This is a genomic window from Pseudomonas sp. B414 (genome assembly GCF_055408445.1).
This window is the reverse complement of record NZ_JBUZTQ010000002.1, coordinates 229077-286747: the sequence shown is the minus strand read 5'-3', so window position 1 is coordinate 286747 and position 57671 is coordinate 229077. Positions and strand designations below refer to the sequence as shown.

Here is a 57671-nt window from a genome sequence, read left to right as displayed (position 1 = left end):
GATTTCAGCCAGGGTCAGCAGGCTACCCAGCACGTAATCCACCACACCACGGGCATTGCAGCCAGGGGCACTGGACCACTGGATACCGGCCTCCTGGAAGTAGCCCAGGGACAGATGATCAGTGCCAATAGTGCATGTACCGACAAACCTCACCGCGCTGCCTTCGAGCAGGTCGCGGTCGACCTTGGTCACCGAGCGCACCAGCAGCACATCGGCATCGTGAACGTCGGCGCGATTGATCTGGCGCCCCGGCAGGCGGCGTATTTCACCGAAGTCAGCAAAAAATTCTTCGATCAGCGGAATATTTTCGTCAGCAACAATCAACATGGCAGGCTCCTTTCGCGGAGTGGCAGTGTAGGCGTAGTTGCGATGAATGGGCCAGCCGGGTGTGGCAGGTACTCAGGATTAGATTACAAAGCACCTACAACTCCGTGTTTTCTGACCACTTGGTCAGGCGTACAATTGCCGGCTTTGCGCCTTAAACACTGTGGATGCACGCTTGTGAACTCTGTCACTCATAACCCCTCGTCAACCGCTGTCAGCCGCCCTGCACGGGTTCGCACTGAAGTGCGCGCTTTGCTGGCGCTGGCCTTTCCGATCATCATTTCGCAAATTGCCACCACGGCCATGGGCTTTGTCGATGCGGTAATGGCCGGACGTGTCGGGCCGCGGGATCTGGCCGCCGTGGCGCTGGGTAACTCGATCTGGGTGCCAGTGTTTTTGCTGATGTCGGGCATTCTGCTGGCGACCACACCCAAGGTCGCCCAACGCTTTGGCGCCAATACCCACGGTGAAATCGGCCCGATCGTACGCCAGGCGCTATGGCTGGCATTGATAACCGGCCTGTGTGCGGCGCTGATCCTGATCGCTGCCGAGCCGTTGCTGCATCTGATGAAGGTCGACCCTGAACTGATCGCACCGAGCATGGGTTATCTGCACGGCATCGCCAGCGGCATGCCTGCCGTGGGCCTGTATTGCGTATTGCGCAATTTCAGCGATGGCCTGGGCAAGACCCGGCCCAGCATGGTGCTGGGCCTGAGCGCCCTGGCACTGAATATTCCAATCAACTACATCTTCATCTATGGCCACTTTGGCGTCCCGGCCATGGGCGGCGTGGGCTGTGGCTGGGCCACGGCCATCGTCATGTGGTTTATGGCCCTGGGCATGGTGGTGTGGACTTTTCGCGGGGCGATCTACCAGTCGAGCAAGGTCTACAGCCATTTTGAATGGCCGAAATGGGCGATTCTCAAGCGCTTGCTCAGCGTAGGCCTGCCGATCGGCATTGCGGTGTTTGCCGAGTCGAGCATTTTTGCGGTGATTGCGCTGCTGATTGGCAGCCTTGGCGCGACCGTGGTCGCGGGGCATCAGATCGCCCTGAACTTCAGCTCACTGGTGTTTATGATTCCATATTCGTTGGGTATGGCGATCACCGTGCGCGTGGGCCAGGCTTTGGGCCGTCAGCAACCGCGGGAAGCGCGTTTTGTGGCCGGCGTGGGCATGGGTACCGCACTGGTGTGGGCAGCGATTTCCGCCAGTTTGATCCTGCTGCTGCGCGAGCAGATTGCGACCGTCTACACCGCCGATCCGATGGTGATCGAAGTTGCGACCATGCTGCTGATGTTTGCCGCGCTGTATCAGTTCTCGGATGTGATCCAGGTGACTGCGGCCGGGGCATTGCGCGGGTATCAGGACACACGGGTGACGATGATACTGACCTTGTTCGCCTATTGGGGGATTGGCTTGCCGGTGGGCTACGCCCTGGGGCTGACCGACTGGTTCGGTCCTGCCAATGGCCCGAGTGGTTTGTGGCAGGGGTTGATCGTAGGCCTGACCTGTGCGGCGCTGATGCTCGGCGTACGCCTGGCGCGCAGTGCGAAAAAGCATATTCGCCGTGCCGCATAACCTGTAACAACGGGCTCTTGTGGGAGCGGGCTTGCTCGCGATGGTTTCAGCGCGCAGTGTCAGATAAACCACTGCGCCTGAATCGCGAGCAAGCCCGCACCCACAACCCGCATCCACAGGGTAAGGATCAATCCTGCTTTTTGCGGATCCAGTACAGGTACTTGCCCGCCTCTTCCTGCTGCCCCACCAGTTCATGGTCCAGAAACACACAGAACTTGGGAATATCGCGGCGGGTCGAGGGGTCGGTGGCGATTACTTTCAGCAAGCCGCCGGGCGCCAGGTCACGAATATATTGGTGCAACATCATCACCGGCTCAGGGCAATTGAGGCCGGTAGCATCCAGAGTGCCGTCAACCGGCAGGTCGGTAAAACTCATCAGTAACTCCCCAATCAGCGAGATTTAGGTTTTTTTACATCAATACGACGCAGATGACAGGTCACTTCTTCACGATCGTGATACAGCTGCTTGCAGCCGATCTCGACCTGAATGCCCCGCGCCTTGAAGCCGTCAGCAATGCGATCGAGCAAACGACGCACTTCGGCGTAGCGCTGCTTCATCGGCAGCTTCAGGTTAACCACCGCCTCGCGGCAATGACCTTCGCCGATCCACTCTTCCAGCATCGCCGCATTGCGCGCCGGTTTCTCGACGATATCGCAAACCATCCAGTCCACCGGCTGCTTGGGCTTGAAGGTAAAGCCGTCGGCCATCAAATGCTGCACCAGACCGGTGTCCATCAGGCTTTCAGCCATCGGCCCGTTGTCGATGGCAGTCACGATCATGCCGCGATTGACCAGCTGCCAGGTCCAGCCACCCGGGGCGGCGCCAAGGTCAACACCGGTCATATCGCTGTGCAGGCGCTCGTCCCACTGATCACGAGGGATAAAGTGGTGCCAGGCTTCTTCCAGCTTGAGGGTCGAACGGCTCGGTGCTTCACGGGGGAACTTCAGGCGCGGGATGCCCATGGGCCACATGGCGCAGTTATCCGACTCAGCCAGACCGAGGAACACTTCGCGACCACTTTTAAAGGTCAGCAAAAGACGCGGCTTATGCGCTTCTTCTTCCACCAGCTTGCCAGCCTTGATCAGCGCCTTGCGCAAATGAGCTTCAAACTTCTTGCAGAAGTTGGACAGTTCCTTGCCATCGTTGGTATCAACGATTTCCAGCCACAGGCTGCCACACACCGGGAAGTCGGCCATGTGCTCGAGGATAACGCTGATCCGGTCAGTTTCCGGCAGGTCGACAAAGCCGCCGCGAGCCCATTGGCGCGGGAAGATCAGCTCGGCAAAACGCAGGCTGTTCATCAGGCGCTCGGCGCCGCCTTCTTCGGTGCACACAAACTCGGCGCAGGCTGTGCTCGGCTTGGCCTTGGCATAGCCAGACACATTGAGGCGGGCGGCGTGCTCGGCGATCTCCGAGCAGACTTCGCCTTCAAACCCGGGACGGCAGTGCATAAAAACGGTGTTCATTGAATTACTCCTGGGCAACTGGCGGGAATTGGCCGGCTGCGCAACCTTGCTTTGGAGCAAGGCGTGTCACGAAAAGGCGGGCATGATAACTGAGTTCGGAACCTTGAACCCGCATAGACAGTCCAGTTATTAGCCATCGGCCGTATTCGGAGCTAGGTTAGAAGCTCTGTATGTGCCACGTGATCCGTCTAAAGGAGTCATTTCATGTCCTCCCTCGATAGCCTGAACACCCTAGCCACACTAAAAGTCGACGATAAGACTTATCACTATTTCAGCCTGCCGCTCGCCGCCAAAACACTGGGCGATTTGAGCAAACTGCCCATGTCACTCAAAGTGCTGCTGGAAAACCTGCTGCGCTGGGAAGACGGCAAAACCGTCACCGAACCCGATCTAAAAGCGCTGGCCGCCTGGCTCAAGGAGCGGCGCAGTGACCGGGAAATCCAGTACCGCCCGGCCCGGGTGCTGATGCAGGACTTTACCGGGGTGCCGGCCGTGGTCGATCTGGCCGCCATGCGCGCCGCGATGGCCAAGGCCGGTGGCGACCCGCAGCGGATCAACCCGCTGTCGCCGGTGGATCTGGTGATTGACCACTCGGTGATGGTCGACCGCTTCGCCAGCGCCAGTGCCTTTGAGCAAAACGTCGATATCGAAATGGAGCGCAACGGCGAACGCTATGCGTTTCTGCGCTGGGGGCAAAATGCCTTTGATAATTTCAGCGTCGTACCGCCCGGCACCGGGATTTGCCATCAGGTAAACCTGGAGTATCTGGGCCGCACGGTCTGGACCAAGGACGAAGACGGCCGCACCTACGCTTTCCCCGACACCCTGGTCGGCACCGACTCCCACACCACCATGATCAATGGCCTCGGCGTATTGGGCTGGGGCGTGGGCGGGATTGAAGCCGAAGCGGCCATGCTCGGCCAGCCCGTATCGATGCTGATCCCGGAAGTGGTGGGTTTCAAGCTCAGCGGCAAGCTCAAAGAAGGCATTACCGCCACTGACCTTGTGCTGACCGTCACGCAAATGCTGCGCAGCAAAGGCGTGGTCGGCAAGTTTGTTGAATTCTATGGAGATGGCCTGGCGGACTTGCCGCTGGCCGACCGCGCCACCATTGCCAATATGGCCCCGGAATATGGCGCCACTTGCGGTTTTTTCCCGGTCGATGAGATCACTCTGGACTACCTGCGTCTTTCAGGTCGCCCGGATGCCACGGTCAAATTGGTAGAGGCTTACTGCAAAGCCCAGGGGCTGTGGCGTGAGCCTGGCCTTGAGCCGGTATTTAGCGAAACCCTGGCCCTGGACATGGGCACCGTCGAAGCCAGCCTGGCCGGGCCAAAACGCCCGCAGGACCGGGTTGCTCTGCCCAATGTAGGGCAAGCCTTCGACGACTTTCTCAGCCTGCAATTCAAACCGGCCACGAAAAAAGAAGAAGGCCGCCTTGAAAGCGAAGGCGGTGGCGGCGTAGCCGTAGGCAATGCGGATCTGGTCGGCGAAGCGGACTACAGCTATGAAGGTCAGACCTATCGCCTGAAAAACGGTGCCGTGGTGATTGCAGCCATCACCTCCTGTACCAATACTTCAAACCCCAGCGTGATGATGGCCGCAGGCCTGGTGGCGAAAAAAGCCGTCGAAAAAGGCCTGACCCGCCAGCCCTGGGTCAAAACGTCGCTGGCACCTGGCTCCAAGGTGGTCACCGATTATTACAAGGCCGCAGGCCTGACCCCATACCTCGACCAGCTTGGCTTTGCTCTGGTGGGCTACGGATGTACCACCTGTATCGGCAACTCCGGCCCCCTGGCTGAACCGATTGAAAAAGCCATTACCCAATCCGACCTGACCGTGGCCTCGGTGCTGTCGGGCAACCGCAACTTTGAAGGGCGTGTACATCCACTGGTGAAAACCAACTGGCTGGCCTCGCCACCCTTGGTAGTGGCCTACGCCCTGGCAGGTACGGTGCGTATTGATATCAGCCGCGACCCGCTGGGCACCGGCAAGGATGGCCAGCCGGTGTACCTGCGCGATATCTGGCCAAGCCAGAAAGAAATCGCCGACGCCGTGGCCCAGGTCACCACCGGCATGTTCCACAAGGAATATGCCGAAGTGTTTGCCGGTGACGAACAGTGGCAAGCCATCGAAGTGCCGCAAGCGGCCACTTATGTCTGGCAAGAGGATTCAACCTATATCCAGCACCCGCCTTTCTTCGACGAGATCAGCGGGCCTTTGCCGGTAATCGCTGACGTTAAAGGCGCGAATATTCTGGCGTTGCTGGGCGATTCGGTCACCACCGATCATATTTCCCCTGCTGGCAATATCAAGGCGGACAGCCCCGCCGGGCGTTATCTGCGCGAAAAAGGCGTCGAACCACGGGACTTCAACTCCTACGGCTCACGTCGTGGCAACCATGAAGTGATGATGCGCGGCACCTTTGCCAATATCCGCATTCGTAACGAAATGCTTGGCGGCGAGGAAGGCGGCAACACGATCTACATCCCCACCGGCGAGAAGCTGCCGATCTACGATGCAGCCATGCGCTATCAGGCATCCGGCACGCCGCTGGTGGTGATTGCCGGCCAGGAGTACGGCACTGGTTCAAGCCGTGACTGGGCAGCCAAGGGCACCAACCTGCTAGGAGTCAAGGCGGTCATCGCCGAGAGTTTCGAGCGTATTCACCGTTCAAACCTGGTGGGCATGGGCGTTCTGCCATTGCAATTCAAGCTTGATCAAAACCGCAAGAGCCTGAACCTTACCGGCAAGGAAACCCTGGATATCCTTGGGCTGACCGGTGCCGAGCTGCAACCGCGAATGAATCTGACACTGGTGATCACCCGCGAGAACGGCAGCCAGGAAAAAGTCGACGTGCTGTGTAGGATCGATACGATTAATGAGGTGGAATACTTTAAGGCAGGAGGGATTTTGCACTACGTGCTTCGTCAGCTGATTGCTTCCTAGCGGCACTACCTCCTGTGGGAGCGGGCTTGCTCGCGATTGCATCACCGCGTTAGTCCAGACGGACCGCGTTGCATTCATCGCGAGCAAGCCCGCTCCCACAAGTGCCCGCGCATTATCTTCAATCGTTATACTTGCTCACCCCGGACTGGATCCGGGGTGCTTTTTTAACGATTCCTAGGATTTTCATGATTGCTCTGCCATGGCCTTATCTGGCACTTCTCACCCTCGGCTACGGCCTTGCCCTCAGCTACGGTCAACTCGGTGTTGAAACCCTGATCGCGCTGGCCCTGCTGACCCTTAGCGGGCTTGCCGTTGTTCAAAACAAAAGCCATTACCTGCGCTATGCCGGGCATGCTGTGTTTGTGCTGCTGGCCCTGGCGCTGGCGCTACATTGGCTACCCGGCTTCCATAACGGCCGGGCCATCACTCCCACGCGGCTGACCCCGGATGCCGTACCCTTTTCGATGTACTTCAATCTGGACAAGCCGCTGATTGGTTTTTGGCTGCTGTTGGTATGCCCATGGATTGCGCCACGGTTTGCCTGGCGTGTATCTCTAAGGGCCTCCTTGATCGGCCTGGCACTTGCAGCCATTCTGGCGCTGGGCGGGGCGATGCTGCTGGGGATGATTGCCTGGGCGCCAAAATGGCCGCCGCAAAGCGCCATCTGGCTGCTCAATAATCTGCTGCTGGTAACGCTGGTTGAGGAAGCGCTGTTTCGCGGTTATATCCAGGGCGGGCTAAGCCGCAAGCTCAAGCTTGTGCCTTATGGCCAGACCATTGCCCTGGTCACCGCCTCGGTGCTGTTTGGCCTGGCTCATGCGGCGGCAGGCTGGCAATGGGTGTTGCTGGCAGGACTGGCCGGGCTCGGTTATGGCCTGGCCTACCGCTATGGCGGGCTAAGTGCGGCGATTGCCACACACTTTGGGCTCAATGTGCTGCATTTTGTATTTTTCACCTACCCCATGCTCGCTCCCTGACCAGCCAGAGACTGAAATATAAATTAAACAATTCCTTACGCATGCCGACAGCCTGTCAAAGTCTTGCGGATTGAAACGACATGCGTAATAACCAGCCCATCACTCAACGCGAACGCACATTCCCCGCGCAACAACGGTTGATTTCCACGACCGATGCCAAAGGCGTCATCACCTACTGCAACGATGCATTCAGGGAAATCAGCGGGTTTTCGCGTGAGGAGCTGATACGCGCGCCGCACAATCTTGTGCGCCACCCTGACGTACCGTCCGCAGTCTTTGAGCATATGTGGAGTACCCTGAAAAAGGGTTCGCCATGGATGGGCATTGTCAAAAACCGCTGCAAGAATGGCGATCACTACTGGGTCAATGCCTATGTAACCCCGGTGTTTGAAAGCGAGCGCGTGGTGGGCTACGAATCAGTACGGGTCAAGCCGACCGCCGAGCAGATCCGCCGTGCCGAAGCCCTGTACTCGCGCATCAATCGCGGCAAATCGCCAGTACCGCAGCGTGACAAGTGGCTGCCGGTGTTGCAGGACTGGCTGCCGTTTATTCTGGTCAGCCAGTTGAGCTTCACCATTGGTGCCCTGCTCAACTCCAGTTGGGGCTTTGCCCTCGCGGCCCTGTTGTCGATTCCGCTGGGCCTGCTTGGCCTGAGCTGGCAACAGCGCGGGATCAAGCGCCTGCTGCGCCTGGCCGAACAAACCACCTCTGACCCGCTGATCGCGCAGATGTACACCGACAGCCGCGGCCCGCAAGCGCGTCTGGAAATGTCCATCCTGAGCCAGGAAGCACGCCTGAAAACCTGCCTGACCCGTCTGCAGGACACCGCCGAGCACCTCAGCGAGCAGGCCCGTCAATCGGACATGCTGGCGCACAAGAGCTCTATCGGACTGGAGCGCCAGCGGGTCGAGACCGAGCAAGTGGCAACTGCGGTCAACCAGATGGCCGCCACCACGCAAGAAGTGGCCAGCCATGTGCAACGCACCGCAGACGCGACCCAGGAAGCCAATCGCCTGACCAGCCGTGGTCGCGATATTGCCGGCGAAACCCGCGAAGCCATTCAGCGCCTGTCGGTGGTGGTGGGCGAAACCGGTGCCACGGTTACACAGCTGGCAAAAGACAGCGATGAAATCGGCGGCGTTGTTGACGTGATTAAAGGCATTGCCGACCAGACCAACCTGCTGGCCCTGAACGCAGCCATCGAAGCGGCACGCGCCGGTGAAATGGGCCGCGGCTTTGCCGTGGTGGCTGACGAAGTGCGCCAGCTGGCACAACGCACCAGCGCTTCAACCGGGCAGATTCACAGCCTGATTGCCAAGCTGCAACAGACTGCAGCCACTGCAGTGCAGACCATGGACGCCGGCCACCGTCAGGCTGAAGAAGGTGTAGCTCGCGTGCTGGAAGCAGATCAGGCGCTGGTGGGCATCAGCGAAGCGGTAGCCAACATTACCGATATGACTACCCAGATCGCAGCGGCAACCGAGGAGCAAAGTGCAGTGGCCGAAGAAGTCAGCCGCAATATCAGCACCATTGCCGACCTGGCGGATCAGACCTCCGAACAGGCGCAGCATTCGGCGCTGTTGAGTGAAGAACTGACCCAGACCGTGAATACCCAGTATTCGCTGGTGGAGCGGTTTAACCGCTGATGAAAAAAAACCGGCGATGTGATCGCCGGTTTTGTTCAAGCCTCAGTCAAAAGCATATCGCACCCCGACATTGGCTCCCCAGGGCTGCTTGATGCCCTGGCCTTCCATGTAATCGAAATCAGCGTGCACTTTCAGGTTTTTGCCCAAGGACAACGCAACGCCAGCGCCCAACTCGGCACGACTGCCGTGCAGGTCATTCTTGAAGCGGTGCCCATTGACCGTGACTTCATTGTCCCGGGCAAACTCCTGGGCCAGGGCGACCTTAAGGTAAGGGCTCAACACCTGATTGCGATGCTCAAGGGTTACCCCCACCTTGCCGAGCACAGAGCGGGTTGTCGAAGTACGCACCTGCAGTCCGCTGTCCAGGCTATAGGACTGCCCTTGCACGGCAACCGCTGAAATCTGGGTGAAGGGCTCGGCATACAGACGCTCTGTCAGCTGAATCTTGCGACCGGCCTCCAGCGAAGCTCCCAGACCATAATTGTTATATTTGCCTTTTGCCTTGCTGAAATCGCTCATCACTACATCAGCCCGGTTGCGGAACTGGTTAAGCTTGAGTACAGCGTCAACGTAATATCCGTCGTCGTGCGTCCAGCTACCGTAAGTCCCTGCATAAATGCTCTCGACCGTGCCGGATGAGCCTCGCGCCAGTGTCAGCCCGGATTTGCTGTAACCCGCGAACACCCCTACCAGCAGTAAACTGTCTGCACTTGTCTGCGCTACATCACTCCCCAGCGAGTACCCCGACTGACGTTGCTGATACCCCAGTCCACCCGCACTCGCCACGTCATACTTGTTACCGTAAGTGCGTATCCAGGCTCCGCCCTGCCCGCTCCCCCGAACTTCGCCCATACGGCTGCGTAGCGTGGTCATCTCGCCATACCAGACGGTAGGCGCGCTATTGAACAAGGCTTGAACATTTCGGGTTGCCGGGCTCACCTCGCGGTCTGGATTCGGATTCGGATTCGGGTTCGGGTTCGGCTCTGGATTCGGGTTCGGCTCTGGATTCGGATTCGGCTCTGGATTCGGGTTCGGCTCTGGATTCGGGTTCGGCTCTGGATTCGGGTTCGGCTCTGGATTCGGGTTTGGCTCTGGATTCGGGTTCGGCTCTGGATTCGGGTTCGGCTCTGGATTCGGGTTTGGCTCTGGATTCGGGTTCGGCTCTGGATTCGGATTCGGATTCGGCTCTGGATTCGGATTCGGATTCGGATTCGGCTCTGGCTCTGGCTCTGGATTCGGGGTTGAGGTTAAATCTTTCAGGTACCAGTTGTGTCCTATGCGCTCAAGCTTGTAGGAAAAAGCACCAAGATCGACACGCCCTCCCAGCAGGTCAAAGTTCGCATCGCCCCCTCCGGTGCGGACAACCGGCAATGGTTCAAAACTCGGCTCAGGCTCTACCCCAGTGTTTTTAATGTGCAGCTTATGGTTGCCACTGGCTTTTCCTTTCACGTCCAGGGTGTCGATCTGATGGCTGTTCAAATCCAGCTTCAGCCCGAAGATGCCTGAGCCGGACAGTTCGCCCATTTCCAGACGATGGAAAGCCGTAGCCCCGGTGAAATCGACTATTCCCCCATTGAGCGCCAGCGAGCCGGTACTGCTGTCTCCGGTAATTTTCCAGCTGACGTCCGAGTCAAGTTGCAGGCTTTCAAGATCGGTCATCTGCCCGGTAAAAATCGTGCCATTTTGCAAGCGAACCTTCACCTTCCCGCCCTCAGGAACAGTCAGCTTGCCGTGCAAAAAGCTGCCATCGATTACCAGGTCCAGCACGCTATCAGACTGCACATCGAGCAACTCCCCTTTGCCGTCACCGGCTGACAGGGTGGAACCGTCACGGACGGTTATGATTGCCTCGGCACCGGCGTCAACCTTGATCGCCGGGCCATTGACACTGGCAACAGTAGCGCCACTGATATCGACCTTGTTGTCCTTATCGCTGATATGCAGCGCTGCTGCGTCTTGCGAACGGATTGAGCCACCGATGACGGCCAGGTTGCCGCCGCTTAGCAGTGCCCCGACAGAACCCGCGCCGTTGGCTTTGACATCAGTGTTGTTGAGCTCAACTCGACCTCCATAATCGACGTTCACTCCGGCAGCCTGTTCGCCGTGGGTTTCTACACGGCTGTCGGTCAGCTTCGCCAAAGCTTGTTTACCCGCTACATAAACCCCATGGGCCCGTTTCCCAAGTGTGGAGACAGTTGTCCCGATCAGATCAACAGTTGAACCCTCTCTAGGTAATTTACTAAGGTCTGTTTCTAAAACTTCGACCCCTATAGAATCCTGACCCTGGGTTTGAATAACCAGATCAGTCCCTCTTACATTGCCGCCGTAGGTCCAAATACCACGACTGTATTCACCTTTAGTGATGATGCTCCCCGAGCCAATTTTAATCTCACCTCGCCCGGCAACAACCCCGTATGCACCCTCGCCCTGGGTTTCCACCTGAAGGCTCTCGACATCCGCTTTACTGAGATTGGTCACCGCCAACCCAGCTGAGCCAAAACCCGATGTAGAAATTGACAGCGCTTCGGTGGATTTGAGCCCGCTACTGGTACGTATGTGAACTCCATGAGATCTGATCCCTGAGGTCGTAACGTTCATGTTCGATGAATCAATTTTACTCCCGTCACTGGCATACATGGCCGACAGCCCATACCCCGCGGTTTCAACCTCCCCGTCACTGGCACTGACGCTCTGGCCATCAACCGCAACCACACGATCATCAGACGCCTGAACCATGTTTGAATGAAATAATGCCTGGCTGATGGCTAATACCAAAAGGGATTTACGCGTCGAGGAAGGATAATACATTGGCGGCATTCTCTTATTTATTGAACCCTCTTACGGAGTTCAACGACATTGCCGAACCAACCTGCGTAAGGGGTGTTCAGCTTAAGAATGCTCATCGTCCATATAAATAAGGCTATTCCCTCATCCTCTGTAGGAAGAATGCGTAGTGGGCAACTATTCCGGGACACTTCTATTTCTGGCGAGTATTAGAAATGGGGGGATTACCGGGGGATTACCACTCAAAGGCATGGACTCTCTTATTTGTTGAACTCTCTTACAAAGTTCAACGAAATTGCTGAACTAACCTATGCAAGAGGAACTCAGCTTAAGAATGCTCATCCCCAAAAAAAATCAGGCATTACCTTCGGTGCAGGTAGGAAGAGTCGAAACTCAAGTCTCTGCACAACCAGACGCAGCCAGACGGCAGCCAACGGATAACCGCATCAAGCCTTAACCAACCACCCCGCTACCTTGTCAGCCGCCGCAACCAGATGTTGCTCGTGGCAGAACCCAGAAGCCTTGAGGGGCTTCAAGTCGTGATCCCCCGCAACCATCCAGAACAGCTCAATACCCGGCGCCAGCGTGTAGGCCTCTACCGCGTCACGGTTGCCCAGGGCATCGCGCTCGCCCTGCACGATCAGGGTCGGCGTCTGCAGTTCAGCCAGATGGGCCACACGGGGTTTTTCCGGTTTACCGCTGGCGTAAAACGGATAACCCAGACAAACCAGCGCATCCGCGCCCAGTTCATCAGCAAGCAAACTTGCCATGCGCCCCCCCATGGACTTGCCACCGATAGCTAAACGCCCCGCGACATGCCGTCGCACCTGGGTAAATGTTTCACGCCAGCATTCAAGCAATTTGGCCTGCTGATTAGGCGGCCTTTTGCCGCCATCGAGCCGTCGCTGAGCCATATACGGAAACTCGAAGCGCAACACGCTGACCCCACGCGCAGCAAGGCGCTCAGCCATGCCCGTCATCCACTCGCTGTCCATCGGCGCACCTGCACCGTGAGCCAGTATCAGAGTGCCTGACCGGCCCCCCTCGACCCCGCTGGCCGCCGCATTCCACAGCCAACCCCGCGCCTGCACGCACTGCGCCCATTGATCCCTGTCAATACCGACACTGTCTGTTACACCCATGCTTGCCTCGCTTTTAGTCTGCCTATAACTCCGGGCGTGCATGTGTACGCGCCTGAACCGTGGATGGGGAACCATGAACACTTCTACAAGTACCGCCTACAACTACAAGGTGGTCCGCCAATTTGCCATTATGACGGTGGTTTGGGGCATCGTCGGCATGGGGCTCGGCGTTTTTCTCGCCGCGCAGTTGGTATGGCCAGAACTCAACTTCAATTTGCCTTGGACCAGTTTCGGGCGCCTGCGCCCATTGCACACCAACGCCGTAATTTTCGCGTTCGGAGGCTGCGCCTTGTTCGCCGCCTCGTTCTACTCGGTGCAACGCACCTGCCAGGCCACACTGTTTTCGCCGAAAATCGCGGCGTTTACCTTCTGGGGCTGGCAACTGGTGATTGTGCTGGCGGCTATCAGCCTGCCGCTGGGCTACACCAGTTCCAAGGAATACGCCGAGCTGGAATGGCCGATCGACATTTTGATCACCATTGTCTGGGTCGCCTACGCCATCGTGTTCTTCGGCACGATCATGAAGCGCAAGACCAAGCATATTTACGTGGGCAACTGGTTCTTCGGCGCATTTATCGTGACCGTGGCGATTTTGCATATCGTCAACAACCTGGAAATCCCGGTCAGCTTCACCAAGTCGTACTCGCTCTACGGTGGCGCCACTGACGCCATGGTGCAGTGGTGGTACGGGCATAACGCCGTGGGCTTTTTCCTGACGGCGGGCTTTTTGGGGATGATGTACTACTTCGTGCCAAAACAGGCCGAACGTCCGATCTACTCCTATCGCCTGTCCATCGTGCACTTCTGGGCGCTGATCACCCTGTATATCTGGGCCGGCCCTCACCACTTGCACTACACCGCGCTGCCGGACTGGGCTCAGTCGCTGGGCATGGTGATGTCACTGATTCTGCTGGCGCCAAGCTGGGGCGGCATGATCAACGGCATGATGACCCTCTCGGGCGCCTGGCATAAGTTGCGCAGTGACCCGATCCTGCGTTTCCTGGTGGTGTCCCTGGCGTTCTACGGCATGTCGACCTTTGAAGGGCCGATGATGGCCATCAAGACCGTCAACGCCCTCTCTCACTACACCGACTGGACCATCGGTCACGTACACGCCGGCGCTCTGGGCTGGGTGGCGATGATTTCGATCGGCGCGCTGTATCACATGATCCCGAAAATCTTCGGTCGCCCGCAGATGTACAGCCTGGGCCTGATCAACGCGCACTTCTGGCTGGCCACTATCGGCACCGTGCTCTACATCGCTTCGATGTGGGTCAACGGCATCGCCCAGGGCCTGATGTGGCGCGCAGTCAACGAAGACGGCACGCTGACTTACTCCTTCGTCGAAACTCTGGTGGCCAGCCACCCGGGCTTTGTCGTGCGACTGGTTGGTGGTGCGATCTTCTTCAGCGGCATGTTGCTAATGGCTTACAACACTTGGCGCACCGTGCGTAACGCCGAGCCCGCTGAAGTCGTAGCCGCCGCGCAGATGGCCTGAGGAGTTGGCAATGAAACACGAAGTCGTTGAAAAAAATATCGGCCTGATGCTGTTGCTGATGATTCTGTGCGTGAGTGTCGGCGGCTTGACGCAAATCGTCCCGCTGTTCTTTGAAGACGTGACCAACACCCCGGTGGAGGGCATGAAGCCTTACACCGCACTGCAACTGGAAGGTCGCGACATCTACATTCGCGAAGGCTGCGTGCAGTGTCACTCGCAGATGATCCGTCCGTTCCGTGCCGAGACCGAGCGTTATGGTCACTACTCGGTAGCCGGTGAAAGCGTGTGGGATCACCCATTCCTGTGGGGCTCCAAGCGCACCGGGCCGGACCTCGCCCGTGTCGGCAGCCGTTACTCCGATGACTGGCATCGCGCGCACTTGTACAACCCGCGCAACGTTGTGCCCGAGTCGAAAATGCCGGCCTACCCATGGCTGGTGGAAGCACCGGTCGACAGCAGCCACACCGAGAAAAAACTCTCGGTGATGCGCACCCTCGGCGTGCCGTACACCGACGAAGACATCGCCAACGCCAAGCAGTCGGTACAGGGCAAGACCGAAATGGACGCGCTGGTGGCTTACCTGCAAGTGCTTGGCACTGCCATCAAGAGCAAGAGGTGAGTCATGTTTGAGATGAGTAGTGGAATGATTCGCGGCCTGGGCACCGTGGTGGTGGCCGTGGCGTTTATCGGCCTCGCGCTGTGGGTGTTCAGCCCGCGGCGCAAGTCCGAATTTGAAGACGCGACCTTACTGCCATTCAAGGACGATCCAGAGGCGATTCAACACGTCGAGCAAGAACAAGCGTCTAGGAGTAACAAAGCATGACCACCTTCTGGAGTCTGTATATATGCGTGCTGACCATTGGCACGTTGATCGGCCTGACCTGGCTGCTGGTCGGTACGCGCAAGGGTGAAACCAAAGGCGAAACCGTCGAGACCATGGGCCACAGCTTCGATGGCATCGAGGAGTACGACAACCCGCTGCCGCAATGGTGGTTTATGTTGTTCGTCGGAACCCTGGTGTTTTCGGTGGGCTACCTGATCCTCTACCCGGGCCTGGGCAATTGGAAAGGCCTGCTGCCCGGCTATGAAAATGGCTGGACCGGTGCCCACGAATGGGAAAAGGAAATGGACAAGGCTGACGCCAAGTTCGGACCGATCTTCGCCAAATACGCTGCCATGCCTGTGGAGCAGGTTGCACAGGACCCGGCCGCACTGAAAATGGGTGGCCGCCTGTTTGCCTCCAACTGTTCGGTGTGCCACGGCTCGGATGCCAAGGGTGCTTTCGGCTTCCCGAACCTGGCCGACAACACCTGGCGCTGGGGTGGGGATGCAGACACCATCAAGGCCACCATCATGGGCGGACGCATTGCCGCAATGCCGGCCTGGGGTGAAGTGCTGGGTGAAGACGGGGTCAAGAACGTCGCCGCTTATGTTCGCCATGATGTGGCGGGCCTGCCCCTGCCAGAAGGCGCCAAGGTTGATCTGGCCGCTGGCAAGCAAGCCTACGAGACCACTTGTGTGGCCTGCCACGGCGCCAACGGCAAAGGCATGGCGCTGATGGGTGCACCGGATCTGACCCAACCTGCGGGCTTTATCTACGGCACCAGCCTGGCGCAACTGCAGCAGACCATTCGCCACGGCCGCCAGGGACATATGCCGGCGCAAAACGAGTTGCTGGGCAACGACAAGGTGCAATTGCTTGCAGCTTACGTGTTCAGCTTGTCACACGGTAATCAAGAGGAAAAAACAGCCGAATAATTACCGGACATTTCCTGCCGCATCATTTTGGTGCGGCAGTTCCCGCCTCCAAGCGCGACCAAGTGTCGCACCTCTTTTTAGTCCGCCATTGCTCTCCCGCCATTCAGGACTAAGCTCATAGCTTCCGTGATCCGGATTTTTCCGGCCCCACGTCAAGTGAAATAAATCGGTAAGTTGAAGGGCACTGTTACGGGCCACACTAGTGGGTTTACACCGGCTATCGTCCATTGCGAAGTTCGCCATGCTCTTGCCAGGCCTTACCCCCACCTGAATTTGCCCGCTTCAACCCCCTTCTCTTTTGCCCTCCCTGCGGCATTTTTGCCAGGGTCACTTTGACCTTACAGCACGCATGGAAAGGCCGCAGAATAAGCCTTGGAAAGCATTGACCGGGGTCATGCTTCGTTGCAATAACCCTACGCTTTATCCATACTTGCGACCGATTTTTATCCTAATAAAACACCTAAACCGTGGAACCTTAGAATGAGCACAGCAATCAGTCCGACTGCTTATAACTATAAGGTAGTCCGCCAGTTCGCCATCATGACGGTGGTCTGGGGGATCCTTGGCATGGGGCTCGGGGTTTTCATCGCGTCACAGCTTGTGTGGCCTGAACTGAACCTTGGCCTTGAATGGACGACCTTCGGCCGTCTGCGCCCTCTGCATACCAACCTTGTGATCTTTGCCTTTGGTGGCTGTGCATTGTTTGGCACCTCCTATTACGTCGTGCAGCGCACCTGTCAGACGCGATTGATCTCCGACGCACTTGCCTCGTTTACCTTTTGGGGTTGGCAGGCCGTCATTGTCGGCGCGATCATCACGTTGCCGCTGGGCTACACCACGACCAAAGAATACGCAGAGCTGGAATGGCCATTGGCTATTTTGCTGGCCATTGTCTGGGTGACCTACGGCATTGTGTTCTTCGGCACCATTACCAAGCGTAAAACCAAGCATATCTATGTGGGTAACTGGTTCTACGGTGCATTTATTGTCGTCACGGCAATGCTGCATATCGTCAACCACGCTTCCCTGCCGGTGAGCTTCTTCAAGTCCTACTCGGCGTATGCCGGTGCGACTGATGCCATGATCCAGTGGTGGTACGGCCACAACGCGGTAGGTTTCTTCCTGACTACCGGCTTCCTGGGCATGATGTACTACTTCGTACCCAAGCAGGCAGAGCGTCCGATCTACTCGTATCGCCTGTCCATCGTGCACTTCTGGGCGCTGATCACCCTTTATATCTGGGCCGGCCCTCACCACCTGCACTACACCGCGTTGCCGGACTGGGCTCAGTCCCTGGGCATGGCGATGTCGATTATCCTGCTGGCACCCAGCTGGGGCGGCATGATCAACGGCATGATGACCCTGTCGGGCGCCTGGCATAAGCTGCGCACCGACCCGATCCTGCGCTTCCTCGTGGTGTCCCTGGCCTTCTACGGCATGTCGACCTTCGAAGGTCCGATGATGGCAATCAAGACCGTCAACGCGCTGTCGCACTACACCGACTGGACCATCGGCCACGTACACGCCGGCGCTCTGGGCTGGGTGGCAATGATTTCGATCGGCGCCATGTACCACATGATCCCGAAAGTCTATGGCCAAAAGCAGATGTACAGCACCGGCCTGATCAACGTTCACTTCTGGCTGGCAACTATCGGTACCGTGCTTTACATCGCTTCGATGTGGGTCAACGGCATCACCCAGGGCCTGATGTGGCGCGCAATCAACGACGACGGCACCCTGACCTACTCGTTCGTGGAAGCACTGCAAGCCAGCCACCCGGGCTTTATCGTTCGCGCCCTCGGCGGGGCCATCTTCGCCAGCGGCATGCTGTTTATGGCCTACAACGTGTTCCGCACCGTGCGTGCCTCGAACCCGGTAGAAGCTGAAGCGGCGACCAAGATCGCTGTAGTTGGAGCCCACTGATGATCAAGCACGAAACAATCGAGAAGAATATTGGCCTGATGGCCTTCTTCATGGTGATCGCCGTCAGCATTGGCGGCCTGACCCAAATCGTTCCGCTGTTTTTCCAGGACGTGACCAACACCCCGGTCGAGGGCATGAAGCCACGTAGCGCGCTGGAACTGGAAGGTCGTGACATCTACATCGCCAACGGCTGTGTGCAATGCCACTCGCAGATGATCCGTCCGTTCCGCGCCGAAACCGAACGCTATGGCCACTACTCGGTCGCCGGTGAAAGCGTCTGGGACCACCCGTTCCTGTGGGGTTCCAAGCGTACCGGCCCGGACCTGGCCCGGGTTGGCGGCCGTTACTCCGATGACTGGCACCGTGCGCACTTGTACAACCCGCGCAACGTAGTACCCGAGTCAATCATGCCGTCTTATCCGTTCCTCGTAGAACGCAAGCTGGACGGCAAGGACACGGCGAAAAAAATGGAAGTCTTGCGCGTACTCGGCGTCCCTTACACCGACGAAGACATCGCCGGAGCCAAGGATGCAGTGAAGGGCAAAACCGAAATGGACGCACTGGTGGCTTACCTCCAGGGCTTGGGCACCATCATCAAAAGCAAACGGTGATCTAGATGGATATCGGGATGATTCGTGGCCTGGGCACTGTCGTCGTGATGGTGGCTTTTATCGGTTTGGCATTGTGGGTATTCAGCCCGCGACGCAAGTCTGAATTTGACGACGCGACCCTGTTGCCGTTCAAGGATGATCCCGAAGCCATCAAGCACGTCGAGCAAGAGCAAGCTTCTAGGAGTAACAAAGAATGACTACGTTCTGGAGTCTGTACGTTACAGTCCTCACTCTGGGTACCATCTTCGCCTTGACCTGGCTGTTGCTGGCCACCCGCAAGGGCCAGCGCAGCGAGCAGACCGACGAGAAAGTCGGCCATGCTTTCGACGGGATCGAAGAGTACGACAACCCGATGCCGAAATGGTGGTTCATGCTGTTTGTGGGCACCGTCATTTTCGCCCTCGGCTACCTTGTGCTGTACCCGGGCCTGGGTAACTGGAAGGGCCTGCTGCCGGGCTACCAGTACCTGGACACCAAAGAGCAGACGCCGTTTGCCAATGGTCAGACCGGCTGGACCGGCGTCCATGAGTGGGAAAAGGAAATGGCCAAGTCGGACGCCAAATTCGGGCCGATCTTCGCCAAATTCGCGGCCATGCCGATTGAAGAAGTCGCCAAGGACCCGCAAGCACTGAAGATGGGGGGCCGCCTGTTCGCCTCCAACTGCTCGGTGTGCCACGGTTCCGATGCCAAGGGCGCCTACGGCTTCCCTAACCTGACCGACGCCGACTGGCGCTGGGGCGGTACGCCGGCCGACATCAAGACCACCATCATGGATGGCCGCCACGCCGTTATGCCAGGCTGGTCTGAAGTGATTGGCGAACAAGGTGTAAGCGACGTGGCGGCCTATGTGCTGACCAACCTTGATGGCCGCAAGCTGCCGGAAAGCGCGAAAGCCGACCCTGTCAAAGGCAAGGAAATCTTCGCAACCAACTGTGCGGTTTGCCACGGCCCGCAAGGCAAGGGCAACCCGCTGATGGGCGCACCCGACCTGACTCACCCGGGTGCGTTTATCTACGGCTCGAGCTTTGCTCAACTGCAACAGACCATCCGTTACGGCCGTCAGGGCCAGATGCCTGCACAGGCCAGCCTGCAAGGGAACGACAAGGTTCACTTGCTGGCCGCCTACGTTTACAGCCTGTCCCATGGCGATGAAGCCAAGGCAGACGAGTAACGCGGTAGTTTAAAAGTTGCAAAAAATGGCCCCGCCAACGCAAGTTGTCGGGGTCATTTTTTTTCTGCGTATTTTATGGATTGTCGCCAGCGTCGCGAAGTAGTAACGTTTCTACATTGTCACGTCAGGAGGGCCTTCCCCATGACCATCACCACTATTTCCAGCCGCAAATTCAACCAGGACACAAGCGGTGCCAAAAAAGCATCGCAACAAGGGCCTGTTTACATCACAGACCGTGGCCGCCCCGCCCATGTACTGCTATGCATGGAGGAGTACCAACGGCTGACCGGCCTGGACACCAGCATTGTCGACCTGCTGGTAATGCCCGAAACAACGCCGGTTGAATTTGAACCCGAACGCGCAGTCATCACGCCGCGCCCAGTGGATTTCTAATGTTCCTGCTCGATACCAATGTGGTTTCTGAACTGCGTAAAGCCCAGGCCGACCCTGCAGTGGCAGCCTGGGCCCGTAGTGTCCACGCTTCCAAACTGTATATCTCGGCCATTACCCTGCTGGAAATCGAAACCGGCATCCTGCGCCTGGAGCGCCGCGACCCCATTCAAGCCCTGCCCTTGCGCAACTGGCTTGAAGTAAATGTCATGACTGCTTTTGCCGGGCGCGTGCTGTCGATCGACGGCGCCGTTGCCAGGCGCTGTGCCCGTCTGCATGTGCCTGACCGCAGCAATGAATGCGACGCCCTGATCGCGGCCACCGCCCTGGTGCATGACATGACCGTGGTGACCCGCAACACCCGGGACTTTGCCTTTAGCGGCGCCCCTGTACTCAACCCTTGGGAACTTTGACTCGGGCAAAGCGCAACCGATCCGAGGGTGCAAGTCAATTGATCTATGTCATGAGTTGTTACAACTCTTATACCAACTTCTTGTTTTCAGGAACGCGACCAAAGGTCGCACCCTTGAGCTAGAGTCACAGGCGTATCATTACGCCACTGCAACACCTTCTGACCGTGGTCGGCACGTACTGACCGAGGCATTTTCCACTGCCGTGGGACGCACTAATGAGCAATCAGATTCCTGTACACGACGTCACTCCGCCTGCCAAGAAACCCGCTGAAAGTACCGATCTGTATGCGGCCCGGGAAAAGATCTACACCCGCGCCTTCACCGGACTTTTCCGCAACCTGCGTATCGGCGGCGGGGCGATATTGTTCCTGCTGTATTTCGGTACGGTGTGGCTCAACTGGGGCGGCCACCAGGCTGTCTGGTGGAACCTTCCCGAGCGTAAATTCTTTATTTTTGGCGCCACCTTCTGGCCACAGGATTTTATCCTGCTGTCCGGCCTGCTGATCGTCGCCGCCTTTGGCCTGTTTTTTATTACCGTCTACGCCGGGCGCGTGTGGTGCGGCTATACCTGCCCGCAAAGCGTCTGGACCTGGGTGTTCATGTGGTGCGAAAAGGTCACTGAAGGTGATCGCAACCAGCGCATAAAACTCGACAAGGCGCCCATGAGCGCCAACAAGTTCCTGCGCAAACTCAGCAAGCATACCCTGTGGCTACTGATCGGCTTTGTCACCGGCCTGACCTTTGTCGGTTACTTTTCACCGATCCGCGAACTGGTTATCGACTTCTTTACCGGCCAGGCCGATGGCTGGGCGTATTTCTGGGTCGGTTTCTTCACCCTCGCCACCTACGGTAACGCTGGCTGGCTGCGCGAACAGGTGTGCATCTACATGTGCCCCTATGCGCGCTTCCAGAGCGTGATGTTTGATAAAGACACCCTGATCGTGTCGTACGACCCGCGTCGCGGTGAAGTGCGTGGCCCGCGTAAAAAAGACGCTGACTACAAGGCCCAGGGCCTGGGCGATTGCATTGACTGCACCATGTGCGTGCAGGTGTGCCCGACCGGTATCGATATCCGTGACGGCCTGCAGATCGAGTGCATCGGCTGTGCTGCCTGCATCGATGCCTGCGACAGCATCATGGACAAAATGAACTACCCGCGCGGGCTGATCAGCTATACCACCGAGCACAACCTCTCGGGCCAGAAGACCCACAAGCTGCGCCCGCGCCTGATTGGCTATGCGCTGGTGCTGCTAACCATGATGGGCCTGCTGGCAGCGGCATTCTTTACCCGCACCCTGGTTGGCTTCGATGTCAGCAAAGACCGCGTGCTCTACCGCGAGAACGCCGAAGGCCGGATCGAGAACGTCTACAGCCTGAAGATCATGAACAAGGACCAGCACGACCACACCTATGTGCTGGACGCCACTGGCCTGCCGGATCTCAAGCTGCAGGGCAAACGCGAAATCAAGGTCGCGGCCGGCGATATTGTCAGCCTGCCGGTGGAGCTGTCGATTGCCCCCGAAAAGCTGCCGTCCAGCACCAACGAGGTGTTCTTTATCCTCAAGGACGCCGACAACAATGACGTCAGCGTCAAAGCCAAGAGCCGATTCATCGGCCCACAAATCAGATAAGAGAGCCCTACATGCCCGCAGCAAACGCCTCCAGCCCCTGGTACAAGCATCTTTGGCCCTGGATCATCATTGCCATCCTTGCCTGCTCGGTGACCTTGACCCTGTCGATGGTCACTATTGCCGTGAACAACCCGGATAACCTGGTTAACGACAACTACTACGAGGCCGGCAAAGGCATCAACCGCGCACTGGACCGAGAACTGCTCGGCCAGACCCTGCAATTGAAGGCCAAGCTGCGCCTGGATGAAGTGACCGGCGAAGTGGTGCTGCTGCTTGAGGGCAACAGCCGACCGCAGGTTCTGGAGCTGAACCTGATCTCCCCGACCCAGCCGGAGAAAGACCGCAAGATCAGTCTGAGCCAAAGCGCGTCGGAACCAGGGCGCTATATCGGCCAGCTGGATGACAAGATCGAAGGCCGCCGTTTTGTCGAGCTGCTGGGCGTAGAAGACGGCAAGACCTGGCGCCTGTTCGAGGAAGAAGTGGTCGGCCACGATATGGACCTGCTGCTGGGCGACGAGCCGATTCAGGGCGCCGAAGACCACAACAAGAAGTAAGCTCGACCAACAGCACCCTCCCGCAGAGTGAGGGGCGCCACACGCGATAGCTCGAACACCTCGATCAGCCCCCTCTCCCTCAGGGAGAGGGTTGGGGTGAGGGCAAGCAGCCCACCCAAAAACCAAGGCCAAGCGCGCTCAAAAACCCATGACCACTCCTGTTCCCTGCTATCACTGCGCCCTGCCCGTCCCGCCCGGCAGTCGCTTTACCGCCGTTGTGCTGGGCGAAGTACGCGAGTTCTGCTGCCCGGGCTGCCAGGCGGTGGCTGAAGCCATCGTCGCCGGTGGTCTCGAAAGCTATTACCAGCACCGCAGTGAAGCCTCAGCCAACCCCGAAGCCCTGCCCGTGCAACTGGTTGAAGAGTTGGCCCTGTATGACCGTCCCGATGTGCAAAAACCCTTTGTCCGGCACGCAGGCGATCAGGCCGAGACCACTCTGCTGATCGAAGGCATCAGTTGTGCAGCCTGTGGCTGGCTGATTGAAAAAGACCTGCGCCGCCTGCCTGCAGTGAGCGAAGCCCGGCTCAACCTGTCCAACCATCGCTTGCACGTGAGCTGGGACGACAGCCAACTGCCGCTGAGCGAAATTCTCAGCGAACTGCGCCATATCGGTTATGCCGCGCACCCGTATCAGGCCGACCGCGCCACCGAACAACTGGCCAGTGAAAACCGCCTGGCCTTGCGCCAGCTTGGCGTCGCCGGGCTGCTGTGGTTCCAGGCGATGATGGCAACCATGGCCACCTGGCCCGAATTCAATATCGATCTCAGCCCCGAGATGCACACCATCCTGCGCTGGGTTGCGCTGTTTCTGACTACCCCTATCGTGTTTTACAGCTGCGCGCCCTTTTTCAAAGGTGCCATGCGCGACCTGCGCACCCGCCACCTGACCATGGATGTATCGGTATCCCTGGCCATCGGCGGCGCTTATATTGCCGGGATCTGGACCGCCATTACCGGCGTCGGCGAGCTGTACTTCGATGCGGTGGGCATGTTTGCCCTGTTCCTGCTGGCCGGACGCTATCTTGAGCGCCGCGCCCGCGAGCGCACCGCAGCCGCTACCGCCCAACTGGTCAACCTGCTGCCCGCCTCCTGCCTGCGCCTGAGTAACGATGGCCAGAGCGAGCGGATCCTGTTGACCGAGCTCAAGGTCGGCGATCGGGTACTGGTTCACCCCGGCGCGATTCTTCCGGCGGACGGCAAGATCCTGGATGGCCAGTCCAGCATCGACGAGTCCCTGCTCACCGGCGAATACCTGCCGCAACCACGCCGCATTGGCGATGCAGTAACGGCAGGCACACTCAATGTCGAAGGCGCGTTGACCGTTGAAGTCATGGCCCTGGGCCAAGACACCCGCCTGTCGGCCATCGTGCGCTTGCTCGATCGCGCCCAAAGCGAAAAACCACGCCTGGCGGAAATTGCCGACAAGGCTGCGCAATGGTTCCTGCTGTTCTCATTGATCGCCGCGGCCGGGATTGGTTTGCTCTGGTGGCAACTTGATCCGTCACGGGCTTTCTGGATTGTCCTGGCAATGCTGGTAGCCACTTGCCCTTGCGCCCTGTCGCTGGCAACTCCGACCGCCCTCACGGCCGCCACCGGCACCCTGCACAAGCTGGGCTTGCTGCTGACCCGCGGGCATGTGATCGAAGGCCTGAATCAGATCGACACAGTGATTTTCGACAAGACCGGCACCCTCACCGAAGGCCGCCTGACCCTGCGTGCCATTCGCCCCTTGCGCGATCTGGGCAGCGACCAGTGCCTGGGCCTCGCCGCCGCCCTCGAAAATCGCTCCGAACACCCCATTGCGCGCGCCTTTGGCCGGGCTCCGCAAGCTGCCGGGGAAGTCCACAGCACACCGGGGCTGGGCCTTGAAGGGCTGGTTGGCGAACAACGTTTACGGATTGGCCAGCCCGGGTTTGTTTGCGAACTGAGCCGGTGTGAGATTCCAACCATGCCCAATGAGCCGGGCCAGTGGCTGCTACTGGGCGATACTAGCGGCGTACTGGCCTGGTTTGTTCTGGATGACCGCCTGCGTGATGACGCCCCGGCGCTGCTGGCGGCGTGCAGGGCACGAGGCTGGCGCACGCTGCTGCTCTCGGGGGACAGTTCGCCAATGGTCGCCAGCGTGGCCGCCGAACTGGGTATCGACGAGGCCCTGGGCGGCCTGCGCCCGGATGACAAATTGCAGGTTCTGCAACAATTGCACGCACAGGGGCGCAAGGTGCTGATGCTGGGAGACGGGGTCAACGATGTGCCAGTGCTTGCCGCCGCGGATATCAGCGTGGCGATGGGCTCGGCCACGGACCTGGCCAAGACCAGTGCCGATGCGGTGTTGCTGTCCAATCGCCTGGGCGCCCTGGTGCAAGCCTTTACCCTGGCGCGGCGCACGCGCCGGGTGATTATCGAGAACCTGCTGTGGGCCGGTCTGTACAATGGGCTGATGCTGCCCTTTGCCGCACTGGGCTGGATCACGCCGATCTGGGCTGCCATCGGCATGTCGCTGAGCTCACTGACCGTGGTGCTGAATGCCTTGCGCCTGACGCGCATGCCAGCCCAGACGCATACTCCAGCCACGCCACACACACGCCCGTTACCGGCCTGAACCGGTCGCCTGGAGCCCATATGCCAGCGCTATACATCATGATCCCTGCGGCCCTGCTGATTGTCGCCATTTGCATTTTCATCTTCTTCTGGGCAGTGGACAGCGGCCAGTACGACGACCTCGACAGCCCGGCCCACAGCATCCTGTTCGACGATCAGGACCCGCAGCACACTGCAGCCGTCGAAGAAGCCAAAAACCAGCACCCGGAGTCGGCCACCGACACCGACAAAAAAGCCCCACCCCATGTTTGAACTGGCGCCACTACTGGTTTCGGCCGTGATCCTGGGTTTGCTCGGGGGCGGACATTGCCTGGGCATGTGTGGTGGCCTGATGGGTGCACTGACCCTCGCCATCCCCAAGGAACAACGCAGCCGACGCTTCCGATTGCTGTTGGCCTACAACCTTGGGCGAATACTCAGCTACGCCACGGCGGGATTACTGCTGGGGTTAGCAGGCTGGGCCGTGGCCAACAGCCCCGCCGCCATGTTTATGCGCATCCTGGCCGGGCTGCTGCTGATTTGCATGGGCCTGTACCTAGCCGGCTGGTGGAGCGGCCTGACCCGCATCGAAAGCCTGGGGCGCGGCCTGTGGCGGCATATACAGCCCGTGGCCAACCGTCTGCTCCCCGTATCGAGCCTGCCTCGGGCGTTGCTGCTGGGTGCGCTCTGGGGCTGGCTGCCTTGCGGGCTGGTGTACAGCACACTGATCTGGTCCGCCAGCCAGGGCAGCGCCATCGACAGTGCCTTGCTGATGCTGGCGTTTGGCCTGGGCACCTGGCCAGTATTACTGGCCACCGGGCTTGCCGCCGAGCGTGTCACCGCCGTGTTGCGCAAACGCAGCGTACGCATGGCTGGAGGGCTGCTGGTGATTCTGTTCGGTATCTGGACCCTGCCCGGGCCGCATCAGCATTGGTTGATGGGGCACTGATCTATCTGAAAATCACCACAACCCTTGTGAGAGCGGGGGCACGCCATAAACCCTGCCAATCACAGCCGTTGATGCAAATCAAGATGCTACAACGCCCCACCCCCTAGACTCGCGGACATTGCCAGCCATCCCAGGGGAATGCCCGCATGCTCGACGCCATTCGTTGGGACCCAGATTTGATCCGCCGCTATGATCTGGCGGGACCGCGCTATACCTCATACCCGACCGCTATGCAGTTCAGTGATCAGGTCAGCCCGTTCGACCTGATGCACGCACTGCGCGAAAGCCGCAAGGCCCAGCGGCCGCTGTCACTGTATGTGCACGTGCCGTTCTGCGCGAACATTTGCTACTACTGTGCCTGCAACAAAGTCATTACCAAGGACCGTGGCCGGGCACAGCCGTACCTGCAAAAGCTCGAACAGGAAATCCAGCTGATTGCCTGCCACCTGGACCCCAAACAGAAGGTCGAGCAACTGCACTTCGGCGGTGGCACCCCGACTTTTCTCAGCCACGACGAATTGCGTCAACTGATGGCCAAGCTGCGCCAGCACTTCAACCTGCTGGACGACGACTCGGGTGATTACGGCATCGAAATCGACCCCCGCGAAGCCGACTGGTCGACCATGGGCCTGTTGCGTGAACTGGGCTTCAACCGGGTCAGCATCGGCCTGCAAGACCTCGACCCGGACGTGCAACGGGCGGTCAATCGCCTGCAAAGCCTGGAAGAAACCCGGGCCGTAATCGATGCCGCGCGCACGCTGCAATTTCGCTCGATCAATATTGACCTGATCTACGGCCTGCCCAAGCAAACCCCTGAAGCCTTTGCCCGCACGGTCGAAGAAGTGATCAGCCTGCAACCCGATCGCCTGTCGGTGTTCAACTACGCCCACCTGCCTGAGCGCTTTATGCCTCAGCGGCGCATCAACACCAATGACCTGCCCTCGCCTGCAGCAAAACTGCAGATGCTGGAACGCACCATCGAGCAACTGACCGGTGCCGGTTATCGCTATATCGGCATGGATCACTTTGCACTGCCGGACGACGAACTGGCGATCGCCCAGGAAGAATCCACCCTGCAACGCAACTTTCAGGGCTACACCACCCACGGGCATTGCGACCTGATCGGCCTTGGCGTCTCCGCCATCAGCCAGATTGGCGATCTGTACTGCCAGAATGACAGCGACCTGACGAGCTACCAGCACACCCTGGCCAGCGGCCAGCTCGCCACCCGTCGTGGCCTGGTGTGCAATCAGGACGACCGCATCCGTCGCGAGGTCATTCAGCAGATCATCTGCAACTTGCACCTGCCGTTCGCGCCTTTAGAGCAGGCGTTCAATATCGACTTTCGCGGGTATTTTTCGCCGCAGTGGCCAATGCTCAAGACCATGGCCGCCGACGGCCTGATTGCCCTGGATGACCAGCAACTGACCGTATTGCCTGCTGGACGGCTGCTGGTGCGCTCGATATGCATGGTGTTCGACGCCTACCTTGAGCAACAAACCCGCCAGCGCTATTCACGGGTGATTTAAGGCCTCAGACACGGCCTCTAAAGCATGAGATATGTGCACTGGCGTGGTGCGGCTGGTCTAGCCCCCCCACGCTGGGTTACCCTTGCATCTTATGTGTGTTTTCCTACAAGGATTTAAGAAATGTCCGAGCCAGTAAAAGTGCGCGCTCATAACCAGGCTCATTGCAAGGATTGCAGCCTGGCCCCTCTGTGCTTGCCACTTTCGTTGAACCTGGAAGACATGGATGCGCTGGAAGAAATCGTCAAGCGCGGCCGCCCACTGAAAAAAGGCGAATTTTTGTTCCGCCAGGGCGACACCTTTAATTCTGTCTACGCAGTACGTTCTGGCGCACTGAAAACCTTCAGCCTGAGTGACAACGGCGAAGAGCAAATCACCGGTTTCCACCTGCCAAGCGAGCTGGTCGGCCTGTCCGGAATGGACACCGAAACCTACCCGGTATCCGCTCAAGCACTGGAAACCACCCCGGTATGCGAGATCCCTTTCGAGCGTCTCGACGAACTTTCCGTGCAACTGCCACAGCTGCGTCGCCAATTGATGCGAGTGATGAGCCGGGAAATTCGCGACGATCAGCAAATGATGCTGCTGCTGTCGAAAAAGACTGCTGACGAGCGTATCGCCACCTTCCTGGTCAATCTGTCAGCCCGTTTCCGCGCTCGCGGCTTCTCGGCCAATCAGTTCCGCCTGAGCATGTCGCGTAACGAAATCGGCAATTACCTGGGCCTGGCCGTTGAAACCGTGTCCCGCGTATTCACCCGCCTGCAGGAAAACCAGCTGATCACAGCTGAAGGCAAGGAAGTGCATATCCTTGATCCGATCAAGCTGTGCGCCCTGGCTGGTGGTTCGCTGGAGGTCTAAGACTCCCTGGCGGGTTATACTGGCGGGCTTAACGCTCCCCCAGGACAGCCCGATATGGTCTCCGACGATTTTTGCCTCAAAACCCTGATCCGCCCGGTTATTGATTTCCCCAAGCCGGGCGTCATCTTTCGCGATATCACCCCGCTCTACCAATCGCCCCGCGCCATGCGCGTGATTGCCGACCGCTTTATCGAGCGCTACGTCGAGGCTGACTTCAGCCATATCGGCGCCATGGACGCCCGTGGCTTTCTGATTGGTTCGGTGCTGGCTCATCAGTTGAACAAACCGCTGATCCTGTTTCGCAAACAAGGCAAATTGCCCGCTGACGTATTGGCCGAAGGCTATCAAACGGAATATGGCGAAGCGTTTCTGGAGGTTCACGCCGACAGTTTGTGTGAAGGCGATTCGCTACTGATCGTTGATGACCTGATCGCTACTGGCGGCACGTTGATTGCGGCTGCCAACCTGGTGCGACGTATGGGAGCGCAGGTGTTTGAAGCAGCGGCGATTATTGATCTGCCTGAGCTGGGTGGTTCGCAGCGCTTGCAAGATATGGGTGTACCGACGTTCTGCCTGACCGAATTTTCGTTGACCGAATAATCAAAAGCGCCCTCACCCTAACCCTCTGGGAGAGTGAGGGGCTTTTGGTCAAAGTTACAAAGTGATCGGCCGACGTCCCGAAAACGAATGCGCCAAAGTACCGCCATCCACCAACTCCAGCTCACCACCCAGTGGCACGCCGTGGGCGATTCGCGAAGCGATCAGCCCTTTATTGCTTAGCAACTGGGCAATGTAATGCGCCGTCGCCTCACCTTCGACTGTCGGATTGGTCGCCAGGATCACTTCCGCAAAAGTCCCCTGCTCGGCAATGCGCGCCATCAATTGCGGAATGCCAATCGCCTCCGGGCCAAGGCCATCAAGCGGCGACAAATGCCCCTTGAGCACGAAGTAGCGTCCGCGATAGCCGGTCTGCTCCACGGCATACACATCCATCGGCCCTTCAACCACGCACAGCAAGGTGTCATCACGGCGCATATCGGCACACTGCGGGCACAGATCGTCTTCCGTAAGGGTTCTGCACAGGCGGCAGTGCCCCACGCCGTCCATCGCCTGGGTCAAGGCCAGAGCCAGGCGCGAGCCGCCACTGCGATCACGCTCAAGTAATTGCAACGCCATGCGCTGGGCGGTCTTTTGTCCCACGCCCGGCAAAGTACGCAAGGCATCGATCAATTGGCGAATCAGGGGGCTGAAGCTCATAGGGAAAGGTCCGACAAAACAACGAGACGCGGTTTATACCCGCGGTGTGGGCCAGCGTCAAATGCCCGTCAAACAGGCAAAAAAATGCCAGGTTCAAGGCCTGGCATTTTAAAGCACCTTAGAACGGCAACTTCATGCCAGGCGGCAGTTGCATGCCGGCGGTCACGCCAGACATCTTGTCCTGGCTGTTGGCTTCGATCTTGCGCACTGCGTCGTTGACGGCAGCGGCAAACAGGTCTTCCAGCACTTCGCGGTCGTCTTCGCTGACGCCTTCAAGCAGGGCAGGATCAATGCTTACACGCTTGATGTCGTGACGACCGGTCATGACCACAGTGACCATATCGCCACCGGCCTTGCCGGTCACTTCTGCATTGGCCAGCTCTTCCTGCATCTTGGCCATTTTTTCCTGCATCTGCTGCGCCTGCTTCATCAGGCCGGCCATGCCACCTTTCATCATGGGAATCACCTCAAACGTTATTTGGACAATGCACCCGTAATCAAAACGACCCCGGGCTGTAAGTTTCTGCTCTGGCGTTACGAGGCTTGAGCCTGCGCAACCTCTACAGGTTGAATCGTATCTTCGCGCACGGCCGCACCGAACTGCTCAACCATCTGCTGGACCAACGGGTCGGCATAAATCGACTCTTCAGCCAGGCGCTGACGCTCTGCACGAAAACGCGAAGCTGCCTGGGCCGGGGTTTCCTGTTCCGGCTTGACCAGTTCGATAGTGACTTTGAGTGTACGCTGAGTGAACTGGTTCAGTGCATCGTTAAGCCGACGCTGCTGGGTCAGGTTGAACAGCGCACTGTGGGCCGGGTCCAGATGCAACAACCAATCGTCACCGTCAACGGCAATCAGGGTGCAGTTGGCGCCAATGCTGGCAGTCATGCCCGATACTGGTAATTTGGGGAACATCTCCAGCCATTCAAGGGCCAGGCCGGTCGCCGGCATTGCCGCAGGCAACGGCTCGGGTTCAGGAGCAGGCTCGGCGGTATGCTCACTGGCCAGCTCATCGAGGTAGCTGTAGGCAGCCGAATCCATGTCCGGCTCGATATAGTCCTCGTCCAGCGGCGGCTCGTCGTCGCGATCCATGCCTGCAATGGCCGCATCCACCTGCTCCGGAGTCGGCTCGGGGATTGTCGCGGCTGACCATTCTGGCGCATCCGGCACAACACTGTCCGGCGTCGGCAGGGGCATCGGTGGCAACTCGGGCGGCTCACCGACGGTGTCCAGCATCGCCTCAGGCGCAGCCACATCCTCGATCACCGGCGCTGATGGCTCATTCCAGGGCAGGTCCTTTACAGGTGCTGCAGGCGCCTTGGGCGCCTCGACAGGTGCAGGGTCAGCCTGAACAACCGGCGCTTCGACAACCGGTGCAGGTGCAGCAACTACTGGCGCTACTGAAGCAGTGCCAGCCACGGTTTGGGCGGAATCAACTGTGGCCTGGCTGATCCCCACTGGCTTTAGCGGCTGACTCGGCGCATTGCCGGTGTCTGCCGGGCGGAAGGCCAGCATTCGCAGCATGACCATTTCAAAGCCACCCCGCGGGTCTGGTGCCAGCGGCAAGTCGCGCCGGCCAATCAGGCCCATCTGGTAATAAAACTGTACGTCTTCGGCGGGCAATGCCTGGGCCAGGGCCAACACGCGATCGCGGTCGCCATGACCGTTATCGACGCCGTCGGGCAACGCCTGGGCAATCGCAACACGGTGGAAAACGTTGAGTATCTCGGACAGCACGCCATTCCAGTCAGGGCCTTGCTCGGCCAGATGACGCACCGCCTCCAGCAGCGCCCGGGCATCGCCTTCAATCAGGGCGTGCAGCAAGTCGAATACCTGACCGTGATCTAGAGTGCCGAGCATCGCCCGCACATCGCCGGCCAGGACTTTGCCTTCGCCAAAAGCGATCGCCTGATCGGTGAGGCTCATGGCATCACGCATCGAGCCATCAGCCGCACGACCCAACAACCACAGCGCGTCGTCTTCAAACGGCACGTTTTCGACACTGAGGACATGGGTCAAATGCTCGACCACACGCTCTGGCGTCATGTTTTTCAGCGAGAACTGCAGGCAGCGCGACAGGATCGTGGCCGGCAGTTTCTGCGGATCTGTAGTCGCAAGGATGAATTTGACGTAGGGCGGCGGCTCTTCCAGGGTTTTGAGCAGCGCATTGAACGAATGACTGGAAAGCATGTGCACTTCGTCGATCAGATAGACCTTGAAGCGCCCACGGCTCGGCGCGTACTGCACGTTGTCGAGCAGCTCACGGGTGTCCTCGACCTTGGTGCGGCTGGCGGCGTCGATTTCGATCAGGTCGACAAAACGCCCCTCATCGATTTCGCGACAGACCGAGCACTCGCCACAAGGGGTCGAGGTGATACCTGTTTCACAGTTCAGGCATTTTGCGATGATCCGCGCAATGGTGGTCTTGCCGACGCCACGGGTACCGGTAAAGAGGTAGGCGTGGTGCAGGCGCTGACTGTCCAGGGCATTGATCAGAGCCTTGAGCACATGGGTCTGGCCGACCATTTCGCGGAACGAGCGCGGACGCCATTTACGTGCAAGAACCTGATAACTCATTGATAACCGTCGCGTCTGAAAAGCGGAGGAGGCTAATGCTAGCGGAGCAAGGGCAAAATTGCATCCGATGCGCACTTTAAACTGCGTGCAGGCTTGGCACAGGCGTTTTTACCCGCGCACAGACATGCATCGCCCGCTCTTTTGAGCGTCGAGAGGCGTTTTATTACAAGATTTGGATTTGCTTCAAACCCGGCAGAACTGCGGGTTTTAAAATGGAGGCAACCCCACCAGCCACACCCCGGCACACAATGTTCCCGCTGTGGCTGCTTCCTTCCGGATCTGACCAGGTTCACGGGTAATCGTTGCGGGGGGACCGATAGGGTCACCATAACAACATCCGCCTAGCAGCGAACGGCGCCATTGTACCTGTCTGAGAAAAACTTACAACCGCTCTGACAAGAATAAAAAAATGAATGGGTTCAAGCACTTGGATTCAGGTTCGAGTTTACTGTGGGAGCGGGCTTGCTCGCGATGAAGGCGCTGCAGTCTTTCAGGCAAACCGGGGCGATACCATCGCGAGCAAGCCCGCTCCCACAACTACCTGTCAGATCGAAATACCCTGCCCTTTCAAGAACGCCACAAAGGCTTCTTCATCCAGCACCTTGAGCCCCAGCTCATTGGCCTTGACCAGCTTGGAGCCGGCACCCGGCCCCGCCACCACGCAATGGGTCTTGCCCGACACCGAACCCGAGACCTTGGCGCCCAAACTCTCCAGCTTGTCCTTGGCCACATCACGACTCATCAGCTCCAGCGAGCCGGTCAGCACCCAGGTCTGACCTGCCAGTGGCAAGCCTGCCACGGCCTTTTTCTCGCTTTGCCAGTGCATACCGAAATCACGCAACTGCGCTTCGATTTCCAGCGCAGCCCGGGCATTTTCAGGGTTATCAAAAAACTCGCGCACGGCCTTGGCCTGTTTTTCAGGCAGGGCCTGGCGCATATCGAGCCAGTCCGCATTGATCACCCCTTCAAGGGTGCCAAATTTCTCGGCCAGTTTCTGCGCCCCGCCCGGCCCTACCGAAGGGATATGCAGCTTGTCGATCAACCCGCCCAATGTTGTGCTGGCGGCAAACTCGGCACCCAGATCACCTTGATCCTGCAATTCCAGACCACGCTCCAGCAGTTGGGCAATCACCTGCTGGTTGTGCGCATCACTGAAGAAGCTGTGAATCTCATGCGCCACTTCCAAGCCGACATCAGGCAAGTAGGTGAGTACTTGCGGCAAGGCCCGCTGCACACGCTCCAGAGAAGCCAGGGAGCGCGCCAGCACCTTGGCTGTCTCTTCGCCTACATCGGGAATGCCCAGGGCATAGATAAAGCGCGCCAAGGTCGGACGCTTGCTGTCGGCAATGGCCTGCAGCAGATTCTTGCTCGACAGCTCGGCAAAGCCTTCAAGGTCTACTATCTGCTCAAAAGCGAGGGTGTACAGATCGGCCGGCGAACTCACCAGACCTTCATCCACCAACTGCTCGACGCTTTTTTCGCCCAGCCCTTCAATGTCCATCGCCCGACGCGATACAAAATGAATAATCGCCTGTTTAAGCTGGGCACCGCAGGCCAGACGCCCAACACAGCGATACACGGCGCCTTCACTGATGGTTTCACGGCCCTTGCTGCGCTTGATCAGTTGCGTGCGCTCAACATGCGAGCCGCACACCGGGCAGTTTTCAGGAATCTGAACCGGGCGCGCATCGGCGGGACGGCGCTCCAGCACCACTTGCACCACCTGCGGAATTACATCGCCAGCACGGCGAATAATCACCGTATCGCCAATCATCAGACCCAGCCGCGCGACTTCATCCATGTTGTGCAGGGTCGCATTGGAGACAGTCACACCGGCCACTTTTACCGGCTTGAGACGTGCCACCGGCGTTACCGCACCGGTACGCCCCACCTGAAACTCCACATCCAGCAACTCGGTCAGCTCTTCCATTGCCGGGAACTTGTGAGCGATGGCCCAACGCGGCTCACGGGCACGAAAACCCAGCTCGCGCTGCGAAGCCAGGCTGTTGACCTTGAACACCACACCGTCGATTTCATAGGGCAACGAAGCGCGGCGCTCACCAATATCACGGTAGTAGTCCAGGCACTCGGCAATGCCCCTGGCCAGCTTCAGCTCGTGACTGATGGGCATGCCCCATTGCTGCAACTGCTTGAGATTGCCGATATGGGTATCAGAAAACTCTTCGGAGACCTGCCCCAGGCCGTAGCAGCAAAATTCCAGCGGGCGGCTGGCGGTGATTTTCGAATCCAGTTGACGCAAGCTGCCTGCCGCCGCGTTACGCGGGTTGGCAAAAGTCTTGCCCCCCGCCGCCAGCTGAGTCTCATTGAGACGATCAAAACCGGCCTTGGACATAAACACCTCGCCGCGCACTTCCAGCACAGCGGGCCAGCCGCTGCCATGCAGCTTGAGCGGAATATTGCGTACAGTGCGCACGTTAACGCTGATATCTTCGCCCGTGGTGCCATCACCTCGGGTAGCGCCACGCACCAGATTGCCATCCTGATACAACAAGCTGACCGCCAGCCCGTCCAGTTTGGGTTCACAGCTGTACTCGACTTCGACGCCACCGCCAAACAAATCCCCTGCGGGCAAGTCCAGACCTTCGCTGACACGACGATCAAACTCACGCATGTCGGTTTCGTCAAAGGCGTTGCCCAAGCTGAGCATGGGCACTTCGTGACGCACTTGCGTGAAGGCCGACAGGGCCGCACTGCCCACACGCTGGGTTGGTGAATCGGCGGTCACCAGTTCCGGATGCTCGGCTTCCAGCGCTTTCAACTCATGGAACAGGCGATCGTACTCGGCATCCGGAATGCTCGGCTCGTCGAGTACGTGGTAACGATAGTTATGCTGATCCAGTTCAGCACGCAGCTCTAGAATGCGGGTATTGGCGGCGGTCATGGGGTGTTCTCTCACAAAGCAAAAGAGCAGCCTAGGCTGCTCCTTGTATTAATCATTTTGCATATGCGCGGGGGCAGACACCCTGCCCCCACCCGTTCAGCGTTTTTGGGTCAGGGCGCGACGCTCGAACTCAACGATACGCTGGCGGTAGTGTTCAATGGTCTGGGCCGTCAAAACACTGCGCTGGTCGTCTTTAAGTTCGCCATTGAGCTCCTGGGACAGCTTGCGTGCAGCAGCCACCATCACATCAAAAGCCTGCTTGGGATGTCGCGGCCCCGGCAAACCGAGGAAGAAACTGACGGCTGGCGTGCTGAACAGGTCAATATCATCCAGGTCAAATACGCCCGGCTTGACCGCGTTCGCCATCGAGAACAGAACTTCGCCATTACCGGCCATGCTTTCGTGACGGTGGAAAATATCCATCTCACCAAAACGCAAACCGCTTTCCAGAATATTCTGCAACAGTGCCGGGCCCTTGAAGCCCGCCGGGTCACGGCTGATCACGCTGATCACCAACACTTCTTCAGCGGCTGGCTGCGACTGCGCCTCTTTGACTTCAGCAGCCGCCACACTCGGGGCTGAACGCCCACGCGGCTTGGCTACCGCGACATGATCGTCATCACGGGCACTGATGCTCGGGCCATCATCCAGATCGAGATTAAGGTTCAGGTCACCCTGGCTCGGCTCACCGCCGCGCTTGCCACGTTTGCTGCCCTTGTCCCGCGCCGGCATGCTGACCGATGGCAAGTCATGCTCATCGAGCTGCGGCTCTTTATGGGTTGGCGTATCCAGCACCCGTGACGGGCCCAGCAACTCAGGGCTGTGCTCGTCGTCAGGGGCGTTGGAAAAGCTGCGGTCAAGACGAAACTTGAGCTTGCCCTTGCCACCGCGCATGCGGCGCCAGCCATCAAAAAGAATACCGGCGATAACCACTATGCCGATGACTATCAGCCACTCGCGCAGACCGATTTCCATGTAATCCCTTGCCCCTAAAAAATGATTCTATGAAGAAGAGCCTAAAGCCCTTTAAAACGTGGCGCCAACTCTATGTTCTGAATGGCGTTTTGCCCACGTACAAAAAATTAGACGTTAAATTAACACGACCAAAGATAACTTTACACCGTCTGTCGCATTGAGCTAGGCCCATATAGCCTTAGACCTACAAGTCATACCGGTAAAATCTTAGATAATTTTCTTACAAGAAGAAAAAAATCGTCCTACATGCTTATAGCTCAAGCATCCACCATTGCCATTGCCTCCTCCACATCAACCGCTACAAGACGTGAACAACCGGGCTCATGCATCGTCACCCCCATCAACTGATCCGCCATCTCCATGGCGATCTTGTTGTGGGTGATGTAGATAAATTGCACGGTCTGCGACATCTCTTTAACCAGGCGTGCATAGCGCCCCACGTTGGCGTCATCCAGCGGTGCATCGACTTCGTCGAGCATGCAGAACGGTGCCGGGTTGAGCTTGAAAATGGCAAAAACCAATGCCAGCGCCGTCAAGGCTTTCTCGCCACCGGACAGCAAATGGATGGTGCTGTTCTTCTTGCCCGGCGGCCGCGCCATGATGGTTACCCCTGTATCGAGTAAATCTTCGCCCGTCAGTTCCAAATAAGCGCTGCCGCCACCGAAAACTTTTGGGAAAAGTGCCTGTAATCCACCATTTATCTGATCAAAGGTGTCTTTGAAGCGGCTGCGGGTCTCTTTGTCGATCTTGCGAATAACGTTTTCCAGTGTATCCAGGGCCTCGACCAGGTCGGCATCCTGAGCATCCAGGTAGCGCTTGCGCTCCGATTGCTGCTGGTACTCATCGATGGCCGCAAGGTTGATCGCGCCCAGGCGTTGAATCCGCGCAGCAATACGCTCCAGCTCTTCTTCGGCCTGCTGCTCATTGAGCTCTGTATTCAGAGTGGCAAGTACCCCGTGCAAATCATAGCCATCGGCCAGCAATTGATCCTGCAACGCTGTTCTGCGTACGGTCAGGGCTTGCCATTCCATGCGCTGCTGCTCCAGTTGACCGCGAATCAGCTGTGACTGCTGCTCAGCCTGGTTGCGGCGCTTTTCAGCATCGCGCAATTCGCGATCGGCATCTTCCAGCGCAGTCTGGGCAATCTTGAGTTCTTCATCCACGCTCAGGCGCTTGTCCAGCAGCTCTTCGAGCTTCAGGCGCAGCTCTTCGAGGGGAGCTTCGCCCTCCTCCAGATTGAGACTGAGCTGCTCACGCTTTTCAGCCAGACGCTCGGCCTGCATTTCAAGGCGCTCAAGGGCCTGTCGGGTCGAATCGTGCTGCGCTTTGAGCGAGCCCAGGCGAACCGCCAACTGATGAGCGTGATCCTTGTGCTGACGAGCATCCTGACGCACCCGGTCCAGTTGCTCACGCAAACTGTCGCGCCGGGCCAGCAGCAGTTCACGCTGCTCGGTATCGGTGGCCATGGCATCCAAGGCATCCTGCAACAGCAGACGCGCCTCACCGACTTGCTCGTGCTCGAGTGCGCGCTGCTCACCCAGCTCAGCCAGCTCTTCGTCCAGGCGACGACGGCGCAGGGTCAATTGCTCGACCTTGGCTTTGCTGGCCGATAGTTTGGCCTTGATCTCACCCTGTTGGCGGGCTTCGTCTTGCAAGCGGCGACGAACCTGCTCACGGGAATCTTCCTGCGCAAGCTGTTGCTCGCGCAGGTTTTGCAGTTGCTCTTCCAGAGTCGCGAGGGTGGCCTCACGCTCTTCGCGCTCAAGTCCCAGACGCTGGATTTCCTGACCACGAGCCAGAACACCGCTTTCAGCCTCACTGGCCCGGCGCACCCGCAAAAAGTTGCGACCAACCCAATAGCCATCACGGCTGATCAGGCTTTGCCCATCAAGCAGTTGCCCGCGCAGGGCCAGGGCTTGCTCAAGGGTCTCCACCGGTTTGACCTGACCCAGCCACGGCGCCAGATCAAAATCGGCCTCGACCTTGTCGAGCAGGCTGCCGACCATGCGGGATGCCTGAGCACCGCCACTGAACAGGCGCAAATCGCCCTGGGCAAAGCCAGCCAGGTCCAGTTGTGCAAAATCATCAACCAGCACGGCCTGCAAGTCAGCGCCCAGCACGGTTTCAACCGCCAGCTCCCAGCCCGCTTGCACGCGCAGGCCTTCGGCCAGACGTGGTTGCTCGGCAAGCTTCTGGTCGCGCAGCCACTCACCGGCACCGGTGCCTGGGTCAAGCGCAGCCTGCTGCAAGGCCTCAAGCGAGGCCAACCGGCCGTTAAGCCGCTGCAGCTCGCCCTGGGCCTGCTGCTGGTTTTGCGTGGCCTGTTGCAAGTCATGACGCACTTGTTCCAGGCGTTCGACCAGTTGTTCTTCGCTGGCTTGCAGCTCCTCCTGGGTCAGCTCGCTGGTGGCAAGTTGCTCACTCAGTTCCAGAATTGCCGCATCTTCAGGGTCTGCGGCCAGCAAGGCACGCTCTTCAGCCAAACGACGCTGACGCTCTGCCACCCGCTCCATGCTGGTTTCCAACTGCTGGATACGGGCCTGCAAGACTTCGGACTGGCGCTGCGGCTCGGCCGAGCGCTGGTTGAAACTGTCCCACTGTTCCTGCCAGCCATGCATGGTGTGCTCGGACACCTCCAGCGCGGCGGCGGCCTCTTCGGCGGCGGCGCTGGTCAGCTCCTGCTCGGGCTCAAGCATTTGCAGCTCTTCACCCAAGGTCGCAAGCATGGTGCGGTCATGACCCAGATGAGACTCTGTTTCCAGACGCGAGCGCTCGGCCTCACGCAGATCATCCTGCAACTGACGCAACCGCTGCTGGCCGTGCTGAATACTCTGCTCGACACGGGCAATATCGCCACCCACAGAATAGAAGCGGCCCTGCACCAGATTGAAGCGCTCTGACAGATCATGGTGCCCGTCACGCAAGCGTTCGATGCTCGCATCGGCGTTGCGCTGCTCGGCCACCAGGGCTTCAAAGCTGACTTCCTGATTGCCGATGACCGCTTCGCGCTGGCCGACCTGTTCGTTCAGGGCCTGCCAGCGCAGGGCTGACAGTTGGGCCTTGAGCTGACGCTCTTCGGCCTTGTACTCCTGATACTTCTCGGCGGCCTGGGCCTGACGGTGCAAGCGCTCCAGCTGACGCCCCAGCTCATCTCGCAGGTCAGTCAGACGGGCAAGGTTTTCGTGGGTGCGGCGGATACGGTTTTCGGTCTCGCGACGGCGCTCCTTGTACTTGGAGATGCCCGCTGCCTCTTCGATAAAATTACGCAGGTCTTCAGGCTTGGACTCGATCAGCTTGGAGATCATGCCCTGCTCGATAATCGAGTAGCTGCGCGGCCCCAGGCCAGTACCGAGGAAGATATCGGTAATATCACGCCGACGGCACTTGGTGCCATTGAGGTAATAGGTGGTCTGGCTGTCGCGGGTGACTTTGCGTCGGATCGAGATCTCGGCGTAAGCCGCATACTCACCCAGCAGGGTGCCGTCGGAGTTGTCGAAGACCAGTTCGATACTGGCCTGGCTCACCGGCTTGCGCGTAGTGGAGCCATTGAAGATAACGTCGGTCATCGACTCGCCGCGCAGGTTTTTCGCCGAGCTTTCGCCCATTACCCAGCGCACGGCATCGATGATGTTGGATTTTCCGCAGCCGTTGGGGCCTACAACCGCCGCCATATTGCTCGGAAAGGTAACGGTTGTCGGGTCAACAAAAGACTTGAAGCCGGCCAGCTTGATACAGGTCAGGCGCACGCTCAGGCAACCGTCAAGGCAGACAGCACCAGCGCACAGCTGCGCTGGGCATAGCGGCTCAGCACCACACGAATTTGCATCAGGTCACGCGCCAGTACGGCTTCGAGCAACTGCGCAAACAACGCCAGGAACTCGCTCATCTCGGCCTTGCGCTGATCCAGTGCCAGGTAATAGGCACGGCTCATGGCCGGATGCAGGTTCTCGACGGTTTCCTGCAAATAGGGGTTGTCGGCAAACGGGTACGCCGCACGCATCACATTGAAGCTGTCTTCAACAAAGGAGCTGATGTCCTGGCGCTCAAAGCTGGCGACCAGACGCTGCTGGATTTGCAGAAACGGCCCCAGATCGGCCTGCACAGCCCAGCGCTGGGCCACCGCATTACCGAGCAGGATGTACATCTCGCTCATCAGCGTGCACAGGCTCTGCACCTTGTGCGGCGTGAGCTCGGTCACATGGGCACCACGGCGCGGCAGAATGGCGATCAGATGGCGCCGCTCAAGGATCAACAAGGCTTCGCGCACAGATCCGCGACTGACATTCAGCGCCAGCGTCACTTTCTGTTCCTGAATGCGTTCTCCAGGCTTTAACTCGCCGCGAATGATGCGTTCGGCGAGGTGGTGAGCGATTTGCTCGGCGAGGCTGTCCGGCGCCTTGAACGTCATGTTTTTCCTTCAAAATCTTTGATCAGTACAGACCGCGCAGTGTAACGCACTTGATATGCGCTCGCGCAGAGCCCCAATGCCTGAATATGGCACGAAACCCGCAAATAAATCCCCCGGATATCAATCAACGGGATGACCGACCGCTATTTCTTGACCCAAAGGTCAGCTTTAGCTAAATTCAATACATCCCGCGTTACAACAATAATGATTATGCGAGGCCTTCCGTGATCCAGTTCCTACTCAACCAGACGCTGCGCACCGAGCACACGCTGGACCCGAATTTGACCGTGCTCAACTACCTGCGTGAGCACCTGCATAAACCCGGCACCAAAGAAGGCTGCGCCAGCGGTGACTGTGGCGCCTGCACGGTGGTGGTGGGCGAACTGCACACCGACGCTCAAGGCCTTGAACGGTTGCGCTATCGCAGCCTCAACTCGTGCCTGACCTTTGTCTCGGCCCTGCACGGCAAGCAACTGATCAGCATCGAAGACCTCAAGCACAAGGGCCAGTTGCACAGCGTGCAGCGGGCTATGGTCGACTGCCACGGCTCCCAGTGCGGGTTTTGCACGCCCGGCTTTGTGATGTCGCTGTTCGCCCTGCAAAAAAACAGCGCAGGCCAGGCCGATGGTCATCAGGCTCACGAAGCACTGGCAGGCAACCTGTGTCGCTGCACCGGCTACCGGCCGATTCTGGCGGCTGCCGAGCAGGCTTGCTGCGGGCAGCAACAGGATCAGTTCGATGAACAGCAGAGCGGGACCATTGCCCTGCTCAAGAGCATAGCCCCGACCCAGACCGGTGAGCTGAACAGCGGCGACAAACGCTGCCTGCTGCCCCTGACCATCAGTGACCTGGCCGAACTCTATGAATCCCAGCCCCAGGCCCGCCTGCTGGCTGGCGGCACCGATCTGGCGCTGGAAGTCACCCAGTTCCATCGCCCGTTGCCGGTCATGATCTACGTCGGCAACGTGGCCGAAATGAAGCGTATCGAACACTTTGATGAGCGTATTGAAATCGGCGCGGCAGTGTCGCTGACCGACGCCTACAGCACGCTCAAGGCTGAATACCCGGACTTTGGCGAACTGCTGCAACGCTTCGCCTCGCTGCAAATTCGCAATCAGGGGACACTGGGCGGCAATATCGGCAACGCCTCGCCGATTGGCGACTCGCCCCCCCTGCTGATTGCCCTCGGCGCACAACTGGTACTGCGTAAAGGCGAAACCCGACGCACCCTGGCGATTGAGGACTACTTTATCGATTACCGGGTTACCGCCCGCCAGGAAGGCGAGTTTATCGAAAAGATCGTGATACCCCGCGCCGACGCCAACCATGTATTTCGTGCCTATAAAGTCTCCAAACGCCTGGATGACGATATCAGTGCGGTGTGCGCAGCCTTCAACCTGCGCATCGACAACGGCGTAGTCAGCGAAGCCCGCGTGGCATTCGGCGGCATGGCTGCAACCTGCAAGCGCGCCAAAACCTGTGAAGCTGTTTTGCTCGGTGCCGACTGGAACAGCACCAGCATTGAGCGCGCCTGCGCGGCACTGGCCACAGATTTCACCCCGCTCTCGGACTTTCGCGCCAGCAAGGAATACCGCCTGCTAAGCGCACAAAACCTGCTGCGCAAATACTTCATCGAACTGCAAACGCCACATCTTGAGACGCGGGTAACAGCTTATGTCTAACCATCACAAGGTTGCACCCACCCAGGCCGAATTGACCGCCCTCTTCCAGCAGGACTTGAAGACCGGCGTGGGCCGCAGCGTCAAGCATGACAGCGCCGAGAAACACGTCTCAGGCGAAGCGCAGTACATTGATGACCGGCTTGAATTCCCCAACCAGCTACATCTTTATGCACGGCTTTCAGACCGCGCCCACGCCAGGATCATCAGCGTCGACACCACGCCCTGCTACGCCATTGAAGGGGTGCGCCTGGTCATCACCCACGAAGACATACCCGGTCTAAAGGACATTGGCCCGCTGCTGCCCGGCGATCCGCTGCTGGCCATCGACAAGGTGGAGTTTGTCGGCCAGCCCGTGCTGGCTGTGGCCGCCTGCGACCTGGACACGGCGCGCAAGGCGGCAATGGCCGCCATTATCGAATACGAAGACCTGGAACCGGTGCTGGACGTGGTCCAGGCGCTGCGCCAGAAGCACTTCGTACTCGATACCCACACCCATCAGCGGGGTGATTCAAGTGGCGCTCTGGCCGCGGCCGAACATCGCCTGCAAGGCAGCCTGCATATCGGCGGTCAGGAGCACTTCTACCTCGAAACCCAGATTTCATCGGTCATGCCCACCGAAGACGGCGGGATGATTGTTTACTGCTCCACGCAAAACCCCACCGAAGTGCAGAAACTGGTGGCTGAAGTGCTCGACGTGTCGATGAACAAGATCGTCGTCGATATGCGCCGCATGGGCGGCGGCTTTGGCGGCAAGGAAACCCAGGCCGCCAGCCCCGCCTGCCTGTGCGCAGTGGTGGCACGCCTGACCGGGCAACCGACCAAGATGCGCCTGCCGCGGGTCGAAGACATGCTGATGACCGGCAAGCGCCACCCGTTTTATATCGAGTACGACGTCGGCTTCGACGCCAGCGGCCGCTTGCAAGGCATCAACCTGGACCTGGCGGGCAACTGCGGCTGCTCGCCGGACTTGTCCAACTCCATCGTCGACCGCGCCATGTTCCACGCCGACAACGCCTATTACCTGGGCGATGCGACGATCAATGGCTACCGCTGCAAGACCAACACCGCGTCCAACACCGCCTATCGCGGTTTTGGCGGCCCCCAGGGCATGGTCGCCATTGAAGAAGTCATGGACCATATTGCCCGCCATCTGGGCCTCGACCCGCTGGCCGTGCGCAAGGCCAACTACTACGGCAAGACCGTGCGCAACGTAACCCACTACTACCAGACCGTGGAGCACAACCTGCTGGAAGAAATGACCGCCGACCTTGAGGCCAGCAGCCAGTACGCCGAGCGCCGCGAAGCAATCAAGGCATTCAACGCCAGCAGCCCGATCCTGAAAAAAGGCCTGGCCCTGACCCCGGTCAAATTCGGCATTTCCTTTACCGCCAGCTTCCTTAACCAGGCCGGCGCCCTGATCCACATCTACACCGATGGCAGCATCCACCTTAACCACGGCGGCACCGAGATGGGCCAGGGCCTGAACATCAAGGTCGCGCAGGTGGTGGCCGAGGTGTTTCAGGTGGATATCAGCCGTGTGCAAATCACTGCCACCAACACCGACAAGGTGCCCAATACCTCGCCTACTGCTGCATCCAGCGGTGCCGACCTGAATGGCAAGGCCGCCCAGAACGCGGCTGAAATCATCAAGCAGCGTCTTGTGGAGTTTGCCGCCAGTAAATATCTGGTCGAGCAACAGGCGGTGATTTTCCATAACGGCCAAGTGCGGGTTGGCGAGCAGATCATCAGCTTTGAAGCACTGATCCAGCAGGCCTATTTCGGTCAGGTATCGTTGTCGAGCACCGGTTACTACAAAACCCCGAAAATCTTTTATGACCGCACTGAGGCACGCGGCCGACCGTTTTACTACTTTGCCTTTGGCGCCGCCTGCGCCGAGGTGATCGTCGATACCCTGACCGGCGAATACAAAATGCTGCGCACCGATATCCTCCACGATGTCGGCGCATCGCTGAACCCGGCCATTGATATCGGCCAGGTCGAAGGCGGCTATATTCAGGGCGCCGGCTGGCTGACCATGGAAGAGCTGGTATGGAACGCCAAGGGCAAGCTGATGACCAATGGCCCGGCCAGCTACAAAATCCCGGCGGTGGCGGACATGCCACTGGACCTGCGCGTCACCCTGGTGGAAAACCGCAAAAACCCCGAAGACACCGTGTTCCACTCCAAAGCCGTCGGCGAGCCGCCGTTTATGCTGGGTATCGCCGCCTGGTGCGCAATCAAGGACGCCGTTGCGAGCCTGGCTGACTACCGCGTGCAACCGGCGATAGATGCACCAGCGACACCGGAACGGGTGCTGTGGGGCTGTGAGCAAATGCGCAAAATCCTGTCGGGAGAGCAGCATGAATAACTGGATCAGCGCCCTGGCCCAACTGCAGCAGCGAGGTGAACCTTGCGTGCTGGTGACCATTATCGAAGAGCAAGGCTCAACCCCGCGTAATGCCGGCTCGAAGATGGTGATTTGCGCCGAACAGATATTCGACACCATCGGCGGTGGCCACCTGGAATACAAGGCCATGGAAATTGCCCGGCAGATGCTCAGCAGCGGCAAGCAAGACACCCATTTGCAACGTTTCAGCCTCGGTGCCAGCCTGGGTCAGTGCTGTGGCGGCGTGGCCGTGCTGCTGTTCGAGCCCATGGGCCAGGTGCAGGCGCAGATCGCCGTATTTGGCGCCGGGCATGTGGCCCGGGCACTGGTGCCGTTGCTCGCCAGCCTGCCATGCCGGGTGCGCTGGATCGACTCGCGGGAGCAGGAATTCCCTGCCCCGATCCCTCAAGGCGTGGAAAAAATCGTCACCGATGAGCCCGTCGACGAGGTAGATGGATTGCCAGCGGGTTGCTACTGCATCGTCATGACGCATAATCACGCCCTGGACCTGGAACTCAGCGCGGCCCTGCTCAAACGCAACGACTTTACCTACTTCGGCTTGATTGGCTCCAAAACCAAACGTGTGAAGTTCGAACATCGCCTGCGTGAGCGCGGTATCGGCGCCTCAAATTTGCAGCGAATGCGCTGCCCGATGGGCTTGAGCGAAGTCAAAGGCAAACTGCCGGTTGAAATCGCGATTTCCATCGCCGGCGAAATCATCGCCACTTACAACACCCATTTCGGCCAGCACACTGCGAGCGCCGACAGCGCGTCATCTGAATCCATTAAACAATTGCTGCCGTCTTCGCGACGCAGCCATGCCACACACTGAGAATTGTCATGACCTGTAAAGCCTATCGCGCCGCCATTTTGCACAGCATCGCCGACCCCGCCGAAGTCGGGATCGAGGCCTCCTATGAATATTTTGAAGACGGTTTGCTGGTGGTCGACAACGGCCAGATCAAGGCGGTTGGCCCGGCCAACGAGCTGCTGGGCACGCTGGCCGCCGACGTTGCAGTCACCGAGTACAAAGACGCACTGATCACCCCCGGCTTTATCGACACCCATATCCACTTCCCACAAACCGGGATGATCGGTGCCTACGGCGAGCAACTGCTCGACTGGCTCAACACCTACACCTTCCCATGCGAAAACCAGTTCGCCGACAAGGCTCATGCTGACGAAGTCGCTGACGTTTTCCTGAAAGAACTGCTGCGCAACGGCACCACCACGGCCCTGGTATTCGGCAGCGTGCACCCGCAGTCAGTCGACGCCCTATTTGAGGCCGCGCAACGACTGGACCTGCGCCTGATCGCCGGCAAGGTGATGATGGATCGCAATGCGCCGGACTATCTGACAGACACCGCAGAAACGGGCTACAGCGAAAGCAAGGCTCTGATCGAACGCTGGCACGGCAAAGGCCGTCTGCACTACGCAGTAACCCCGCGTTTCGCGCCGACCAGCACCCCGGAGCAATTGACCCTGGCGGGCAAGTTGCTGGGCGAATACCCGGATGTGTATCTGCACACCCATATCAGCGAGAACCTTCAGGAAATCGAGTGGGTCAAGTCGCTGTTCCCGGAGCGTAAAGGCTATCTGGATGTGTACGATCACTACCAACTGCTGGGCGAACGTTCGGTATTTGCCCACGGTGTGCATCTGTGTGATGAGGAGTGTGCGCGACTGGCCGAAACGGGCTCAGCGGTGGCGTTCTGCCCGACGTCCAACCTGTTTTTGGGCAGTGGCCTGTTCAACCTGCCGATGGCCGAGAAACACAAACTGAATGTCGGCCTGGGCACGGATGTGGGTGCAGGCACCAGCTTCTCACTGCTCAACACCCTGAACGAAGCCTACAAGGTCATGCAGTTGCAGGGTGCACGCCTGAACCCGTTCAAGTCGCTGTATCTGGCCACACTGGGCGGCGCGCGGGCACTGCGTCTGGAAGACAGGATCGGCAATCTGCAACCGGGCAGTGATGCTGACTTCCTGGTACTGGATTACAACGCCACACCACTAATGAGCTATCGCCTCAAACAGTCAAAAAACATTGCCGAAACGCTGTTTGTGCTGATGACCCTGGGCGATGACCGCACCGTGCAACAGACCTATGCGGCGGGCAATCTGGTGCATCAGCGCTGAGGCAGCGGGCATTACATAAAAACCTGTGTGGCTTGCCTGCGATGGCATCACTGCCGTTTGCCTGCCAGACCGCGTCGCCTGCATCGCGAGCAAGCCCGCTCCCACAGTGAACCCTGCAAGGCTCGGATTTTGTAAGCACTGCAAAACCTGTGGGAGCTGGCTTGCCTGCGATGGCATCACTGCCGTTTGCCTGCCAGACCGCGCCGCCTGCATCGCGAGCAAGCCCGCTCCCACAGTGAACCCTGCAAGGCTCGAATTTTGTGAGCACTGCAAAACCTGTGGGAGCTGGCTTGCCTGCGATGGCATCACTGCCGTTTGCCTGCCCGACCGCGTCGCCTGCATCGCGAGCAAGCCCGCTCCCACATTACATGCGGTGTTTAGAGCTTGGCCGCAGGCCGGGGGCTTTTGCCCTTGGTTTGCAGCAAGTGCGAGAACACCGCATGCAAGTCATCCGAAGCGCTTTCTTCATCGAGGTTGAGCTTGCTGTCGATATGATCCATGTGATGCATCATCAAGTGCACTGCCTGGGCGGCATCACGCGCTTCAATAGCATCAATCAACTGCATGTGTTCATCATAAGAACAGTGTGAACGGTTGCCACTCTCGTACTGGGCAATAATCAGCGAAGTTTGCGACACCAGGCTGCGCTGGAAGCTGATCAGCGGCGCATTCTTGGCCGCTTCGGCCAGCTTGAGGTGGAACTCGCCTGACAGACGAATACCAGCACCCCGATCACCCCGCGAAAAACTGTCGCGCTCGTCCTGTACCATCTTGCGCAATTGCGCCAGATCGTCAGCCGTGGCATGCACCACCGCCAATTCAGTGATGGCCTTTTCAACCAACCTGCGGGCCAAAAACACCTGGCGCGCTTCTTCTACGCTCGGACTCGCCACCACCGCACCGCGATTGGGTCGCAACAGCACAACCCCCTCATGGGCCAGACGCGACAAGGCACGACGAATAATGGTGCGGCTCACGCCGAAAATTTCGCCCAGAGCCTCTTCACTCAACTTTGTACCAGGCGCCAAGCGTTGTTCAAGGATCGCCTCGAAAATATGCGCGTAGACGATATCGTCCTGGGTTCCACTGCGGCCGGCCTTGCCTGCGCGGGATGGTTTCTTGAGAGGCTGCAACTGTTCGTTCATGGGCACTCGTGTGGGAAGCGGCGGTGAATAAGGCGTTACGTTAGTACGTAAACGGGTGTCACCGACCAGGAATTAATGCAAAAAACAGGGCGCATTGTACACAAAGCAGAGTGCCAGTACGACTGTACGGTCGTTTACGAACCCGGCTGTATCGCAACTGAATGCAACCTTTACGTTTAGGCTAGTGGCCTGCTCCAACTCATATAGCACACAAGGAAGACCGTTCAATGAACGACGCCACGCAGCCGCGCTTGCATCCACTGGCAGACACCTCACCTTCGGCGGTGGTCGCAGGCTTTATCGCCATGATGACCGGCTATACCAGCTCCCTTGTCCTGATGTTTCAGGCTGGCCAGGCGGCAGGCCTTACCAGCGGGCAGATTTCATCGTGGATCTGGGCACTGTCAATCGGCATGGCTGTTTGCAGCATAGGTCTGTCTTTACGTTATCGCACACCAATTACCATCGCCTGGTCTACACCGGGGGCAGCGCTGCTGATCACCAGCCTGGGCGGTGTCAGTTACGGCGAGGCCATCGGCGCCTATATCACCTGCGCGGTGCTAGTGATTATCTGCGGCATGACCGGCAGCTTTGAGCGCCTGGTCAAACGCATCCCCTCATCCCTGGCCGCCGCGCTGCTGGCAGGCATCCTGTTCAAGATCGGCAGCGAAATCTTCGTCGCCGCGCAACACCGCACCGGCCTGGTCATCGGCATGTTTTTCACCTACCTGATAGTCAAACGCCTGTCACCGCGCTATGCCGTGCTGGCAGCCTTGCTGATTGGCACGCTGCTTTCGGGCATGCTCGGGCTCCTGGACTTCAGCGGCTTTGCTCTTGAGGTGGCCGTCCCGGTGTGGACCACACCATCATTCTCGCTGGCGGCAACCATCAGCATCGGCATCCCCCTGTTTGTAGTGGCCATGACCTCGCAAAACATGCCGGGCATGGCCGTACTGCGGGCAGATGGCTATAACGTCCCGGCCTCGCCGCTGATCACCACCACAGGGGTGGCCTCATTGCTGCTCGCTCCTTTCGGCTCCCACGGCATCAACCTGGCGGCGATCAGTGCTGCCATCTGTACCGGCCCCCATGCCCACGAAGACCCGAAAAAACGCTACACCGCAGCCATGTGGTGCGGGATTTTCTATGGCATTGCCGGTATTTTTGGCGCCACCCTGGCCGCGCTGTTCGCCTCACTGCCAAAGGAACTGGTGCTGTCCATTGCGGCGCTGGCACTGTTCGGCTCGATCATGAACGGCCTGAGCATTGCCATGAGCGAATCCAGGGAGCGTGAAGCTGCTCTGGTCACCTTTATGGTCACCGCATCAGGCATGACCCTGTTCTCGATCGGCTCGGCCTTCTGGGGCATCGTGGCGGGGGTGTTAACCCTGATGATCCTGAATTGGAAATCCCGTTAACTAAACCCTTTAAACCTATGTGGGAGCGGGCTTGCTCGCGATGGCATCAACTCGATCCAGCTGCAAAAACCGAGTCAGCTGTATCACGAACAAGCCCGTAGCCTTAAATCGCCAATGCCCCGCCATCAACCGCCAAGGCATGGCCAGTAGTAAACGCCGCGCCGTCGGAGCACAGATACAGCACGGCGCTGGCCACTTCCTCAACTTTGCCGATACGCCCCACAGGGTGCATCGCCGCGGCAAACTCGGCCTTGCGCGGATCAGCCTCATAAGCCCGGTGGAACATATCGGTATCAATCACCGCCGGGCACACAGCGTTGACCCGGATATGCTTTTTCGCATACTCAATGGCCGCAGACTTGGTCAGCCCGATAACCGCATGTTTGGACGCGCAATAGATACTCATCTTCGGCGCAGCGCCCAGCCCCGCCACCGACGCCGTATTGACGATCGCCCCGCCGCCCTGGGCCAGCATCAAGGGTAACTGGTACTTCATGCACAGCCACACACCTTTGACGTTCACCCCCATGATCGCGTCAAACTCATCCATCGTGCCATCCGCCAGGCGACCCTGTTCGATCTCGATTCCCGCATTGTTGAAGGCATAGTCCAGACGACCGTAGGTGCTGATTACCTGCTCCATCAGTTGCTTGACCTGTGCCTCAACCGTGACATCACAGCCTGCGAACACAGCGTTGCCACCCATGGCATTGATCTGCTCGACAGTTGCCTCACCACCTGCCCTGTCAAGATCTGCCACCACCACTTTCAAGCCCTCAGCGGCAAACGCCAGCGCCGTAGCCCGGCCGATACCCGCCCCACCCCCGGTAACCAGCGCCACTTGCCCGGCAAATGTGATACCCATTGTTCTGCCCCTCACAAGAGTAAATCTGCGCCCCGAACAGCTCGGGCGCAACGAGCCGCTTATTTATCCGAGTGATAAAAGCCTGCCTATGAAGATCACTGGTGCTGATAAAAACCTATTCGCAAACGCGCATTCCCTTGCCCTGCAGCGTGAGAAGGTCTATCAACAGTCATTAATCTCTACAGAGTTATAGCAATGACTGACCAGACAAACCGCCAATTCCTGCTCGCCAAACGTCCAGTCGGCGCAGCGACCCGTGACACCTTCACTTTCCAGCAAGTCCCGGTGGTGCAACCCGAAGACGGCCAGATCCTGGTCAAGAACGAGTACCTGTCCCTCGACCCGGCCATGCGTGGCTGGATGAACGAAGGCAAGTCCTATATCCCGCCGGTGGCACTTGGCGATGTGATGCGCGCTCTGGGTGTCGGCAAGGTCATTGCCTCCGCACACCCGGGATTTGCTGTGGGTGATTACGTAAACGGTGCCCTGGGCGTGCAGGATTATTTCGTGGGTGAGCCGCGCGGTTTCTACAAGGTGGACCCGAAACTGGTTCCTCTACCGGTGTATCTGTCCGCCCTGGGCATGACCGGCATGACTGCCTACTTCGCGTTGCTGGACGTCGGCGCACCGAAAGCAGGAGACACCGTGGTGATCTCCGGGGCAGCGGGTGCTGTTGGCAGCATTGCCGGGCAAATCGCCAAGTTGAAGGGCTGTCGCGTAGTCGGCATTGCCGGCGGCAAGGAGAAATGTGCAAGGCTGGTCGACGAGTTCGGTTTTGACGGCGCGATTGACTACAAGAGCGAAGACGTACTCGCAGGCCTCAAGCGTGAATGCCCTAAAGGCGTTGACGTGTTTTTCGACAACGTGGGCGGGGATATTCTCGATGCGGTATTGAGCCGCCTTAACTTCAAGGCACGGGTCATCATCTGCGGCGCAATCAGCCAGTACAACAACAAGGAAGCGGTAAAAGGCCCGGCCAACTACTTGTCACTGCTGGTCAATCGCGCGCGCATGGAAGGCTTTGTGGTGATGGACTACGCCGATCGCTATGCAGCGGCCGGGCAGGAAATGGCGGGATGGCTGCTCAAGGGCCAGCTAAAAAGCCAAGAGCATATTGTCGAAGGGCTGGAAACGTTTCCGGAAACCCTGATGAAACTGTTTAGCGGGGAAAACAACGGCAAGCTGGTGTTGAAGGTCTGACACACAGACTGGCTGTGGGAGCTGGCTGACCAGCTCCCACACCGTGCTTTAAGCCAGCTCGGCGACCACAGCCGCCAGCGCCTTGGCCGGGTCTGCTGCCTGGCTGATCGGGCGACCGATCACCAGATAGTCAGAACCGGCATCCAGCGCCTGACGCGGCGTCAGAATACGGCGCTGATCATCCTGGGCGCTGCCAGCAGGACGAATCCCCGGAGTCACCAGTTGCAGACCCGGGTGCGCAGCCTTCAGCGCTTGCGCCTCCAGGGCAGAACACACCAGGCCGTCCATGCCGGCCTTCTCGGCCAGGGCGGCCAGACGCAGCACCTGCTCCTGAGGCTCGATATCCAGGCCAATACCGGCCAGGTCTTCACGTTCCATGCTGGTCAGTACAGTCACGCCAATCAGCAAGGGCTGCGGGCCAGCACGCTTATCGAGTACTTCACGGCAAGCGGCCATCATGCGCAAACCGCCCGAACAGTGAACGTTGACCATCCACACGCCCATTTCAGCAGCGGCCTTGACCGCCATTGCAGTGGTGTTGGGGATATCGTGGAACTTCAGGTCCAGGAACACTTCAAAACCCTTGTCACGCAGGGTGCCGACAATTTCCGAAGCACAGCTGGTGAACAGCTCTTTACCCACTTTGACGCGGCACAGCTTGGGGTCCAACTGATCAGCCAGTTTCAATGCGGCGTCACGCGTTGGGAAATCCAGGGCGACGATAATAGGAGTCTGGCAGTCGGACATTAGCGGGTTCTCAGGCTGGTCGAAATCGGCGCGCATTGTAGCGGAACCAGGCGCTCACCGGCACCCGATGATCGTAAATTCACGTTTTTAGTCATTCCCAAGGTTATACCGCACATGAAGGAATAACCGGCCTACACTTGAAGCAGTGAATACTTACTCACTTAACAGGATAAACAACAGCCCACTGCGCAGGTCTTGCCCGGTGATGCTGTCAATTAGGAGAACACTCTATGCCTTGGTATGCCTGGTTAATTCTCGTCGTCGCCATTGGTGTCATCGTAGGCGGCCTGATGACTTTGCGAGACACCGCCAACAAAGTTGAACTGACCGATGAACAACGCAAACGCGTCGCCGAACGCAATGCCGAAATGGACGCCAAAGAATCAAAGGACAGGTAATCAGATAAGCGGTCAGGGTCTGCAACCCAAGATATGAGCATCGCTGGGCAAAAACCTACATACAGTTGCATCAATACCCACTGCATCTGCTTGAAAGTCGAAGCTATGATGGTCCATTGCATAAAGAGACACCTGCCATGCGCTACTCACAAGATCACAAAGCTCAAACCCACCAGCGCATCGTAAAAGAAGCGTCCGGGCTCTTTCGACGAGACGGTATTGGTGCGACGGGCCTGCAGCCCCTGATGAAATCCCTGGGTCTCACTCACGGTGGTTTCTATGCCCACTTTTCATCCAAAAACGACCTGGTCGAAAAGGCATTGCAACACGCGGCAGGCGAAGTGGATCGCATCTGCGACGACCTGTTCAGCCAACCGCAGCCGCTACACGCATTTATCGATGCGTACTTGTCCGAATGGCACCTGACGTCCCCTCATGAGGGCTGCCCGCTGCCGACCATGTCCGCAGAAATGGCACAACAGGGCCAAGCCAGTGCAACCACGGACTATGTCATCGATGCCAGGCTTAAACAGATCCAGGCCACCCTGCAAGGGCCAGACACAGAAGACCAGAGCATTGTGATTTTCGCCACCCTGGTAGGAGCATTGGTACTCGCCCGCGGCGCAGAAAGTGATGCACTGAAACAGAAGATTTTCGAAGCCACACGCACAGCATTGAAGCAATCTGCACCACATTTCTGAACGTTCAAAACAAAAAAAGCCAGTCAATGACTGGCTTTTTCTGTTGATTTTACTGGCTTAATTGATAGCAATCTTGTCGCGATTTCTCTCAAAAATGACTTTGCCTATCCCTTTGACCTCCAGCAGCTCTTCGGCTGAAGTAAAGTCACCATTGGCTTCACGATAAGCCACGATCGCCTTGGCTTTAACTGCACCTACACCAGAGAGTTCACGCTGGAGGGTGGCCTCATCAGCGGTATTGATATTAATGGTGGCTACTTTTGCATCTGACACCACTGGCGCGGCAACAACCGTCTCAACCGCACCGGCTGCAGGTGCAGCATGAGCCACACCGGAAACACCCACCATAAAAGCAAACAAGATCGAAGAGAGAAAAGCAGTACGCATATTTGACACTCCATTACATCGTTAAGTTGAAAACAGCTTTCCTGAGCTGTAATTCAAACTTAGGCGATGGTTAGCGAGTGTCAAAAATCAGAGCATTGCAGAGTATGTAATCAAGATGGCTCAGCACGACGCTGCTGATGAATCCAGTCGACGATTTCACCTTCAGGCGCATAACCACTGACCGTCTCGCGCAACAACTGGCGAACCCGCATATAGTCATCCTGATCAACGGCTTCAAGCAGTTGCGTCAACCGTTGCTTGAGTTCATCCCAAGGCAACAGGTCCTCATTCGCACACATAATCATAGGGTGCCGGGTGGCTACCACGTTGTCGCCAATCAGTAACTCTTCGTAAAGTTTTTCGCCGGGGCGCAAACCCGTGAATTGAATTTCGATATCACCATGCAGATTTTTATCGGAACGGACGCTCAAACCGGAGAGATGAATCATTTTCTCCGCCAGCTCCACAATGCGCACTGGCTCGCCCATGTCCAGCACAAAGACATCCCCACCCCGCCCCATTGACCCGGCCTGAATCACTAACTGTGCAGCCTCAGGGATGGTCATGAAGTAACGGGTAATCTTGGGGTGAGTCACAGTCAGGGGACCACCGCTCTTGATCTGCTTGTGGAACAGTGGAATCACCGACCCGGAAGAGCCCAATACATTGCCAAAACGGACCATGGTGAAGCGGGTTTTATTAACCCGTGAGACATTGGCTGAATCGCCAAACAGCACAGGCGCAGATTCGCCGCTGAGCGCTTGCAGCGTCATCTCAGCCAGGCGCTTGGTACTGCCCATCACATTGGTGGGCCGTACGGCCTTGTCGGTGGAAATAAGGACGAAGTTGGCGACACCCGACTGCAGGGCTGCCTGTGCGGTGTTCAGCGTGCCGATAACGTTGTTCAGCACACCTTCGGCAATATTGTGTTCAACCATTGGCACATGTTTGTAGGCCGCAGCGTGATACACGGTATCCACATGCCAGGTCTTCATCACATCCAGCAGTTTGTGCGGATTACGTACAGAGCCCAGGATCGGCAGTACCTTGACCGATAGCGACTCGCGATTAACTCGCTGCTCCAGCTCACCGAAAATACTGTAAAGATTGAACTCACTGTGCTCAAACAGTAACAAGGTAGTGGGCTCAAGCGCCAAAATCTGGCGACACAGTTCCGAACCGATGGACCCTCCCGCACCTGTGACCAGAACACACTGGCCTTTAATGCAGTGCGACAGCAACTCGCCTTGTGCAGGCACCGGGTCACGGCCCAGTAAGTCGGCGATATCAACTTCCTGGATATCGTCCACCTTGACTCGACCACTGGCCAGATCCATAAACCCGGGAACACTGCGAACGTGCAGAGGAAAGCCTTCGAGCAAACCCAGGATTTCGCGACGACGAGCGCGGGACGAAGAAGGAATTGCCAGCAGCACTTCGTGCGCACCCGTACGATCGATCATCTGTTGAATACGTTCAGGTTTAAAGACCTGCAAACCGGAGATAATGCGGTCACTAATGCCTTCATCATCATCGATAAATGCCACCGGCCGCATGACCCGCCCCATGCGCAAGGCCGCAACCAACTGGTTGCCTGCGGCTCCAGCACCGTAAACGGCAACACGGGTCAGGCCATCGTCACGACTGGCAAACGGCACATGCTGGGCAGCAGAAAACCAGTCACCCAGAAAGTACTGACGCATTGCCAACCGTAAACCGCCGAGCATTACCAGACTCAGCCACCAGTAGTTGAAAATGATCGACCGCGGTACAACATTCGCTGGAGTGCTATACCAGTACATGACCACGGCCAAAACCAGCGAAGACAGACTGACGGCCTTGATAATTGCAATAATCGCATCGTTGCCGAAGTAGCGCATTACGGCGCGATACATCCCAAAACGGATGAAAAATGGGATGGCCACTATTGGGGCAGCTACAAATAGCCAAAAGTGTAACCTGACGAAACCGATCATATCGTCAATACCCAGACGCACCACGAACGCCAGCCAGAGCGCAGCCCAGACCAGCACCACATCGGTCGCAACCTGAATCAGCCTTTTCTGCCGCCGAGAAAGTTGAAGTAACCATTGGCGAAGCATTTAAATATCCTTTTCAAATAAAGCGAGCAACACGTTCCGGATTCAAACGTTTCATATCTAATAACATGAAAAGCGCATTCATCTCCATCGCAACTGAATCCATGGAGATAGAAAGCACTGATCAACTCTCACGCTGGCCGGCCTTGAAGCGCAAGGCCAGGAGAATAAGCGGCACGTAGGCTATCAACAAGCCGGCTGCACCATCGAGCTCACCTAACGCGACCAGAACAGCGATCGGTAACAACCAAACCAGATTTATACCAGTAACTGACCAGCTAACAGTTGAATGACTGCGATATTGTCGCGATGCAAACTGATAGGCATGGCTGCGATGAGCCTCGTAGACCTTGTCACCCTTGAACAATCGGACTATCAAGGTGCAGGTTGCATCGACGATGAACACACCGAGCAAAATCAGCCAGCCCCAAAGCAAAGCTGGATTAACCCAAGCTACTTGCAAAGACAAAAATCCCAGAGTGATGCCCAGGAAACCACTGCCTGCGTCCCCCATGAAGATTCGGGCTGGCGGGAAGTTCCAGTACAAGAAACCTGCAACAGCCAGGGCCAGGGCAACGGGCCCCCACACAAAGCTGGTGTACCCACAAAGCGCGTACAGAAGCGCTCCGCCAAGGCAAACGAAAATTGCCTCCATACTGGCAAGGCCGTCGATGCCGTCCATAAAGTTGTAAAGATTCAACAACCAGACCAGATAGAGACTGCCCAACAAATAACCCACCCAGCCAAAATCGATGGGCATGCCAAAGAATTGAATTGCCGGCAATCCACCGAGCAGGTACATACCGATGACTGCGGCAGTGAAATGCCCCAATAACCGCCAGCGCGCCGGTATATGACCATGGTCATCGAGAAAACCGATTACTGCCACCAGCGCACCAGGTATCGCAATTGCCAAGGTAATATTCCACTCAACAAACCCCATGAAAGCGAGTAGGAGCGCGCCACATAGATACGAGAAGACAATGGCCACGCCCCCTCCCCTCGGGGTAGGAAGCACATGAGAACTTCGGGCATTGGGTATATCAATCAAGCTATTGGATAGTGCATACCGTCGTAATCCGGCAGTGCCTACCAGAGATCCCAGAAAAACCAATGGCAAAAACCACAACAAATTCAACATTAGTCACGCCCCAGAAATTCATTGGCAGTTCTCTTCAAAGCATCGTCTATCGCAACTGGCGGCAACCAACCTAAAACTGTCTGGTTCTTTCGAATATCAACCTGTAATGAACCGCATAACCTTTGTGACAATGAGCGCCGCCCTGCAACAATGGCGCAGATAGTCAATAAACGAGCGGGGACGGGAATCAGCCGACTTTTAACGCCTAGCGCAGCAGCTGTCTTCTTTAGCAACTCTGTGGTCGATAAATCGACACCATCGCTGGCCAGAAAAACTTGATCCGCCGCTCTCGGGTGACTCAAACAAACCGTAATCAAACTGACAAGGTTATCGATAGAGACCAAACTGCGCTTGTTATGAATGGCACCAAAAGGCAAGGGGACACCTTTTTTGAGCCACCCCATCATGCTTCGAAAGTTGGCCTTCACGCCGGGGCCATACACCAAGGTAGGCCGTATGATGACAACTTCCATCCCTGTTTCAGCAGAAACACATCGCAGTGCGTCTTCCGCTTCTTG

At 58.1% G+C, this 57671-nt stretch carries 49 protein-coding genes and 1 other RNA gene (2 of these 50 cut by a window edge); 30 read left to right on the top strand and 20 right to left on the bottom strand.

Features of this window, described 5'->3' with window-relative positions; translation table 11 throughout:
- On the bottom strand, nucleotides 1-327 hold the 5' portion of the coding sequence (gene pdxB, locus ACZRMH_RS03450) for a 4-phosphoerythronate dehydrogenase PdxB (RefSeq protein WP_464012159.1). The gene continues 816 nt to the left of window position 1, outside the view; the window shows 327 of its 1143 coding nt (coding positions 1-327); its start codon is at nucleotides 325-327; the stop codon falls past the left edge of the window.
- A gap of 174 nt (nucleotides 328-501) precedes the next feature.
- Here pdxB and ACZRMH_RS03445 point away from each other — a divergent pair, with 174 nt between their 5' ends.
- Nucleotides 502-1902 (top strand): MATE family efflux transporter, encoded by a 1401-nt coding sequence (locus tag ACZRMH_RS03445; RefSeq protein ID WP_464012158.1) that lies wholly within the window; start codon nucleotides 502-504, stop codon nucleotides 1900-1902.
- 127 nt (nucleotides 1903-2029) lie between these two features.
- On the opposite strand, the gene tusA is transcribed toward ACZRMH_RS03445, so the two are convergent.
- Both tusA and rlmM read right to left on the bottom strand, forming a co-directional pair.
- Nucleotides 2030-2278 (bottom strand): sulfurtransferase TusA, encoded by a 249-nt coding sequence (tusA, locus tag ACZRMH_RS03440; RefSeq protein ID WP_016780315.1) that lies wholly within the window; start codon nucleotides 2276-2278, stop codon nucleotides 2030-2032.
- Nucleotides 2279-2292: 14 nt separating this feature from the next.
- Nucleotides 2293-3369 carry a 23S rRNA (cytidine(2498)-2'-O)-methyltransferase RlmM gene (gene rlmM, locus ACZRMH_RS03435; RefSeq protein WP_464012157.1) on the bottom strand — a complete coding sequence of 359 codons (1077 nt, stop codon included), beginning with the start codon at nucleotides 3367-3369 and terminating at the stop codon, nucleotides 2293-2295.
- Nucleotides 3370-3573: 204 nt separating this feature from the next.
- Between rlmM and acnA the strand changes: the two genes are divergently transcribed.
- From acnA to ACZRMH_RS03420, 3 genes are all read left to right on the top strand, one after another.
- Nucleotides 3574-6318 (top strand): aconitate hydratase AcnA, encoded by a 2745-nt coding sequence (gene acnA / locus ACZRMH_RS03430; protein WP_464012156.1) that lies wholly within the window; start codon nucleotides 3574-3576, stop codon nucleotides 6316-6318.
- Between the two features lie 185 nt (nucleotides 6319-6503).
- Nucleotides 6504-7295, top strand: a complete 792-nt coding sequence (locus ACZRMH_RS03425) for a lysostaphin resistance A-like protein (RefSeq protein WP_464012155.1) — start codon at nucleotides 6504-6506, stop codon at nucleotides 7293-7295.
- An 80-nt stretch (nucleotides 7296-7375) separates the two neighbouring features.
- Complete coding sequence (locus ACZRMH_RS03420) at nucleotides 7376-8941, top strand: methyl-accepting chemotaxis protein (protein ID WP_464012154.1); 1566 nt, start codon at nucleotides 7376-7378, stop codon at nucleotides 8939-8941.
- A 42-nt stretch (nucleotides 8942-8983) separates the two neighbouring features.
- Here ACZRMH_RS03420 and ACZRMH_RS03415 read toward each other — a convergent pair whose 3' ends face one another.
- Complete coding sequence (locus ACZRMH_RS03415) at nucleotides 8984-11749, bottom strand: autotransporter outer membrane beta-barrel domain-containing protein (RefSeq protein WP_464012153.1); 2766 nt, start codon at nucleotides 11747-11749, stop codon at nucleotides 8984-8986.
- 422 nt (nucleotides 11750-12171) lie between these two features.
- Complete coding sequence (locus tag ACZRMH_RS03410; RefSeq protein WP_464012152.1) at nucleotides 12172-12867, bottom strand: alpha/beta family hydrolase; 696 nt, start codon at nucleotides 12865-12867, stop codon at nucleotides 12172-12174.
- Between the two features lie 73 nt (nucleotides 12868-12940).
- Here ACZRMH_RS03410 and ccoN (ACZRMH_RS03405) point away from each other — a divergent pair, with 73 nt between their 5' ends.
- From ccoN (ACZRMH_RS03405) to ACZRMH_RS03320, 18 genes are all read left to right on the top strand, one after another.
- A complete protein-coding gene (gene ccoN, locus ACZRMH_RS03405) occupies nucleotides 12941-14365 on the top strand; it encodes a cytochrome-c oxidase, cbb3-type subunit I (RefSeq protein WP_016780310.1) in 1425 nt (474 codons plus the stop codon).
- Between the two features lie 10 nt (nucleotides 14366-14375).
- Nucleotides 14376-14984, top strand: coding sequence for a cytochrome-c oxidase, cbb3-type subunit II (gene ccoO / locus ACZRMH_RS03400; RefSeq protein WP_464012151.1), 609 nt, complete (start codon nucleotides 14376-14378; stop codon nucleotides 14982-14984).
- Nucleotides 14985-14996: 12 nt separating this feature from the next.
- Nucleotides 14997-15188 carry a cbb3-type cytochrome oxidase subunit 3 gene (locus ACZRMH_RS03395; protein WP_019826673.1) on the top strand — a complete coding sequence of 64 codons (192 nt, stop codon included), beginning with the start codon at nucleotides 14997-14999 and terminating at the stop codon, nucleotides 15186-15188.
- The gene (ccoP, locus tag ACZRMH_RS03390) at nucleotides 15185-16123 is read left to right on the top strand and encodes a cytochrome-c oxidase, cbb3-type subunit III (RefSeq protein ID WP_464012150.1); all 939 of its coding nucleotides are present in this window, start codon (nucleotides 15185-15187) and stop codon (nucleotides 16121-16123) included. Before ACZRMH_RS03395 ends, ccoP (ACZRMH_RS03390) begins: the two co-directional genes overlap by 4 nt.
- Before the next feature lie 480 nt (nucleotides 16124-16603).
- The gene (gene ccoN, locus ACZRMH_RS03385) at nucleotides 16604-18046 is read left to right on the top strand and encodes a cytochrome-c oxidase, cbb3-type subunit I (protein ID WP_464012149.1); all 1443 of its coding nucleotides are present in this window, start codon (nucleotides 16604-16606) and stop codon (nucleotides 18044-18046) included.
- Nucleotides 18046-18657: a cytochrome-c oxidase, cbb3-type subunit II gene (gene ccoO / locus ACZRMH_RS03380; protein WP_464012148.1), complete on the top strand. Its 612-nt coding sequence runs from the start codon at nucleotides 18046-18048 to the stop codon at nucleotides 18655-18657. The genes ccoN (ACZRMH_RS03385) and ccoO (ACZRMH_RS03380) overlap by 1 nt, the downstream gene beginning before the upstream one ends.
- A gap of 5 nt (nucleotides 18658-18662) precedes the next feature.
- On the top strand, nucleotides 18663-18854 hold the full coding sequence (locus ACZRMH_RS03375; protein WP_003447209.1) for a CcoQ/FixQ family Cbb3-type cytochrome c oxidase assembly chaperone: 192 nt from the start codon (nucleotides 18663-18665) through the stop codon (nucleotides 18852-18854).
- The gene (gene ccoP, locus ACZRMH_RS03370) at nucleotides 18851-19828 is read left to right on the top strand and encodes a cytochrome-c oxidase, cbb3-type subunit III (RefSeq protein WP_464012147.1); all 978 of its coding nucleotides are present in this window, start codon (nucleotides 18851-18853) and stop codon (nucleotides 19826-19828) included. Before ACZRMH_RS03375 ends, ccoP (ACZRMH_RS03370) begins: the two co-directional genes overlap by 4 nt.
- 141 nt (nucleotides 19829-19969) lie before the next feature.
- Nucleotides 19970-20221: a type II toxin-antitoxin system Phd/YefM family antitoxin gene (locus ACZRMH_RS03365; protein WP_464012146.1), complete on the top strand. Its 252-nt coding sequence runs from the start codon at nucleotides 19970-19972 to the stop codon at nucleotides 20219-20221.
- Nucleotides 20221-20631, top strand: coding sequence for a PIN domain-containing protein (locus ACZRMH_RS03360; RefSeq protein WP_464012145.1), 411 nt, complete (start codon nucleotides 20221-20223; stop codon nucleotides 20629-20631). Before ACZRMH_RS03365 ends, ACZRMH_RS03360 begins: the two co-directional genes overlap by 1 nt.
- Before the next feature lie 215 nt (nucleotides 20632-20846).
- Nucleotides 20847-22262, top strand: coding sequence for a cytochrome c oxidase accessory protein CcoG (gene ccoG, locus ACZRMH_RS03355; RefSeq protein ID WP_464012144.1), 1416 nt, complete (start codon nucleotides 20847-20849; stop codon nucleotides 22260-22262).
- A gap of 11 nt (nucleotides 22263-22273) precedes the next feature.
- Entirely contained in the window at nucleotides 22274-22816 is a 543-nt protein-coding gene (locus ACZRMH_RS03350) for a FixH family protein (RefSeq protein WP_464012143.1), read from the top strand.
- A 148-nt stretch (nucleotides 22817-22964) separates the two neighbouring features.
- Nucleotides 22965-25415: a heavy metal translocating P-type ATPase gene (locus ACZRMH_RS03345; RefSeq protein ID WP_464012142.1), complete on the top strand. Its 2451-nt coding sequence runs from the start codon at nucleotides 22965-22967 to the stop codon at nucleotides 25413-25415.
- Nucleotides 25416-25435: 20 nt separating this feature from the next.
- Nucleotides 25436-25666 (top strand): cbb3-type cytochrome oxidase assembly protein CcoS, encoded by a 231-nt coding sequence (gene ccoS / locus ACZRMH_RS03340; RefSeq protein ID WP_464012141.1) that lies wholly within the window; start codon nucleotides 25436-25438, stop codon nucleotides 25664-25666.
- Complete coding sequence (locus ACZRMH_RS03335) at nucleotides 25659-26342, top strand: sulfite exporter TauE/SafE family protein (protein ID WP_464012140.1); 684 nt, start codon at nucleotides 25659-25661, stop codon at nucleotides 26340-26342. The genes ccoS and ACZRMH_RS03335 overlap by 8 nt, the downstream gene beginning before the upstream one ends.
- A gap of 146 nt (nucleotides 26343-26488) precedes the next feature.
- Complete coding sequence (hemN, locus tag ACZRMH_RS03330) at nucleotides 26489-27871, top strand: oxygen-independent coproporphyrinogen III oxidase (RefSeq protein ID WP_464012139.1); 1383 nt, start codon at nucleotides 26489-26491, stop codon at nucleotides 27869-27871.
- A 120-nt stretch (nucleotides 27872-27991) separates the two neighbouring features.
- On the top strand, nucleotides 27992-28726 hold the full coding sequence (gene fnr, locus ACZRMH_RS03325) for a fumarate/nitrate reduction transcriptional regulator Fnr (protein ID WP_464012138.1): 735 nt from the start codon (nucleotides 27992-27994) through the stop codon (nucleotides 28724-28726).
- A gap of 54 nt (nucleotides 28727-28780) precedes the next feature.
- Nucleotides 28781-29326, top strand: a complete 546-nt coding sequence (locus ACZRMH_RS03320; protein WP_464012137.1) for an adenine phosphoribosyltransferase — start codon at nucleotides 28781-28783, stop codon at nucleotides 29324-29326.
- A gap of 54 nt (nucleotides 29327-29380) precedes the next feature.
- Here ACZRMH_RS03320 and recR read toward each other — a convergent pair whose 3' ends face one another.
- The 8 genes from recR to ACZRMH_RS03280 form a co-directional block, all read right to left on the bottom strand.
- Nucleotides 29381-29983, bottom strand: a complete 603-nt coding sequence (recR, locus tag ACZRMH_RS03315) for a recombination mediator RecR (RefSeq protein WP_464012136.1) — start codon at nucleotides 29981-29983, stop codon at nucleotides 29381-29383.
- A gap of 118 nt (nucleotides 29984-30101) precedes the next feature.
- Complete coding sequence (locus tag ACZRMH_RS03310; protein WP_019826710.1) at nucleotides 30102-30440, bottom strand: YbaB/EbfC family nucleoid-associated protein; 339 nt, start codon at nucleotides 30438-30440, stop codon at nucleotides 30102-30104.
- A gap of 77 nt (nucleotides 30441-30517) precedes the next feature.
- Nucleotides 30518-32560 (bottom strand): DNA polymerase III subunit gamma/tau, encoded by a 2043-nt coding sequence (dnaX, locus tag ACZRMH_RS03305; protein ID WP_464012135.1) that lies wholly within the window; start codon nucleotides 32558-32560, stop codon nucleotides 30518-30520.
- Nucleotides 32561-32782: 222 nt separating this feature from the next.
- Nucleotides 32783-32879, bottom strand: an RNA gene (gene ffs / locus ACZRMH_RS03300) — signal recognition particle sRNA small type.
- Nucleotides 32880-33104: 225 nt separating this feature from the next.
- Nucleotides 33105-35462 carry an NAD-dependent DNA ligase LigA gene (ligA, locus tag ACZRMH_RS03295; protein WP_464012134.1) on the bottom strand — a complete coding sequence of 786 codons (2358 nt, stop codon included), beginning with the start codon at nucleotides 35460-35462 and terminating at the stop codon, nucleotides 33105-33107.
- 96 nt (nucleotides 35463-35558) lie between these two features.
- Nucleotides 35559-36437: a cell division protein ZipA gene (gene zipA / locus ACZRMH_RS03290; protein WP_464012133.1), complete on the bottom strand. Its 879-nt coding sequence runs from the start codon at nucleotides 36435-36437 to the stop codon at nucleotides 35559-35561.
- Between the two features lie 257 nt (nucleotides 36438-36694).
- Nucleotides 36695-40183, bottom strand: a complete 3489-nt coding sequence (smc, locus tag ACZRMH_RS03285) for a chromosome segregation protein SMC (protein ID WP_464012132.1) — start codon at nucleotides 40181-40183, stop codon at nucleotides 36695-36697.
- 2 nt (nucleotides 40184-40185) lie between these two features.
- Nucleotides 40186-40845 (bottom strand): GntR family transcriptional regulator, encoded by a 660-nt coding sequence (locus ACZRMH_RS03280; protein WP_464012131.1) that lies wholly within the window; start codon nucleotides 40843-40845, stop codon nucleotides 40186-40188.
- A gap of 224 nt (nucleotides 40846-41069) precedes the next feature.
- On the opposite strand from ACZRMH_RS03280, the gene xdhA reads away from it, so the two are divergent.
- Genes xdhA through guaD form a run of 4 tightly spaced genes read left to right on the top strand, consistent with a single transcriptional unit; the run spans nucleotide 41070 to nucleotide 47052 of the window.
- Nucleotides 41070-42527: a xanthine dehydrogenase small subunit gene (gene xdhA, locus ACZRMH_RS03275; RefSeq protein ID WP_464012130.1), complete on the top strand. Its 1458-nt coding sequence runs from the start codon at nucleotides 41070-41072 to the stop codon at nucleotides 42525-42527.
- Nucleotides 42520-44895, top strand: coding sequence for a xanthine dehydrogenase molybdopterin binding subunit (gene xdhB, locus ACZRMH_RS03270; RefSeq protein WP_464012129.1), 2376 nt, complete (start codon nucleotides 42520-42522; stop codon nucleotides 44893-44895). Before xdhA ends, xdhB begins: the two co-directional genes overlap by 8 nt.
- Nucleotides 44888-45745: a xanthine dehydrogenase accessory protein XdhC gene (gene xdhC / locus ACZRMH_RS03265; RefSeq protein WP_464012128.1), complete on the top strand. Its 858-nt coding sequence runs from the start codon at nucleotides 44888-44890 to the stop codon at nucleotides 45743-45745. The genes xdhB and xdhC overlap by 8 nt, the downstream gene beginning before the upstream one ends.
- An 8-nt stretch (nucleotides 45746-45753) precedes the next feature.
- Complete coding sequence (gene guaD / locus ACZRMH_RS03260; RefSeq protein ID WP_464012127.1) at nucleotides 45754-47052, top strand: guanine deaminase; 1299 nt, start codon at nucleotides 45754-45756, stop codon at nucleotides 47050-47052.
- A gap of 377 nt (nucleotides 47053-47429) precedes the next feature.
- Here the strand turns inward: guaD and ACZRMH_RS03255 are convergent, their stop codons facing one another.
- The gene (locus tag ACZRMH_RS03255; RefSeq protein WP_464012126.1) at nucleotides 47430-48197 is read right to left on the bottom strand and encodes a GntR family transcriptional regulator; all 768 of its coding nucleotides are present in this window, start codon (nucleotides 48195-48197) and stop codon (nucleotides 47430-47432) included.
- A 227-nt stretch (nucleotides 48198-48424) separates the two neighbouring features.
- Between ACZRMH_RS03255 and ACZRMH_RS03250 the strand changes: the two genes are divergently transcribed.
- The gene (locus ACZRMH_RS03250; RefSeq protein ID WP_464012125.1) at nucleotides 48425-49615 is read left to right on the top strand and encodes a benzoate/H(+) symporter BenE family transporter; all 1191 of its coding nucleotides are present in this window, start codon (nucleotides 48425-48427) and stop codon (nucleotides 49613-49615) included.
- A gap of 103 nt (nucleotides 49616-49718) precedes the next feature.
- Here ACZRMH_RS03250 and ACZRMH_RS03245 read toward each other — a convergent pair whose 3' ends face one another.
- Nucleotides 49719-50480: an SDR family oxidoreductase gene (locus ACZRMH_RS03245; RefSeq protein ID WP_464012124.1), complete on the bottom strand. Its 762-nt coding sequence runs from the start codon at nucleotides 50478-50480 to the stop codon at nucleotides 49719-49721.
- 195 nt (nucleotides 50481-50675) lie between these two features.
- Here ACZRMH_RS03245 and ACZRMH_RS03240 point away from each other — a divergent pair, with 195 nt between their 5' ends.
- Nucleotides 50676-51680 (top strand): NADP-dependent oxidoreductase, encoded by a 1005-nt coding sequence (locus ACZRMH_RS03240; protein ID WP_464012123.1) that lies wholly within the window; start codon nucleotides 50676-50678, stop codon nucleotides 51678-51680.
- A gap of 48 nt (nucleotides 51681-51728) precedes the next feature.
- Here the strand turns inward: ACZRMH_RS03240 and pyrF are convergent, their stop codons facing one another.
- Complete coding sequence (gene pyrF / locus ACZRMH_RS03235; RefSeq protein ID WP_464012192.1) at nucleotides 51729-52427, bottom strand: orotidine-5'-phosphate decarboxylase; 699 nt, start codon at nucleotides 52425-52427, stop codon at nucleotides 51729-51731.
- Between the two features lie 230 nt (nucleotides 52428-52657).
- Here pyrF and ACZRMH_RS03230 point away from each other — a divergent pair, with 230 nt between their 5' ends.
- Together ACZRMH_RS03230 and ACZRMH_RS03225 are read left to right on the top strand one after the other, a co-directional pair.
- A complete protein-coding gene (locus tag ACZRMH_RS03230) occupies nucleotides 52658-52825 on the top strand; it encodes a DUF2897 family protein (RefSeq protein WP_464012122.1) in 168 nt (55 codons plus the stop codon).
- Between the two features lie 137 nt (nucleotides 52826-52962).
- A complete protein-coding gene (locus ACZRMH_RS03225; RefSeq protein WP_464012121.1) occupies nucleotides 52963-53526 on the top strand; it encodes a TetR/AcrR family transcriptional regulator in 564 nt (187 codons plus the stop codon).
- A 57-nt stretch (nucleotides 53527-53583) separates the two neighbouring features.
- Here the strand turns inward: ACZRMH_RS03225 and ACZRMH_RS03220 are convergent, their stop codons facing one another.
- From ACZRMH_RS03220 to ACZRMH_RS03205, 4 genes are all read right to left on the bottom strand, one after another.
- Nucleotides 53584-53913 carry a ComEA family DNA-binding protein gene (locus ACZRMH_RS03220; RefSeq protein ID WP_464012120.1) on the bottom strand — a complete coding sequence of 110 codons (330 nt, stop codon included), beginning with the start codon at nucleotides 53911-53913 and terminating at the stop codon, nucleotides 53584-53586.
- 110 nt (nucleotides 53914-54023) lie between these two features.
- Nucleotides 54024-56015, bottom strand: coding sequence for a polysaccharide biosynthesis protein (locus ACZRMH_RS03215; protein ID WP_464012119.1), 1992 nt, complete (start codon nucleotides 56013-56015; stop codon nucleotides 54024-54026).
- A gap of 121 nt (nucleotides 56016-56136) precedes the next feature.
- Nucleotides 56137-57153 carry an MraY family glycosyltransferase gene (locus ACZRMH_RS03210; RefSeq protein ID WP_464012118.1) on the bottom strand — a complete coding sequence of 339 codons (1017 nt, stop codon included), beginning with the start codon at nucleotides 57151-57153 and terminating at the stop codon, nucleotides 56137-56139.
- Nucleotides 57153-57671 carry the 3' portion of a UDP-glucose 4-epimerase family protein gene (locus tag ACZRMH_RS03205; RefSeq protein WP_464012117.1) on the bottom strand. The gene runs 465 nt beyond the window's last position, so only the last 519 of its 984 coding nucleotides appear in the window; its start codon lies beyond the right edge, outside the window; its stop codon occupies nucleotides 57153-57155. Before ACZRMH_RS03205 ends, ACZRMH_RS03210 begins: the two co-directional genes overlap by 1 nt.

Bases quoted from the DNA above. Each gene is read 5' to 3' on its own strand.
- ccoN (WP_464012149.1), top strand. From the start codon at position 16,604: ATGAGCACAGCAATCAGTCCGACTGCTTATAACTATAAGGTAGTCCGC.
- ACZRMH_RS03310 (WP_019826710.1), bottom strand. From the start codon at position 30,440: ATGATGAAAGGTGGCATGGCCGGCCTGATGAAGCAGGCGCAGCAGATG.
- ACZRMH_RS03280 (WP_464012131.1), bottom strand. From the start codon at position 40,845: ATGACGTTCAAGGCGCCGGACAGCCTCGCCGAGCAAATCGCTCACCAC.
- recR (WP_464012136.1), bottom strand. From the start codon at position 29,983: ATGAGCTTCAGCCCCCTGATTCGCCAATTGATCGATGCCTTGCGTACT.
- ACZRMH_RS03410 (WP_464012152.1), bottom strand. From the start codon at position 12,867: ATGGGTGTAACAGACAGTGTCGGTATTGACAGGGATCAATGGGCGCAG.
- ACZRMH_RS03245 (WP_464012124.1), bottom strand. From the start codon at position 50,480: ATGGGTATCACATTTGCCGGGCAAGTGGCGCTGGTTACCGGGGGTGGG.
- ACZRMH_RS03395 (WP_019826673.1), top strand. From the start codon at position 14,997: ATGAGTAGTGGAATGATTCGCGGCCTGGGCACCGTGGTGGTGGCCGTG.
- guaD (WP_464012127.1), top strand. From the start codon at position 45,754: ATGACCTGTAAAGCCTATCGCGCCGCCATTTTGCACAGCATCGCCGAC.
- pyrF (WP_464012192.1), bottom strand. From the start codon at position 52,427: ATGTCCGACTGCCAGACTCCTATTATCGTCGCCCTGGATTTCCCAACG.
- ACZRMH_RS03255 (WP_464012126.1), bottom strand. From the start codon at position 48,197: ATGAACGAACAGTTGCAGCCTCTCAAGAAACCATCCCGCGCAGGCAAG.
- ACZRMH_RS03215 (WP_464012119.1), bottom strand. From the start codon at position 56,015: ATGCTTCGCCAATGGTTACTTCAACTTTCTCGGCGGCAGAAAAGGCTG.
- ACZRMH_RS03415 (WP_464012153.1), bottom strand. From the start codon at position 11,749: ATGTATTATCCTTCCTCGACGCGTAAATCCCTTTTGGTATTAGCCATC.
- ACZRMH_RS03230 (WP_464012122.1), top strand. From the start codon at position 52,658: ATGCCTTGGTATGCCTGGTTAATTCTCGTCGTCGCCATTGGTGTCATC.
- ACZRMH_RS03360 (WP_464012145.1), top strand. From the start codon at position 20,221: ATGTTCCTGCTCGATACCAATGTGGTTTCTGAACTGCGTAAAGCCCAG.
- xdhB (WP_464012129.1), top strand. From the start codon at position 42,520: ATGTCTAACCATCACAAGGTTGCACCCACCCAGGCCGAATTGACCGCC.
- ligA (WP_464012134.1), bottom strand. From the start codon at position 35,462: ATGACCGCCGCCAATACCCGCATTCTAGAGCTGCGTGCTGAACTGGAT.
- ACZRMH_RS03250 (WP_464012125.1), top strand. From the start codon at position 48,425: ATGAACGACGCCACGCAGCCGCGCTTGCATCCACTGGCAGACACCTCA.
- rlmM (WP_464012157.1), bottom strand. From the start codon at position 3,369: ATGAACACCGTTTTTATGCACTGCCGTCCCGGGTTTGAAGGCGAAGTC.
- ACZRMH_RS03335 (WP_464012140.1), top strand. From the start codon at position 25,659: ATGTTTGAACTGGCGCCACTACTGGTTTCGGCCGTGATCCTGGGTTTG.
- ACZRMH_RS03225 (WP_464012121.1), top strand. From the start codon at position 52,963: ATGCGCTACTCACAAGATCACAAAGCTCAAACCCACCAGCGCATCGTA.
- ACZRMH_RS03420 (WP_464012154.1), top strand. From the start codon at position 7,376: ATGCGTAATAACCAGCCCATCACTCAACGCGAACGCACATTCCCCGCG.
- ACZRMH_RS03345 (WP_464012142.1), top strand. From the start codon at position 22,965: ATGACCACTCCTGTTCCCTGCTATCACTGCGCCCTGCCCGTCCCGCCC.
- ccoN (WP_016780310.1), top strand. From the start codon at position 12,941: ATGAACACTTCTACAAGTACCGCCTACAACTACAAGGTGGTCCGCCAA.
- ACZRMH_RS03240 (WP_464012123.1), top strand. From the start codon at position 50,676: ATGACTGACCAGACAAACCGCCAATTCCTGCTCGCCAAACGTCCAGTC.
- ccoO (WP_464012148.1), top strand. From the start codon at position 18,046: ATGATCAAGCACGAAACAATCGAGAAGAATATTGGCCTGATGGCCTTC.
- ccoS (WP_464012141.1), top strand. From the start codon at position 25,436: ATGCCAGCGCTATACATCATGATCCCTGCGGCCCTGCTGATTGTCGCC.
- ACZRMH_RS03375 (WP_003447209.1), top strand. From the start codon at position 18,663: ATGGATATCGGGATGATTCGTGGCCTGGGCACTGTCGTCGTGATGGTG.
- ccoP (WP_464012150.1), top strand. From the start codon at position 15,185: ATGACCACCTTCTGGAGTCTGTATATATGCGTGCTGACCATTGGCACG.
- ACZRMH_RS03350 (WP_464012143.1), top strand. From the start codon at position 22,274: ATGCCCGCAGCAAACGCCTCCAGCCCCTGGTACAAGCATCTTTGGCCC.
- xdhC (WP_464012128.1), top strand. From the start codon at position 44,888: ATGAATAACTGGATCAGCGCCCTGGCCCAACTGCAGCAGCGAGGTGAA.
- zipA (WP_464012133.1), bottom strand. From the start codon at position 36,437: ATGGAAATCGGTCTGCGCGAGTGGCTGATAGTCATCGGCATAGTGGTT.
- ACZRMH_RS03425 (WP_464012155.1), top strand. From the start codon at position 6,504: ATGATTGCTCTGCCATGGCCTTATCTGGCACTTCTCACCCTCGGCTAC.
- ccoO (WP_464012151.1), top strand. From the start codon at position 14,376: ATGAAACACGAAGTCGTTGAAAAAAATATCGGCCTGATGCTGTTGCTG.
- ACZRMH_RS03365 (WP_464012146.1), top strand. From the start codon at position 19,970: ATGACCATCACCACTATTTCCAGCCGCAAATTCAACCAGGACACAAGC.
- ACZRMH_RS03220 (WP_464012120.1), bottom strand. From the start codon at position 53,913: ATGCGTACTGCTTTTCTCTCTTCGATCTTGTTTGCTTTTATGGTGGGT.
- hemN (WP_464012139.1), top strand. From the start codon at position 26,489: ATGCTCGACGCCATTCGTTGGGACCCAGATTTGATCCGCCGCTATGAT.
- ACZRMH_RS03320 (WP_464012137.1), top strand. From the start codon at position 28,781: ATGGTCTCCGACGATTTTTGCCTCAAAACCCTGATCCGCCCGGTTATT.
- dnaX (WP_464012135.1), bottom strand. From the start codon at position 32,560: ATGAGTTATCAGGTTCTTGCACGTAAATGGCGTCCGCGCTCGTTCCGC.
- ccoP (WP_464012147.1), top strand. From the start codon at position 18,851: ATGACTACGTTCTGGAGTCTGTACGTTACAGTCCTCACTCTGGGTACC.
- fnr (WP_464012138.1), top strand. From the start codon at position 27,992: ATGTCCGAGCCAGTAAAAGTGCGCGCTCATAACCAGGCTCATTGCAAG.
- tusA (WP_016780315.1), bottom strand. From the start codon at position 2,278: ATGAGTTTTACCGACCTGCCGGTTGACGGCACTCTGGATGCTACCGGC.
- acnA (WP_464012156.1), top strand. From the start codon at position 3,574: ATGTCCTCCCTCGATAGCCTGAACACCCTAGCCACACTAAAAGTCGAC.
- ccoG (WP_464012144.1), top strand. From the start codon at position 20,847: ATGAGCAATCAGATTCCTGTACACGACGTCACTCCGCCTGCCAAGAAA.
- ACZRMH_RS03210 (WP_464012118.1), bottom strand. From the start codon at position 57,153: ATGTTGAATTTGTTGTGGTTTTTGCCATTGGTTTTTCTGGGATCTCTG.